Annotated in this window: 52 protein-coding genes and 3 pseudogenes (2 of these 55 only partly in view); 35 read left to right on the top strand and 20 right to left on the bottom strand. The window is 55.0% G+C overall.

The genetic code is table 11. From position 1 onward, the window contains the following. Positions 1 to 71 carry the 5' portion of a hypothetical protein gene (locus tag M2396_RS20300; RefSeq protein WP_161469060.1) on the bottom strand. Its footprint begins 103 nt before the window's first position, so 71 of the gene's 174 nt are visible here — the first part of the coding sequence; the start codon lies at positions 69 to 71; the stop codon falls past the left edge of the window. 336 nt (positions 72 to 407) lie between these two features. Between M2396_RS20300 and M2396_RS20295 the strand changes: the two genes are divergently transcribed. The 6 genes and pseudogenes from M2396_RS20295 (at position 408) to M2396_RS20270 (ending at position 7,735) form a co-directional block, all read left to right on the top strand. Beyond that, positions 408 to 2,540: an ATP-dependent endonuclease gene (locus M2396_RS20295; RefSeq protein ID WP_259077517.1), complete on the top strand. Its 2,133-nt coding sequence runs from the start codon at positions 408 to 410 to the stop codon at positions 2,538 to 2,540. A gap of 7 nt (positions 2,541 to 2,547) precedes the next feature. Then, positions 2,548 to 4,308 carry a UvrD-helicase domain-containing protein gene (locus M2396_RS20290; protein WP_259077516.1) on the top strand — a complete coding sequence of 587 codons (1,761 nt, stop codon included), beginning with the start codon at positions 2,548 to 2,550 and terminating at the stop codon, positions 4,306 to 4,308. A 385-nt stretch (positions 4,309 to 4,693) separates the two neighbouring features. Continuing rightward, positions 4,694 to 5,057 (top strand): annotated as a pseudogene (locus tag M2396_RS20285) (hypothetical protein). A gap of 158 nt (positions 5,058 to 5,215) precedes the next feature. After that, a complete protein-coding gene (locus M2396_RS20280; RefSeq protein ID WP_259077512.1) occupies positions 5,216 to 5,842 on the top strand; it encodes a DUF6988 family protein in 627 nt (208 codons plus the stop codon). A gap of 200 nt (positions 5,843 to 6,042) precedes the next feature. Beyond that, positions 6,043 to 6,993, top strand: coding sequence for a YbhB/YbcL family Raf kinase inhibitor-like protein (locus tag M2396_RS20275; RefSeq protein WP_259077509.1), 951 nt, complete (start codon positions 6,043 to 6,045; stop codon positions 6,991 to 6,993). Between the two features lie 43 nt (positions 6,994 to 7,036). Beyond that, the gene (locus M2396_RS20270; protein WP_259077507.1) at positions 7,037 to 7,735 is read left to right on the top strand and encodes a hypothetical protein; all 699 of its coding nucleotides are present in this window, start codon (positions 7,037 to 7,039) and stop codon (positions 7,733 to 7,735) included. A 179-nt stretch (positions 7,736 to 7,914) separates the two neighbouring features. Here the strand turns inward: M2396_RS20270 and M2396_RS20265 are convergent, their stop codons facing one another. Both M2396_RS20265 and M2396_RS20260 read right to left on the bottom strand, forming a co-directional pair. Further along, on the bottom strand, positions 7,915 to 8,523 hold the full coding sequence (locus M2396_RS20265) for a hypothetical protein (RefSeq protein WP_161469163.1): 609 nt from the start codon (positions 8,521 to 8,523) through the stop codon (positions 7,915 to 7,917). Next, positions 8,513 to 9,643 (bottom strand): XRE family transcriptional regulator, encoded by a 1,131-nt coding sequence (locus M2396_RS20260; RefSeq protein WP_259077504.1) that lies wholly within the window; start codon positions 9,641 to 9,643, stop codon positions 8,513 to 8,515. Before M2396_RS20260 ends, M2396_RS20265 begins: the two co-directional genes overlap by 11 nt. Before the next feature lie 347 nt (positions 9,644 to 9,990). Here M2396_RS20260 and M2396_RS20255 point away from each other — a divergent pair, with 347 nt between their 5' ends. Then, positions 9,991 to 10,665 carry a hypothetical protein gene (locus M2396_RS20255; protein ID WP_259077502.1) on the top strand — a complete coding sequence of 225 codons (675 nt, stop codon included), beginning with the start codon at positions 9,991 to 9,993 and terminating at the stop codon, positions 10,663 to 10,665. A 219-nt stretch (positions 10,666 to 10,884) separates the two neighbouring features. Here M2396_RS20255 and M2396_RS20250 read toward each other — a convergent pair whose 3' ends face one another. Continuing rightward, a complete protein-coding gene (locus tag M2396_RS20250) occupies positions 10,885 to 11,274 on the bottom strand; it encodes a hypothetical protein (RefSeq protein WP_310504243.1) in 390 nt (129 codons plus the stop codon). A 29-nt stretch (positions 11,275 to 11,303) separates the two neighbouring features. Between M2396_RS20250 and M2396_RS20245 the strand changes: the two genes are divergently transcribed. The 4 genes from M2396_RS20245 to M2396_RS20230 all read left to right on the top strand — a co-directional run bounded on the left by M2396_RS20245 (position 11,304) and on the right by M2396_RS20230 (position 13,543). Further along, on the top strand, positions 11,304 to 11,810 hold the full coding sequence (locus M2396_RS20245) for a 3'-5' exoribonuclease (protein ID WP_259077501.1): 507 nt from the start codon (positions 11,304 to 11,306) through the stop codon (positions 11,808 to 11,810). 209 nt (positions 11,811 to 12,019) lie between these two features. Next, a complete protein-coding gene (locus M2396_RS20240) occupies positions 12,020 to 12,388 on the top strand; it encodes a histone-like nucleoid-structuring protein, MvaT/MvaU family (RefSeq protein ID WP_259077500.1) in 369 nt (122 codons plus the stop codon). Between the two features lie 59 nt (positions 12,389 to 12,447). Beyond that, a complete protein-coding gene (locus M2396_RS20235) occupies positions 12,448 to 12,882 on the top strand; it encodes a hypothetical protein (protein WP_259077499.1) in 435 nt (144 codons plus the stop codon). Positions 12,883 to 13,045: 163 nt separating this feature from the next. After that, positions 13,046 to 13,543 (top strand): GNAT family N-acetyltransferase, encoded by a 498-nt coding sequence (locus M2396_RS20230; RefSeq protein WP_259077498.1) that lies wholly within the window; start codon positions 13,046 to 13,048, stop codon positions 13,541 to 13,543. Here the strand turns inward: M2396_RS20230 and M2396_RS20225 are convergent. The 6 genes and pseudogenes from M2396_RS20225 to M2396_RS20200 all read right to left on the bottom strand — a co-directional run bounded on the left by M2396_RS20225 (position 13,477) and on the right by M2396_RS20200 (position 19,537). After that, on the bottom strand, positions 13,477 to 14,031 hold the full coding sequence (locus tag M2396_RS20225) for a ProQ/FinO family protein (RefSeq protein ID WP_259077556.1): 555 nt from the start codon (positions 14,029 to 14,031) through the stop codon (positions 13,477 to 13,479). The two genes, M2396_RS20230 and M2396_RS20225, sit on opposite strands and share 67 nt — an antisense overlap. A 597-nt stretch (positions 14,032 to 14,628) precedes the next feature. After that, positions 14,629 to 14,877 (bottom strand): annotated as a pseudogene (locus M2396_RS20220) (hypothetical protein); the annotation flags it as partial. 304 nt (positions 14,878 to 15,181) lie between these two features. Further along, on the bottom strand, positions 15,182 to 15,982 hold the full coding sequence (locus tag M2396_RS20215) for a hypothetical protein (RefSeq protein WP_122434216.1): 801 nt from the start codon (positions 15,980 to 15,982) through the stop codon (positions 15,182 to 15,184). Beyond that, positions 15,982 to 17,079: a DUF3696 domain-containing protein gene (locus tag M2396_RS20210; protein ID WP_122434217.1), complete on the bottom strand. Its 1,098-nt coding sequence runs from the start codon at positions 17,077 to 17,079 to the stop codon at positions 15,982 to 15,984. Before M2396_RS20210 ends, M2396_RS20215 begins: the two co-directional genes overlap by 1 nt. Next, a complete protein-coding gene (locus M2396_RS20205) occupies positions 17,076 to 18,053 on the bottom strand; it encodes a hypothetical protein (protein WP_259077495.1) in 978 nt (325 codons plus the stop codon). Before M2396_RS20205 ends, M2396_RS20210 begins: the two co-directional genes overlap by 4 nt. 827 nt (positions 18,054 to 18,880) lie before the next feature. Next, positions 18,881 to 19,537 carry a histidine phosphatase family protein gene (locus M2396_RS20200; RefSeq protein ID WP_122434218.1) on the bottom strand — a complete coding sequence of 219 codons (657 nt, stop codon included), beginning with the start codon at positions 19,535 to 19,537 and terminating at the stop codon, positions 18,881 to 18,883. A 139-nt stretch (positions 19,538 to 19,676) separates the two neighbouring features. Here M2396_RS20200 and M2396_RS20195 point away from each other — a divergent pair, with 139 nt between their 5' ends. Then, a complete protein-coding gene (locus tag M2396_RS20195) occupies positions 19,677 to 19,979 on the top strand; it encodes a nucleotidyltransferase family protein (protein WP_122434219.1) in 303 nt (100 codons plus the stop codon). A 226-nt stretch (positions 19,980 to 20,205) separates the two neighbouring features. Further along, complete coding sequence (locus tag M2396_RS20190; RefSeq protein WP_122434220.1) at positions 20,206 to 20,772, top strand: hypothetical protein; 567 nt, start codon at positions 20,206 to 20,208, stop codon at positions 20,770 to 20,772. Between the two features lie 38 nt (positions 20,773 to 20,810). Here the strand turns inward: M2396_RS20190 and M2396_RS20185 are convergent, their stop codons facing one another. Then, on the bottom strand, positions 20,811 to 21,002 hold the full coding sequence (locus M2396_RS20185; RefSeq protein WP_122434221.1) for a hypothetical protein: 192 nt from the start codon (positions 21,000 to 21,002) through the stop codon (positions 20,811 to 20,813). Between the two features lie 1,260 nt (positions 21,003 to 22,262). Here M2396_RS20185 and M2396_RS20180 point away from each other — a divergent pair. The 5 genes and pseudogenes from M2396_RS20180 (at position 22,263) to M2396_RS20160 (ending at position 30,215) form a co-directional block, all read left to right on the top strand. Next, on the top strand, positions 22,263 to 23,618 hold the full coding sequence (locus M2396_RS20180; protein ID WP_259077491.1) for a site-specific integrase: 1,356 nt from the start codon (positions 22,263 to 22,265) through the stop codon (positions 23,616 to 23,618). After that, the gene (locus M2396_RS20175; RefSeq protein WP_259077490.1) at positions 23,615 to 26,854 is read left to right on the top strand and encodes a hypothetical protein; all 3,240 of its coding nucleotides are present in this window, start codon (positions 23,615 to 23,617) and stop codon (positions 26,852 to 26,854) included. Before M2396_RS20180 ends, M2396_RS20175 begins: the two co-directional genes overlap by 4 nt. A gap of 5 nt (positions 26,855 to 26,859) precedes the next feature. Beyond that, the gene (locus M2396_RS20170) at positions 26,860 to 27,501 is read left to right on the top strand and encodes a hypothetical protein (RefSeq protein WP_259077489.1); all 642 of its coding nucleotides are present in this window, start codon (positions 26,860 to 26,862) and stop codon (positions 27,499 to 27,501) included. Positions 27,502 to 27,869: 368 nt separating this feature from the next. Further along, a pseudogene (locus M2396_RS20165) lies at positions 27,870 to 28,207 on the top strand (transposase); the annotation flags it as partial. Between the two features lie 457 nt (positions 28,208 to 28,664). Further along, positions 28,665 to 30,215 (top strand): sensor histidine kinase, encoded by a 1,551-nt coding sequence (locus M2396_RS20160; protein ID WP_259077487.1) that lies wholly within the window; start codon positions 28,665 to 28,667, stop codon positions 30,213 to 30,215. A gap of 49 nt (positions 30,216 to 30,264) precedes the next feature. Here M2396_RS20160 and lpdA read toward each other — a convergent pair whose 3' ends face one another. The 4 genes from lpdA to M2396_RS20140 are packed head-to-tail and all read right to left on the bottom strand — an operon-like array spanning position 30,265 to position 35,230. Next, the gene (gene lpdA / locus M2396_RS20155; RefSeq protein ID WP_103436613.1) at positions 30,265 to 31,644 is read right to left on the bottom strand and encodes a dihydrolipoyl dehydrogenase; all 1,380 of its coding nucleotides are present in this window, start codon (positions 31,642 to 31,644) and stop codon (positions 30,265 to 30,267) included. Between the two features lie 2 nt (positions 31,645 to 31,646). Further along, the gene (locus tag M2396_RS20150; protein ID WP_150569795.1) at positions 31,647 to 32,936 is read right to left on the bottom strand and encodes a dihydrolipoamide acetyltransferase family protein; all 1,290 of its coding nucleotides are present in this window, start codon (positions 32,934 to 32,936) and stop codon (positions 31,647 to 31,649) included. Next, positions 32,937 to 33,995 carry an alpha-ketoacid dehydrogenase subunit beta gene (locus M2396_RS20145; protein WP_101317744.1) on the bottom strand — a complete coding sequence of 353 codons (1,059 nt, stop codon included), beginning with the start codon at positions 33,993 to 33,995 and terminating at the stop codon, positions 32,937 to 32,939. Between the two features lie 2 nt (positions 33,996 to 33,997). Further along, positions 33,998 to 35,230, bottom strand: coding sequence for a 3-methyl-2-oxobutanoate dehydrogenase (2-methylpropanoyl-transferring) subunit alpha (locus M2396_RS20140; protein WP_103436616.1), 1,233 nt, complete (start codon positions 35,228 to 35,230; stop codon positions 33,998 to 34,000). Positions 35,231 to 35,427: 197 nt separating this feature from the next. Between M2396_RS20140 and bkdR the strand changes: the two genes are divergently transcribed. Together bkdR and M2396_RS20130 are read left to right on the top strand one after the other, a co-directional pair. Beyond that, positions 35,428 to 35,913: a Bkd operon transcriptional regulator BkdR gene (bkdR, locus tag M2396_RS20135; RefSeq protein ID WP_054891915.1), complete on the top strand. Its 486-nt coding sequence runs from the start codon at positions 35,428 to 35,430 to the stop codon at positions 35,911 to 35,913. A 151-nt stretch (positions 35,914 to 36,064) separates the two neighbouring features. After that, positions 36,065 to 37,384, top strand: a complete 1,320-nt coding sequence (locus M2396_RS20130) for an MFS transporter (protein WP_101317748.1) — start codon at positions 36,065 to 36,067, stop codon at positions 37,382 to 37,384. 30 nt (positions 37,385 to 37,414) lie between these two features. On the opposite strand, the gene M2396_RS20125 is transcribed toward M2396_RS20130, so the two are convergent. The 4 genes from M2396_RS20125 to flgA form a co-directional block, all read right to left on the bottom strand. Next, positions 37,415 to 38,158, bottom strand: a complete 744-nt coding sequence (locus tag M2396_RS20125; protein WP_101317750.1) for a flagellar brake protein — start codon at positions 38,156 to 38,158, stop codon at positions 37,415 to 37,417. Positions 38,159 to 38,236: 78 nt separating this feature from the next. Continuing rightward, on the bottom strand, positions 38,237 to 38,704 hold the full coding sequence (locus M2396_RS20120) for a flagella synthesis protein FlgN (protein ID WP_101317752.1): 468 nt from the start codon (positions 38,702 to 38,704) through the stop codon (positions 38,237 to 38,239). Positions 38,705 to 38,752: 48 nt separating this feature from the next. Beyond that, positions 38,753 to 39,064, bottom strand: a complete 312-nt coding sequence (gene flgM / locus M2396_RS20115; protein WP_150569794.1) for a flagellar biosynthesis anti-sigma factor FlgM — start codon at positions 39,062 to 39,064, stop codon at positions 38,753 to 38,755. Between the two features lie 152 nt (positions 39,065 to 39,216). Continuing rightward, positions 39,217 to 39,969: a flagellar basal body P-ring formation chaperone FlgA gene (gene flgA / locus M2396_RS20110; RefSeq protein ID WP_150569793.1), complete on the bottom strand. Its 753-nt coding sequence runs from the start codon at positions 39,967 to 39,969 to the stop codon at positions 39,217 to 39,219. A gap of 65 nt (positions 39,970 to 40,034) precedes the next feature. Between flgA and M2396_RS20105 the strand changes: the two genes are divergently transcribed. After that, on the top strand, positions 40,035 to 40,964 hold the full coding sequence (locus tag M2396_RS20105) for a chemotaxis protein CheV (protein WP_103436620.1): 930 nt from the start codon (positions 40,035 to 40,037) through the stop codon (positions 40,962 to 40,964). A 49-nt stretch (positions 40,965 to 41,013) separates the two neighbouring features. Continuing rightward, positions 41,014 to 41,841 carry a protein-glutamate O-methyltransferase CheR gene (cheR, locus tag M2396_RS20100; protein WP_101317760.1) on the top strand — a complete coding sequence of 276 codons (828 nt, stop codon included), beginning with the start codon at positions 41,014 to 41,016 and terminating at the stop codon, positions 41,839 to 41,841. Between the two features lie 168 nt (positions 41,842 to 42,009). On the opposite strand, the gene M2396_RS20095 is transcribed toward cheR, so the two are convergent. Continuing rightward, positions 42,010 to 44,556 carry an autotransporter domain-containing protein gene (locus M2396_RS20095; protein ID WP_409035110.1) on the bottom strand — a complete coding sequence of 849 codons (2,547 nt, stop codon included), beginning with the start codon at positions 44,554 to 44,556 and terminating at the stop codon, positions 42,010 to 42,012. Positions 44,557 to 44,950: 394 nt separating this feature from the next. Here M2396_RS20095 and flgB point away from each other — a divergent pair, with 394 nt between their 5' ends. From flgB to M2396_RS20030, 13 genes are all read left to right on the top strand, one after another. Further along, positions 44,951 to 45,358, top strand: a complete 408-nt coding sequence (gene flgB, locus M2396_RS20090) for a flagellar basal body rod protein FlgB (protein WP_101317765.1) — start codon at positions 44,951 to 44,953, stop codon at positions 45,356 to 45,358. 2 nt (positions 45,359 to 45,360) lie between these two features. Next, positions 45,361 to 45,804, top strand: a complete 444-nt coding sequence (gene flgC, locus M2396_RS20085) for a flagellar basal body rod protein FlgC (RefSeq protein WP_101317767.1) — start codon at positions 45,361 to 45,363, stop codon at positions 45,802 to 45,804. Between the two features lie 15 nt (positions 45,805 to 45,819). Then, complete coding sequence (gene flgD / locus M2396_RS20080) at positions 45,820 to 46,521, top strand: flagellar hook assembly protein FlgD (protein WP_101317769.1); 702 nt, start codon at positions 45,820 to 45,822, stop codon at positions 46,519 to 46,521. A gap of 27 nt (positions 46,522 to 46,548) precedes the next feature. Continuing rightward, positions 46,549 to 47,898, top strand: a complete 1,350-nt coding sequence (flgE, locus tag M2396_RS20075) for a flagellar hook protein FlgE (RefSeq protein WP_259077473.1) — start codon at positions 46,549 to 46,551, stop codon at positions 47,896 to 47,898. Positions 47,899 to 47,967: 69 nt separating this feature from the next. After that, complete coding sequence (locus tag M2396_RS20070) at positions 47,968 to 48,153, top strand: hypothetical protein (RefSeq protein ID WP_259077470.1); 186 nt, start codon at positions 47,968 to 47,970, stop codon at positions 48,151 to 48,153. Positions 48,154 to 48,333: 180 nt separating this feature from the next. Next, a complete protein-coding gene (gene flgF, locus M2396_RS20065; RefSeq protein ID WP_150569790.1) occupies positions 48,334 to 49,074 on the top strand; it encodes a flagellar basal-body rod protein FlgF in 741 nt (246 codons plus the stop codon). Between the two features lie 46 nt (positions 49,075 to 49,120). Further along, positions 49,121 to 49,906 carry a flagellar basal-body rod protein FlgG gene (gene flgG, locus M2396_RS20060; protein ID WP_101317777.1) on the top strand — a complete coding sequence of 262 codons (786 nt, stop codon included), beginning with the start codon at positions 49,121 to 49,123 and terminating at the stop codon, positions 49,904 to 49,906. A gap of 47 nt (positions 49,907 to 49,953) precedes the next feature. Further along, positions 49,954 to 50,649 (top strand): flagellar basal body L-ring protein FlgH, encoded by a 696-nt coding sequence (flgH, locus tag M2396_RS20055; RefSeq protein WP_101317779.1) that lies wholly within the window; start codon positions 49,954 to 49,956, stop codon positions 50,647 to 50,649. A gap of 12 nt (positions 50,650 to 50,661) precedes the next feature. Beyond that, on the top strand, positions 50,662 to 51,771 hold the full coding sequence (locus tag M2396_RS20050; protein ID WP_101317781.1) for a flagellar basal body P-ring protein FlgI: 1,110 nt from the start codon (positions 50,662 to 50,664) through the stop codon (positions 51,769 to 51,771). Between the two features lie 10 nt (positions 51,772 to 51,781). Beyond that, positions 51,782 to 52,978, top strand: coding sequence for a flagellar assembly peptidoglycan hydrolase FlgJ (gene flgJ, locus M2396_RS20045; protein ID WP_101317783.1), 1,197 nt, complete (start codon positions 51,782 to 51,784; stop codon positions 52,976 to 52,978). A 12-nt stretch (positions 52,979 to 52,990) separates the two neighbouring features. Continuing rightward, on the top strand, positions 52,991 to 55,030 hold the full coding sequence (gene flgK / locus M2396_RS20040; protein WP_259077462.1) for a flagellar hook-associated protein FlgK: 2,040 nt from the start codon (positions 52,991 to 52,993) through the stop codon (positions 55,028 to 55,030). A 13-nt stretch (positions 55,031 to 55,043) separates the two neighbouring features. Continuing rightward, positions 55,044 to 56,636 carry a flagellar hook-associated protein 3 gene (locus M2396_RS20035; protein WP_181107578.1) on the top strand — a complete coding sequence of 531 codons (1,593 nt, stop codon included), beginning with the start codon at positions 55,044 to 55,046 and terminating at the stop codon, positions 56,634 to 56,636. A gap of 145 nt (positions 56,637 to 56,781) precedes the next feature. Further along, positions 56,782 to 57,671 carry the start of a glycosyltransferase gene (locus tag M2396_RS20030; RefSeq protein ID WP_220633281.1) on the top strand. The gene runs 2,683 nt beyond the window's last position, so the window shows 890 of its 3,573 coding nt (coding positions 1-890); the start codon lies at positions 56,782 to 56,784; the stop codon falls past the right edge of the window.

Raw genomic sequence — 57,671 nt, 5'->3', positions numbered from 1 at the left:
ACTAGGCCGAATGCTCTCTGCCGCTGATATTTGTCCCAACCTCCGCGCTCGATGCTCTCGAACTTGCCCATCTGCCGTGTGGGCCTGAGCCAGGTTGTTCTTTCCGTCGACCCCGACTGGCCTACGAGCGCTCAGACCTGAATGTCAACCACTGACTCGCCGGTTTGTATGCGTGTATAGGTCTGAAGGACTACGTAGGATTCATCGCAGGCCGCTACCTTGAGGGTTGCGGAGGCGGGCATTAACAAGCTTAAATCGCGTTTGAGTGTATTCGCAATAATTGACGTGAGAAGCTTCCGGCATAACAATCAGAAGGTGAATTTTTAGATTGCCAAGATCCATGCTGTGGATACCTAGGTAAACGAAGCTGCGGGACGTGGAGGGATGCTATCCTCGACGGACTGCTAGTGAATGATGCAAGACAGGCCAAGGAAGGAAAAATGTATATACGATCGCTTAAAATTCGAAATTTTAGAAATTTCTCGGCGGCTAAATTTGTTTTTAATCAGGGGGTCAATACCGTCTTAGGGGAGAACGGTTCTGGTAAGTCTAATGCGTTGTATACTTTGAGGCTGCTCTTGGATGAATCGCTACCTCGAAATGCGGTGAAACTTATGGAGAGCGATTTTTTTCGAGGCTTAGATGAGTGGCGAGGACATTGGATAATTATAGCTCTAGAGTTTGCGGATCTCTCCTCTCATGAGGGTTGTCAAACCTTAAAGCATCAAGCTGGCCATATGGGTGGCACAGAGTCCGGGAGTTTAACATACTTCTATCGGCCAGGTTTGAAAGTGCGGCAGAAACTGTATGAAGCATCTGGAGATCGCGATTCTATCTCGGAGGTGATTTCTGGGATTACTTTGGAAGACTATGAGATAGTGTTCACAGGTAAGTCAAAAGCAGATTTCCTGCTTGAGGAGACCTACAATAGGTTAGTTGGAGATTTCGAGAGGCTAGTTTTTCCGGATCCTGAAGATCGAAACTTTTCAGAATACGGCGTCAAAGTATTTCCGATCCACGAAGAAATATCGTTCACATTCGTGAAGGCATTACGAGACGTGGTGTCAGACCTGAAAAACAGTCGTAGCAGTCCTCTGTTATCATTGCTCAAAGGTTTGGAGTCCGAGTTAGACGAAGAGGCTGCCGAAGAGATTTCCGCTATGGTCGATGACTTGAATTCGACAATTTCCGATATTGACCAGATAAAAAAATTGTCTAGAGGGATCCAGACGACTCTCTATAACACCGTCGGTTATGCATTTTCGCCTGTTGTTGATATTCAGTCCTCCCTCCCGAGTGAGTTAGATAAGCTTTTGCAAAAGCTTGCGCTCACCGTGGGTGATAATTTTGTTGACGGATTTAGCGGTGATCTGAGTGAGCTTAGTTTGGGTGGGGCTAATCTAATATATATTGCGCTAAAGCTTTTGGAGTATGAGCGCAAGCAGGAGGTTGAGAAGGCTGGGCAGTTTTTAGTTATTGAGGAGCCAGAGGCTCATATTCATACGCATATCCAGAAAGCTCTTTTTGAAAAACACTCAGTTGGTAAAACTCAGGTCTTTCTTTCTACACACTCTACGCAGATATCGTCGGTAGCTCGTATTTCTGAAATGAATATTTTAGGCTTTGAGGATGGGAAAGTAGATGTCTTTCAGCCTGCGAATAAATTACTGCCATTGGAATGCAATCGAATAGAAAGATATTTGAACGCTACTCGCTCCGCTCTTCTTTTTGCTAAAGGGACAGTGCTCGTAGAGGGCGATGCAGAGCTTATACTGATTCCTGCAATATTTAAAGCCGTGTTCGGATTGTCGTTAGATGAGCTGGGTGTTAGCTTGGTAAGTATGGAAAGTGCATTTTTTGAACATGTATGTAAGTTGTTTGGGGAAGAGAGGATAAGAAAAAACTGCGCCATCATAACCGACGGCGACTCTTCGATTGTATCTCTGCCCCAGAGCCTTGAAGATGACACTCCTTACCAAAAAAAATGTCGTGACTCTCAGTCTTCAGGTGAACATAGAAGAAAGGCGCTCGATGATCTGGTTTTCGATAATGCATACCTCAACGCTTACTATGCTAAGTATACTTTTGAAGTGGATTTCATATTGGAGGATAACTCTATTGAAGTCGTTGAGACGCTATCTTCCATCTATACAAAAAAGTCCAGCATAGACTCCGTGAGCGCCAAGCTTAAATCATCTGATCTATCCGTCTATGGAAAAGAAATTTTGCGCTTGGCTGAAAAGGTTGGAAAGGGGTGGTTCTCCCTGCTGCTGTCTGAGAAAGTTTCGTCAAGAACGTATATTCCACCCTATATTTTGAAGGCAATCGCTTTTTCTTGTGGCGGGCGTTTGTCCAACCAGATCCTGCATAAAATGTGTGTTCATAGGCTCCTTAATCCCATGCCCATCATGGAGGAAAAGGATAAGCCGATAGAGTTTTTTAAAAGTAATAAGCATGATAAGAGTGCTTGTATTAATAAGTTTTTGGTAGCCTGTCCAGACGATAATCTGACTGATTTTATTAATCTATTGAGTAGGTAATAGGTTCATGAGGTTGAGCGAAGAGCAATCGGCAGCAGTCACGTACGGAGGTGATGTTTACGTTTCTGCTTGTCCAGGTAGTGGTAAGACTAGGGCATTGACGGCAAGAATAGCTCGAGGAATCCAGGAGTTACCGATCAGAGGCGGTAAGGTACTGGCGGTTACTTTTACTAATCGTGCTGCGGACGAATTACGCGCTCGCATTGAGTCACACGATGCCTATGAATCAAAAAAGATGTGGGCAGGGACGATCCATTCTTTCGCGCTTGAATGGATTATTAGACCTTATGCTGCTTTCTTGGAGGAGACGCGTCATGGCTATGCGGTCATCGACGAGTACGAAGCGAGAAAGATATTAAAAACTCTAAAAGTTGAATTCGGCGTCGGCCCTTTTGACGATGTTAATACACGTATTGATAAGCATGGGCTTGTTGAAAATCAGTCCCCCAAAGCGGAGTCAGTAGCGCAGAAATATTTTCAAATTTTAAAGCAGCGAAAAAAGATTGATTTTGATCAGGTGTTGTATTATGCATATTCTATATTGATCGCTAATTCAGATATAGCTGAAGTGATTGGGTCTATATTTAGTGTCATTTGTATTGATGAGGCTCAAGACATTAGCGAGCTTCAGTTTTCCATACTCTCTATTTTGTATAATAGTTCGATAATCAAGCCGAAGCTGTTCTTGGTAGGTGACGAGGATCAAGCAATCTATGCAGGGCTCGGTGGTGTCCCAAAAAATGCTAGAGAGTTGGGTGGGCAGTTCGAAGGCTCCAACTTCAAAACTTTCGCTTTTAAGGATAACTACCGCTCGACTCAGCGCCTTGTTGATTATTTTTCTTATTTTCGGAGCGTCACGGGCGGTGTCTCCAAGTCGCTGCGCAAAGAGAGTAAGGGTATAATTTCGTTCTGTAACCAGACTGTCCCGTTGCCGAGTCTCCCAAGAGCTATTGCCACAATCATACGCGAGCGACTAGATTCAAAAATTCCCGCTAATGAAATCTGTGTTATTGCACCTCAGTGGGTTCATCTTCGTAAGTTAACTAGGGATTTAATTGAATTACTACCAGATGTCGGATTTGATGCCCCAGCTATTTCACCATTTCATGGGCAGCATGACAATGTTTGGTATTTACTTTCGAAGATAGCATTAACAGAGCCGTCGGGGCGACTTGTTTCAACTCGGATCCGATGGGCCTCGGATATCATAGTTAAGTTTAATGAAGGTTTTAGCTGTTCGATTGAACAGCGACCAATGAAGCTACTGCAAATTGTCAATTCGTTTAATTCAGTTACTAAAGTCGGCAGCCAGTATCTTGAAGAATGTTTCGGCTTTTTTTTGAGCCGTTTAGGGCTTCAACTAGAAAGTAACTCACAGCTCAAAGCTGAGTATGATTTATTCATCGAGAAAACTTTGGCTAATATTCAGGGTGGTGATGGATTTTGTGAGGATGATATAGAGCTGTTTAGAGGTTTCTTCAAAGAGTCAAGCGGTGTCGTGATCAATACTTGTCATGGGGTCAAGGGTGAGGAGTACGACACAGTGGTCGCTTTCGGTTTACTGAGAGGATTCATACCCCATTGGAATGATATAATTGATGTTCCGGAGTCGGTTGGTGAAAGTTCGGAATCAAAAATGCTATATGTTGTGTGTTCTAGGGCAAAAGAAAATCTATATCTTATTGCTGAGTCTGGCCGGCTCACTAAAAGTAAGCGTGCGTATGAGACGTCGCGGTTACTGCAAGGTTGTACCTTTCAATATGATTGATGGACTTCTCGCCAGTCCACTGTTTCACTGAGCACGGAGTTAGGGTTAACCGCTCGCTTTATTCAGCCCTACCGGAGAAGCACTGACTATTTCTTTAAGAGATGCCTTCTCACGCAATCCACTCAGCCTGGCTTCGAACGTATACATATTCGACTGAGCGCATGCACTGCGGCATGGAGACTGGTCGACTACAGGGTTGTTTATGTTGAGTGCAAGCGCCGGCAGCCATTGTCAGATGCTGATTTTGAATTCGAGCATGAGCTTGGTTGCAATGCTGACCCGAGAAAGTCGGAAATGGCGTTCGATGCTCCCATCTGGACAGGCAGGGCGCAGGCCACGCTGATACAATCGGACAGGTAAATATGCCTTCCCTCCGAGACATTGCATGACCTCCGATCTGACTGAAGAAGATATGCGCCGTGCCCTCTTTGGCGCTGTTGTACCCGCTAGCCCAAGTGATGTGGCAGTAGCCCACGAGCCCAAGTGATGTGGCAGTAGCCCACGAGCCTGAGTCAGAGGTGGTGTTCACGAAGCCTCCTACGCCGGCGACCAAGAAGAAAACATCCAAGGCGTTCACTCCACGACTACGAGTCACGCTCCGTGTGGGCAATGAGTTTGAAGGCAAAACGTTTGAGCTGATTCATGAGGCCGACACGCTGAGCGCTTTGCAGGCGGAGCTTGAAGCAACTAGAGTGGCCGGCAAAAAATTCCGTTATGTGGAGGTTATCTCCGTCAAGCCGCGTAGCTGACAGCTTCACCTTGTTATCTATCGAGCTGCACTCGGTTGTCAGTTGGGTAGCAAGATGTGCGTCGGTTGTGGGCGGATCTCCCATCGAAACAAAAAAACCGTAAGGGATAACGCCGATCCGCTTTATTCTTGAGGCTTTTCGACGAGAGTAGGCACTGCATGGATCTCGACGTACTTTTGAGTCGTTCGTCGCTATATGACCTCAAGATAGCCGAGCTCTTCGAGTTTGAGCCTCGAGGAAAAGCCCGCAGGTTTGAGGCTGCCCGTCGTCTCGTCAACCTAAGCTTCGAGCATTCTCGTAGTATCAAACATCTAGTTTCAGCTGGGCTGTGCTCGTCCGCCGCCGCATTGATGAGGGTTCAGTACGAAGCGTTGGTGCGCGCCCTGTGGTCGCTATACGTAGCCACTGACGATCAGGTTGAATCGGCTTTGGCCGAACTCACACCTGACAGCGCTATGGCGGCAAATAAGGCTATTTCTCTCAATGCGATGCTCGACGATATCGAGAAACACGCTCCGCACGTTCCGATAGGGTCTTTGAGACAGTTCAAGGAATACTCGTGGCAGCCGCTGAACTCATTCGTCCATGGCGGAATTCATGCAGTCTCCAGGCATGGAACTGGGTTCCCAGTCGAGCTGGCTATCATGATGATTAAACTGTCAAACGCCGTTCTCGGCTTGGCAGGTAGTTTTGTACTGGTGATGGCAGCGGTGCCACCGGAAAAGGGGTTGATGACAGCACTGCAGAGCCAGTTTACGGACTGCCTGCCTCCTCCTTTGGAGTAGAAGAGAATAGCGTGTTGCTATTCGCGTACGCGCTGTACTCCCAGTGTAGGTGCGACTGCATGTGGCGGGCGTTTGGGCTCCATCAAGTGCTTCAGCAAAGCATCATGAGCGTTTGAGCATGAAGATTGATCGACCCGTCAACGGTCGTGATCTCTCATCACCGTAGGATCAAGATTCCAACACTCTTCGGGGATCTTTTGATGAACAATAAACTTCTGGGGCTAGTCCTGGCATCCTCGTTAGCGGGCGCGTCCAGCGCGAGTTATGCGCAAACCTTCACGCTGCATAGCCCGGAGCTTGAGGGTGGAAAATTCGGTAACACCAATCTGCTGAGCGAGCCGTATGGGTTTGGCTGCGCGGGCGGCAACGTTTCTCCATCGTTCACCTGGAGCGGCGCGCCTGCGGGGACGAAAAGCTTCGTTCTGACGATCTATGACCGCAACGCTCCAACGGGTGTGGGCTGGATGCATTGGGTGGTCGCCAATATTCCGGGCGATGCCAAAGGGGCGAATCTGCCTGCCGGTGCACTTCAACCGCGTACGGACTTCGGTGTTCCAGGATACGGTGGCCCTTGCCCACCCAAAGGGTCGGTACATGATTTTGAAATCATCCTCACCGCTGTGAAGGTCGATGCGCTGCCGATGGTAACTGCAGAGGCTACACCGGCCTTCGTGGGCTTCTTCACGAAGGCAAATTCACTGGGTGAAGCCAAGCTGACGATCAAGCAGGGTCACCGTCCAGACAGTCTGTATGGGCTGAGCAAATGTTTTGCCGAAGACCTGGGGCAGTATTACTGGGACAAATTCGGCATTGAGTCAGTAAACCTGCGCATCGGTTCGTCCTTTGAGGAGCCCCTTGATCGGCGAATGCTTGCAACCTGGTTGTCTTTTGATGATTTCGCCCAGTTGGTTGAGCGTTCTCTTTTGGCGCCACGAGTAGCGCATATGATCGTGTATGGCATGTCCGCCAATCGGGAATCCCTTTGGGATAATCGCACTGCTTCCTCCATAGGCTACGTTCCCAAAGACACTGCCGACGATTATCGGGAAAAGGTCGAAGCTAAATTCCCACCGATGGATATGAATGAGCCTGCCGCTCGCTATCACGGTGGCGATTTTGCTGGCGCCGGTCATTTCGAAGATCCCAAATGATGCCCGTAACTTACCCATAGGTTTTGAAGGATAAATGGCACCTATGCATAACTCCCACCTCTGGCTTCAGCGCTTTCACGGCGACTTCATCCCTGCTATCCAAAGGGTCGCAGACGTGTTCCTGCTGAGACTTCAGCCAACGTTTCTCTCAATCGAGGCAGAAAGCGAAAAGCTTGAGAACGATCTGTGGGAGGAGGCTATGAGCCAGCCGTACTACGGCGACTGCCAGGATGAAGGTGACATAGCTGAGGCCGTCAGAGATGCGTCCGTGACACACTACATGGGGCTCAAGGGCATGGAGCAAGGGCTGTTGAATTGTTGCGCGCTCTTTCTATACCACCTGTATGAACAGCAGGTATTGCTGTTTCTGCGCCAAGAGCTGTTGCCGTGGCGGGAGAAAGACAACAGAAAGCTCTATACGCATGAGGAGGTACGCAAACGCCTCGGGCTCGCCAATGTGGACAGCACGAAATTTGCCTGTTGGCCAAAGCTTGAGGAGCTCCGGCACTTGGCGAACTCGATCAAGCATGGAGAAGGCAAAAGCAGCGAAGAATTATTGCAAATAGCTCCTCACCTGTTCGAAATAGACGGGCGGGCCAGCGGATGGCCTATCTCTGGGCGTGTCTACACGCCTTTGCTTGGGGAGGACATCTTTGTCAATGCCGCACACATCCGTGAATACGTTGGCGCGATCAAGCAGTATTGGATGGAGCTGGGAGATGCCTTGACTAAGGAAGCCTAATCGCCCCGTCAAACGCTCTCCGGATGCTTCAAGAATGGCGAAATTGATGGCAGCCATTCCTGTTATTTAGTGCTCGTACGAAACGCGTCTGAGGTCAAAATCGAACAAAGGCTGCTTCATCGGGGCTCGTCCTAGACGAGGCTTGGCGTTGCGTCCATCGCTGCGGCCTGCGTGCCTTTTCAATGCCCCGCGTCAGCGTCAGTAGCTGTGTTGGCGGGGTAGAGATTCAGCCTACACTGTAGTGCCATGCCATAGGCTGTCCCTAGATGGGTAGCTAGCGAACCACCCATCTCTATGTGTTGAGATAGAACCACTTCGTGATCTGAATCTGTCAGGACATTGGTGAAAATGAGCCAAGAATGCATGTGAGGAGTTGTCTGTGTTATCGCTTGAGCGACGCTTTCTGAGAGTGCTCTGGCTTTGCGATCATCGGTGATGAACGCTTGACGAATTCTGCTTGCGAATGCGATTGACGACAGCTCGCCCTTACCCAGGTTTTTTCGGCTTTCAAGGTTTGCAATGGCTTGGAGATCGTCAATGCTGCAGGAGTGCGACGCAAATTTGCCTTTGGATTGCTCTTGCTTGAGGCGCTCCCTCAATTCTAGGTCGGCTGCAGTAGGGGAGGTGCGAGGCTTGACCAAGCATTCGTATAGGACAAACCCCGTCATGCAAAACTCACAGCTTGCCTCTTGAGTCGCAGCATACAGCCGGCGCGAAGACAAAATGTTCCAAACCGAACAGGTGTCGGCAACATTAATCTTGTGGAATTTCGATGGATCAATAGCCATGTATTGTCCTTCCATATAGAGAAGCAAGTGCCGCCAGTTCGCCGTAGCTGCAAAGGAGAGCTTCGGCTAGCCTGCCGAGGCTTATGATGCCTTGGCTGTGCGCATCCAGGCATAGCCTAACGTAGTGATCAGACAGTCCTCGTTCGAGTAACGCCTCTTTCCTGGATCGCTGTTGGGCGGTGAGGCTCTCTGGAAGTTCGGGGTCTATCTTGGCTTTCCGAGTTACCCGGTATCCCCGGATACGTCGACTGGTTTCAAGGTCAGCGCGCTTTGCAGCCTTCAAAGCGATTCCCAGCGCGTCACAACTCACTCTGAACTTGTTTGCCCAATCTTGGGCATCTCCTTCAGACCAGGTAGCTGGGGCGGGCAGCAAGCGAATCGTCTCGGGAGGCATCAGGTAGCAGGAGGCGAACCTGTTTGCCCGCACCTCCCTCATATCCTTGTCCCCAGGCATAGTAACGCTAGCCCCTTGGTCACTATCAAAAATACAGTGGGCCATCTCGTGTGCTGCACTGAACCGCTGTCGGTAGACGTCCTCGGTGTAGTTGACCAAAATACATTTACCCGCGACAGGGTGCATCACGAAGAGGCCTGAGATTTTGGAGTTGGCTAGCTTTCGCCTGAAAACATGCACGCCTACTGAGCGAAACTCGGAGTAGATGTCGCGGGGAACCTCTCTATCGGTATGACCCATCTGCTGGCGAAACGCCCTTGCCGCGCCTTCTGCGTGTCCAATGAAATAGTCGCCTTGCGGAGTGTATGCAAAGGTGCTGGCTGCACCACGGAGCTTTTGGGTTAAAAACTCTTCGGTCTCGCAGAGGTACAGAAACTCTTGAATGGCAGAGCGATCCTCCTTGGAGAACTCACGGCCATGCGCCCGGTACAGCGTTTCAGTTTGCTCAAACGGGGCGACTTGCTCGTTTGAGATGAAAAACTTGAAATCGCATCGATAGTAGTCAGCGAGGATGAGTACCTCGTCTCCGGTAGGCTCCAGCTCGCCTTTCTCAATACTACTGATGCGCTCAACGTTGATCGCAGTGAAGGCTGCGACTTCGTCAACGGAGCGCTGAAGCTGAATACGATAGCGTTGAAGCTTGTCGCCTAGGGCTTGGAGATTCATGCGCTGTACGACGTCCTGTTAGGCAATCCATCGAATCATCATAGAAGCGGGGTTTGCAGGTGCAAGTATGGATTGGCCGACGCGCCGCACTGTTGAGGGCCTGCTCACGAGAAGCCACCCTGAAATGCAGAGATTACATGCGTCCGCATTAGCTATTCACGGGCTGCAACCTGATAGCAGTCATCCTGCTTGAGCAACACGTACTCATCCGCCGTGGCGCACCCGTCATACGGGTTGAAGGACATTGGGTCGACTGCTTCCCTAGCACCGCATTTTATTTTTTCTTTACGGCTCAAGTTTTACCACTTCCAAAACCGTTAGGTATAGAAACCTTAACGGAGAGCTGTATGAGCGCTGCAATTGGTAGGAATGCAAAGTCGTATTACATCCCGCAGAGCCTTGAATATGCGCATAGGGCTGTCGCCCAGATGGCGGCTACCACAGAAGACGGATGCGATGTCGTGATGTGTCTCGGAGACTCGCGTTACCCGTTGAGTGCCCGACAAGCAGATGCGATTGCGCAAGGGTTGTTGATGGCCGTCATGCGTACAGGCTTGTGCATTGCCAGGATGCCTTGGGACGGGGGTGGGCTGATGAAGGTGGAGCGTTATAACGGAGAGCGAAGTGCTTTGAGGTTTGCGGACGATACGATACACGGCGAAGGCGCGTCATTTCGGTTCTTCGGCGTTTGTTGGACGTACGAGGGCGAGGGTGAAGATCCGAGCTATCCGGCTAACGCGCTCTGCATCCGTACGATGCATGATGGGGGAGTTCTGTTCGGCAAGGGGGATCGCGATTACCTCCTTACCGCCGAGCAAGCGTTTCGGCTATGTCAGGATCTTACCGGCTGTGCTTATTCACTTAAATCTAGGTCATGGAGTATTTGGGACGTGTTGATTGAGTGGGTGGCTCGAGGGGATGATGAAGCTGTTCTACAGACAGCCAAAGAGAAAGAGCTTTTCGAACACCTCAAAAACTTCGCGCTTAGCTCGATCTCGAGCCGGAAGACTAGAAAGCACTGATGCTGCACAATCGTTTTCGCTTGGAAGACGACCTGGTAGTTCGATACGCACTCGCCGAAGGCGGGCTTTTACTGATTGTTTCAGTAATCAATACTACCGCAGCAAACGGAGCCCCTAGGCGCGCGGATGGTAGCCTGGAGGGCCAGGACGCAGCGGTTCAGCTGCTTGGTTCACGACAGCCGGCCCACGGTAGGGCGAGTACCCAACTGCCAAGGTTATTCAAAGCTGGCTTAGCATCCCTTCTATTGTTCGGTGCTCCCAAGTCGACAGCAGGGCGATTGGGTCAGTGCCGAAACGGTCACCGGAATCAAACGACCAGCGTCTGCCATCCGGGCATCGGCACTCTTCGCAGTAATCGAGCTCGCCACAGTCGTTGTAAATCGATACGTACCAACCATCAATATCGACGTGAAAGTGGCCGGCATAAACCTCATCCCATGATGCTTCTCCCAGCCTGGTCATCCTGCGTTGCCCAAAGGTGACCTCGCGCAGCACCTGGCAAACCTCCCTTGTTGTAAGCGCAGGCATGGACTCATCAGGGCAATCGCTTATAGTCATAAAAAAACCAGTCGGATTTGATCGTTTTGCCAAAGGTACACCGGCAAGCATGAATCAGTAATTCTTCAGGGAGCAGAGGTATGAAGCTATTTTTCGACTGTGAGTTCACTCAGCTCAACCGCGACACGAAGCTGATTTCCGTGGCACTCGTGTCCGAAGCCGGCCACGAATACTACGTTGAGCTCACAGACACCTACGTAGTGGGAGACTGCAGCGACTTCGTAATCCAGAACGTGCTGCCTCAGCTTAACCTGGCTGCGCACGGACAAACTTTGGTCGAAGCCCAATCCTCACTGCTCGCTTTCCTGAGTGATCTGGAAGGCCCCCTCGAGGTTTGCTCCGATGCTCCTGAATGGGATTGGGGTTTTTTCTGCGATCTGGCCTACGTCAACAACCGTTGGCCAGCGCACGTCGCCAATCGCGCAACCAACCTGATCCTGTTGTTCAGGCATCTCAAAATGAATGATGTCGGCGACGTAACGCTACCGGACTTACCACACCACGCGCTGTTGGATGCTCGCCTCCTGGCCGACCTTTATCGTCGGCTGGCAACTGGTTCAAATCGAGGCATTGGACATAATCGATGATCTTTGTTCGCGCGAGTCTGTCAGGCGCGAAGCGCTCTGGACACTGTCGCACCTGATACCGGGTGATCCGGAAGGCTGCCGCGATTTTGGATGTTCTAGACGGCATCGAAGGCCAAGAGCGCTTCAGCGTTTAGCGTCAGACGAACCTTCGATTGTCCACATTTGACGGCACTGACTATACTGCCACCACTGAATATCTGAGGTGCTCCATGTCCCGTCTTGCTGAATTCCGTGCGCTTGAACAGCAGCTTGCTGCCCAATTGGCCGAGCTTGAGACACTAAAAAACGATGATGGCGTGAAGCGCGAGATGGAGTTCGAAACGAAGCTCCGTGATCTGCTAGGTGAGTATGGTTACAGCTTGCGCGACATCATCACCATCCTGGATCCTCAGTTCAATAACCGCCGCGCCCCAGTTCCTGCTGAGACTAAGAGCACCCGCAAGGCTCGCGCAGTTAAGGTCTACAAGAATCCTCATTCGGGTGAAGTGGTTGAGACCAAGGGTGGGAACCACAAAGTCTTGAAGGAATGGAAAGCGGAACATGGCTCCGATACGGTCGAGAGCTGGCTGGCCCGGTAAAAATCTATTGAGTACAAATAGAGGGCCCTGCGGGGCCCTTCTTTATGGGGGGATAGGAAATGCTTCGTTCAGCAGCGCTTGAACTGGCAACAAGCTTCAGGTTGGCAGTCGAGATAGTCGTAGAGACCGGCAACGTTCCCATGCATATCCGAGGTTTCCCACGCGGATGCTGCGGAATCATTTCTGAGCTCATGGGCGACTATTTGAACACCGTGGGGATCGGCGAATTCTTCTATGTTTGCGGGATGAAGGACGGAGCCTCACATGCCTGGCTTGAAGTTGATGGACTGATCGTCGACATCACCGCTGACCAATTCCCCGACCGACCTGCGATCTATGTCGACAAACCAGACTCTTGGTATGGCGAGTGGGAGGAGGACACCAAGCATCTGGTAGTTCATGAACCTTCGGCATTTTTCTATGGTGAAGAGCGCCGATTCCTTGTGCGGGTGCTGGAGCAGCTCAATAGCCGTGAATCATCATTCGCTTCCTGAAATCGCGTTAGAGCTCTCCTGGCACGCACGAAGGATCAGGCAAATCAACGGCGCAAATTCAGTGGGAAAGGCTCTAAGACGGGCATTACGGCCCGCGTCATGTGGTGCGTTGAACCTGCATACCCATTACCATGCCCGATTCTAGGATCATCGAGGTAATGATATGTGGGCATCTGTATACCGCTCCGCCACCCCAGACGATGCGGCGAATTGTTTTCGCGTTGAGAGCCTAGCCTGCGCCGGCGACGCGAACGCCACGCTGGAAGACTTTCAAGATTGGATTCAACGTACTCCCGAGAACTTCCTCATCTATGAGCATGAAGGCAAGTTCGTAGGCTTCGCTCATTTTGGCCACTCGAATGACGATTTCATCTCGGAGGAAGGTTTCAAAGAACAGTGCAATGAGGATGCATCTGCCCCCTACCTCCACGTCAGATCCATTGCAGTGGATCCGTCGTTTCCACGAGATCGTTTCCTGTCAGCACTGATCGATAATCTTGAGTCCATTCCGGAAGAGCTCAACAAAAAGTCAGTTCATTTGCGTTGCAGGGATCAGTACGTCGATTTTTTTCGGGAGCAGCGCTACCGATACATTCAGGAAATGAGATCTGACGAGATCAGCACCTGGCATGAGATGGGCATCAATTTGATGTGGAATTGATCACATAATTGAATGTGCGTGAGGCTCAGTCGGATAGCCTTCGCACGATGTCGTCGGTCTTGACCTCGTTGCCGTGAAGCCTGCTGTTTCGCATGCATAGCTTGAGTTGTGGTTACGACGCCGGCTGGTTGACCACTCAAGTCCAAGCGCGGCGCACCATCCACCATGCAGGCCCAGTACCGCGTTCCCCGGCACCACGTCGAGATACCAAGCTTCAGCTGTTCAGTGGTCAATCCGAGTAGCTCCAGGTGCTGCTCAGCATCCTTGAGAATGCCTTCTTTGAGCGGAGCCTTGGGGGCATGATTTACAGGAAAGGCCGATGGAAAATGCTTCTGCAATGACCAGATTGCTTCTACGGCTGGATCTTGGCTGTGAGGCTTCGCCTGCGGGGGAGACTTACGCTTGGGGTGTTTCGCGCGTTCGACCTTTTGGGGCTCGTTTTCAGCCCGTAGACGGTCACGTAGCTCAGCTAGGTGTTCAAACCCCATCGTTCTATTCACTGTTTCTAGGTTGATTGCGTGGCGCAAGGATATTGCATGCACGCCTGGGTCGCAGCAGAAACAGGACACCCTGCTAATCGGCGGGCTCCAAGTGGCCCATGACCTGATTGACTGAGGTATTCGCTTGGCAGGCCCATCTCGCTCAGACGTCTGAGCCCATGAAGCTCAACTGCTGGAAACGATTCGCGCCGGAAGTGGCCAAATCAGTAAGCCCCTAAGATCGAGCGTCGATGACCACGAATGAATGTTGGGTTTATAGACGGAGAGCATGGGCACTCGCATTTTGTCTGTGGATAGCAGGCGCAGTGCTGATTGGCTATGCCCACATTAGCCTTCCAAGCCAAGGGTGGGGAGTCTGGATAAGCTATCTGATGTACTTCCTGGAATTCTGGTATCTGCTCGGCCTTGGCGAAATGCACAGGTGGTTTTACAGCTTGTTTACTCGAGATTCCGAGTAGGACAATCGAGGAGCCTGCTGGCGCCATGCCAAGCTTTCAACTGCTCCAACGCCTACCCACAATGGGCTGGAGACGGATGTCATTGAATTCATCCGCCATCACTTGCCCAGTGCCGCGAACCTCTCGCTTACCTATAGTCGAGCTCGACATAACTGGATTCACCACCGCCGCTGGCACCGGACAACCAGACCCAAACAAATGACAGCGTGGTGCGACCCGCCTCACCGACCTCGACCTTACCGCGAGAGCGTCCGGAAAGGATCTCTCCATCGGTTGTGATGCAATGGAAGAGCAGATCGAACGTGTCTGGGCCAGTCACATGACCCACCTGGTGCCCTGTGCGGATCCTTCCGCCTCTGTAGGTGCTCGTGATCGCAGCGCCATGGACTTGGTACTGTGTGGATGCGCTCGGCGACTAGCGAAGATTGGGTTGTCGTGAGAGAGCCTTCTTCAATCAAATCTGGTTTCCATTCCCCGTTACCGTATCCCATTTGTTGCGTAGCCAAAAAGGCAGATGGCGCCGTAGTTTGTTAGTAAATACGAGCATGACGATCAGTGATCTTTGCGCATTTTAATTCAGTATTGAGAAAACGTGCAGGCCGGCAGTCTTCTGGTCAACGTCAGCTATATAGCAGGCGCAGGTCTACAGCTGCGCGATAAAATGACAGAGTTATTTCGCGCTATGTGAATACTTGGCCGCAGTCACTTTTGAACTTTAGCTCGGTCATTTTTCTGAGCGCTGAAGTATGTTCGGGATTGTTTTTAGCAACATTGATCTTGAATCCGTGGTACATATTTCCGTGGTGGCAATGGAATTGGTACCAACTGTTATTGGTGTAGCCGTAAACTCTAGATTGTATTTTTATTCCATTGCTCAGGGTTGTTTGTGCTTGCTCAGAAGTCAAGTCCATTGCGCTTATCTGAGTTCCACTTGCAATGCGAGGCTTGACTCCATGTTTGGGATTAGCTTCAAAAACCCAAATCATGGAGTCTAGCATATCCTCAAGCTGAACATTTATTGAAGTGATGTCCCCAAAAAGTGAGCTAGAGTAAGCGATAGAATCTGTTGCATAGCGTTGGCTGCCCGCAGCGGAGAGTATTAGTGCTCCTGAAACCGACTCTGCAGCATCGTCAAAGCATGAGGATTTTAGGCAATTACCTTTTTTATCAGTTATAGTGTCATCTACCCTTGAATGTCGGTCTTGGGTGTATGGCTGCGATAACAATATTTGGAGAGTGAGTTTTCTAGCAACTTCTTCACTTGGTGATTGTTTTGTAACTGCCTGCGCTAATATGGATTTTACAGTGATCCCTTCAATTATTTCACGTTCGGAGAAAGATCGAGTTCGGAATGATTTTCTTTCGTAGGCGATGTGTTTAGTCTTGGAAGCTAGCTTTGCGAGGTTAGCTAAAATGGACAAAGCCTCATTGTAGCTTTGTGCTTGCCGTTCTATTGAGAGTTCATTTATGTAGACTTTCATTAAAACAGTCTCAATAGGTCTATTTCTGCTTGGTCGAAAAAGCCAGTGTCCATGTCGGTTAGACCTCCATTGCTATCAACAAGTATCTTAGTGATTTGCCTTTCTTCATCGACAGATCTAACGGAGTTGATAGTTACAAAACCATAGGCGATCTCATTTTCTTTGACGTGGGCGCGAATTCCATTAATTATATGATCGCTATGGGTTTCTAGGATTACTTGGATGCCGCACGTTGCGGCCATGGTTAAAAGTTCGGCGAGAATCGACTGAGCTGCGGGATGTAGATGCACTTCTGGATTCTCTACGAGCAAATATCCACCTTCCGTAGTACAGAGCATGGCAACGATAATCGGAATGACATAGCTGATACCGAAACCGGTATTGACAGGGCGTACCTCGTTTATAGACTTACCTTTGGTTGGAAAGGTGTTTGAAACTTTATCCAGGTTTTTATGGTCGGCTAGATTTATCTCAAAATTTGGTGTTATTTTTTTCATTGCCTCTCTGAAGGCTATCTCTAACGTGACTTGGCGATCCCCATCATGATCTTTTAGGTGGGAACAGATTTTTTTTGCAAGCTTTTGATTTGGTGATGGAGAGTCCTGATATCGAACTAACTCGGAAATTGCATATTGGCCAAATATGCCAACATCTATAACTTCGGTATTCAGATTCATGTCGTAGCTGTTTTGAGGGCATAGCCGATATGCGCTTAAATACTGAAAGTCAGACCTAAAAAAATCGTGATCGGTGTTAGGTGTAGAATTCAACGACAATACGTAGTCATCCGCATTATGAGACCGGACGTCACTTGAAAATGCAATGTCATTTAACTTAATTTGAATCGTGTTGCCTACGGCATCATGGTTAAAAACGTCTCTAAGATGCCCGAAAGAAAAAAAGTCTCCTGCCAGACTCAGTCGATTTTTCGCGAGACTACCGTTGTTATAACTCTGTTTGATTAGCAGTAAAGCCTGCAGTGCGGTGGATTTTCCTGCTGAATTTGATCCACAAAAAACTGTAAGTGGTGAGAATTGAAATGTAGCGTTTTTGAAGCACTTGAAATTTTCTATTTCCAATGAGGTGATCATGTTCATCTAAACAGCCTTCTATAATAGGAGGAGGCACTTCTTGGCGAAATCCTTGGAGAGCTATTAAGGACGTCATAAAAGTCGGAAATGGAGTTTACTTCATCTTTTAGTGAGTAAATATATAGGTTTGCAATCTGATTTTGACTGAGCCTAATACTGTCTTGGGCATCTAACCTTGGGGCGGTTGGCTTGCTGAATCGAGGCTGAGAATCCAAAGAGATAGAGTTCTCCCCGGATCTGGATAGTGATCTTAACCTTGACCTAATTTTGCGCTCTAGTACACGCGTGTCAATTTCCTCAAAATGGATTAGCATTGCGGCCTTATCCAGTAAGTCTTCAGATGTTTCTTCGTTGTCAGGCATAGAGCCATGAAAAGTTAACGTCAGTGCGGAGAGTAATAAGTAGAGCTCATCAAAGCTGGCAGAAGAAAGATAGTCGTTCTTACTTAGGGATTCCGAGCGTTCGCTCAAAGGTTTCAAATACTCGGAGCATGAGTCCTGAAGATTTCTGATGAAGCGAAAGTGCTCACGAAAAGCAAAGTTTCTCGCTGCTTGAATTGGAAATCTATAGGAATCTGAGTTGATGCGTTTGAAGAACTCAAACTTCAGAGATGGATGAGTGTCATAACTAATTGTTGTGAAGTAAAGTTCGGCTCTGTTAGAAAGCGTTGAAGCGTGTCGAAATGGTAGTTCGGAGTAATACCGGCCTTCAAGCTCTGGGAGAAGTTTCAAATCCTCAAGGCGGAATTTGTCATTGACGAAATCAAGCAGGCATTTAACACGCTGAGTTCCATCTAGGACAGACACTGCACCGAAATTATCTTCTTCACACCAAAACTCAGTTGTAGGCATTCCAAGTAGAATGCTTTCAATAAATATTGACTTTGAACGCCTATGCCAAGGTTTGCTGTAGATGTGGTCAGGGTACAAAAAAATTCGTTTGTCATGATATCTGTCGATCATGCCAGCAACAGTAAACACGTTTCTCTTAAACCTAAACCCAAGATCATATTCTGTTAGCCGCATAACGTGTGCCTCAAATCTTTTGGCGCTTAAGATAGCATTTTCTGGTCATATTGTCTGGTGTATAGTTTTCGAAATAATGCGTTCACATAGATGACATTGGGTTGGTTAGCGACAGCTGTGCTCGAGGAACCGCGTCTAACTACGCCCCCTTCTCAATTTGGAGCCGCCGTAGCGCCCTATATGGAGGGCCTTCGGGATGCTCCTGACCATCGTGAGATTCCAGCGGTCAGCATCTGTACATTTCTCCCAACCAACCGCGTAGGGATCTGCACATCGACTCATCGAATACTCCCGCCTATGCACAGCCAGCGCCGCCGACCCCTGGAAACCACTCTGCGAGATCTACATTGCAATGCTCATTTCGACCCAATGCCCACGCTATCACCAAGTCTGCGGTTGCTCGGAAATGGTCTGCCATGTAGACAGCAGAAGTGAAACGCCATCCACGTTTCGTGAGTTCCTCACGGGCATCAAGCACACCAGTGGCACCGAAAAGAAACGAAGTGTCGGAGCAGTGGATGCCCGCTAACGAGGCTTTCACCTGCCCAGTGTCTCTGTTCCAGTACCCAAGGAAATGCCATCCTCCGGTAGTCGAACCCGGCCAAGGAGAATTTATCGCTGCTTTCCCGGTGATGTAGTGAGTTTTAGTGACCCGAGTAAGGTCGAGATCGAAGTTCACCAACAGGTAGTCCTCGAACGATTAGAGCTTAAGGCCGGCAAGCGGAGCGCGCAGACGCGAGGATGTCTGCCCGCAGGGCCAAGACGCCGTCAGGCGGCTTGGTTTACGACAGCCGTGCTCGCAGAGCCGCGCCCTCAGCATCCCTCGACATAAGCCTCCAGCCACTGTCACTTTGTCCGTACATGAGTTGGTACCCACCACAATTCTCCGCGTGATTAGCGATCTCGTACTCTCGCCAATCAGTCATCGCCTGGCTGTCGATCTCCGTAGGTTGTCGCTCGATCAACCACGCCACGGCATTGATCAACTGCCCATGCGAAAACACCACGATGTCCCTCGACAGATGAGCCGCAAGCCGCCTCAGAAACGCCTGTGCCCGCGATACAAATTCAAGGAATGACTCAGCACCATCACCGTCTACAAACGAGGGATTGGCCTGGTTCCAATACTCCCGCACCCAGTCCCGCCGCTGAGCCACTGAAGTGTTTACGCACCTTGCCGGCTCCAGGTACGTGAACTCCTGAATGGGCCAAGTCTCCACAGACACGGATGGGAAGGCGCTCGCTGTGAACTGAGCGGTGGCCAGAGCGCGAGAAAAGGGAGAAGTGACGATCAAGTCTGGAGCATTGGCGAATGAAAGGGCGACTCGGCGTGCCTGATCAACCCCGTGCTCAGTGAGAGGAATGCTCGCATGATCCTGAGTGGGCGCACCGGCGTTTGCGGCACTTTCACCATGGCGAATCAGCCTGACCAACTTCATAATTTGCCATATCCTCAGAGGCTGTAAGAGGGCCGACCTACGCGGGAAGTCAATTCTGGAGCTGGGCGGCAGACCAAATCCTAACATCCACAGGGCCAAGTTTGGCCGGAAGATTCAGCGGCGAACGAAGGGGTAATCTGTGAAACCGTCTCACGCAATCCAGGGCAAAGTCAGCCAGATCAAGCAGCTCATCGAGTCATATGGATTCGCATCGCCTGCCATTTTCGGATCGACCGCAAGAGGAACGGACGTGGATGGCAGTGACCTCGACATCTTGGCCAGTATACCTCCAGACATGCGAGGCAAAATTTCCCTTTTCGACATCCAAGAATTGGAGGCTGATTTGGAAGCCCTGACTGGAGTAGTTGTCGATTTCAACGTCGATAACAACATGCCTGATGACTGGAGTGCATCGATAGCGCATGACGTGGTTATGCTGTAGTTAGAGGCTCGCCAGCGTGGTCTGTGAGGCGCGTCTCCCTTTGTAAGCAGATACAACCGCGTGAGGATGGAGGCCCGCAGGGCCAAGACACCCGCCTGCGGCGTCTTGGTTCACGACAGCCGTGCCGAGGGCCACCCCCAACTGGTGCACCCCTTAGTGCTCTGACCCAAGCAAACAATGACTATTGGGGCAGGGCGCAAGCCCTCAGTTCAAGGAAGAGATGTATATGGGATTTCTGGATAGGTTATTCGGTGGCCGCTTCGCCCAACCACCTCCCGATGAGCCACCGTTGAGTGACGCTGTAATCATGCGAGAGCTTCATCCCTTTCGTAATGAGCTGAAGGCGTTCACCCAGAACCTCCTGGCCGGCCTGCCCGACAAGGAACAAGCGCGTCTCGTACGTCGCGTCATGCGTTGCTATGGACAGGGAGATGAGCCATCCAGCTCGCTGACAAAAGGCTTGCTGGATCCGGACAAGGGACAATCGCTCGAGCACCTTGTCCTGCTCGCCATAGATTGGAAAGGATTCGATGGCTTCGAATATCTGGCCCCATCCCTGACCAAGGCCTGTGGCATGCAAGAACCGTATCCGTACGAGCAACGCGAAGGGATGACCGTTGTGCAGGTGCTGGCAGAGTTTGATGAGTGGCTGATAGGGTTCGGCAAACGCTACCTTCACTTGAACACCGGTGGGGATGAGTATGTGGGCTTCATTGCGGATGGCGAACGCGTCGACGTTATGATTGCGATGGCCAAAGATGCCGGCATTAGGGCGAGGCTTGAGGCTTTCTAAAGGGCTAAAGCGTCAAGCAGGCTGCCTGCTTGCTACCGTTATTTTTGAACCAGGTCTTTGTATAACTCTCGGGCCTCAAGGATCTGATCCCTCAGTTCTTCCGGGTCGATTCTCATGCCGCCTCGTAGCGTCACCTGCAGTGTCTTCAGGCCGTTCGCAGCTTTGATGAAATCTCGTTCTTCCGCCTGAACCCACTCAGGACGTTTATCCTTCCAAAATGACCATGCCATTTGCTGAGCCTCATTCCTGACTGGAGGAGGCCAGTATGTAGTAGCTGCAGGGAATGTCCAACCTAGGTCGTGACTCTGAAATCCTGCAAGCGGAGCGCGCAGACCACGATGGTCGAAGGCATGAGGATGGAAGCCCGAAGGGCCAAGACCTGTCGTAGACAGGACTTGGTTAACGACAGCCGTCCCTGCTAGGGCATGCCACTACAACCGCAGAGTCGAATACTACCTCAAGGCGCGCTGTTCAAATGATCGAGGCACAACGCCCTGGGCGCAAAGGTCATACGTTTTTCGCAATGCTACTTTGTCGCCAGAAGACACCTTCGCGTGGCTAAAGATCGTCGACAAAAAACGCTTCCGCTCGCCATTATCAAGTTCAGACCAGACCCTCGGCTGACCTTGTGCATCTGGCACAGCAAGACGATCAAGGAAATACATTTCAAGGCTATGAAGCCGTTGCTGGCCATCGACCAGAATCTCGCTGTTGTCCGCCAATGCCCTGCCTGTGTCAGCCGGCTCGCACCAGTCGTTTGTAAGGTAGCTTCCCAAGTCTGCCCCTGACCAAACAGCGGTAATAAAACGAGCCTGCTGGCCTATGTTCCACTCCGATCAGCGCGCCCAAGTGGGTACGGGCATGCCCATGACAAATCATTCAGCCCATGGACACCTATCGCGAGCGGAGGAGAAGCAGTACGTCCTGGCCTGACACCAGCAGCTTTGCAAGTTGACCGCAGACCCTAAAAAACCTTAGTTAAAACCTGTTCTCCTTCAATAAGCTCAGGATTTGCAGCCTTTAAAGTAAGGATTAATAGTAATATCAACCGGAGACTTCTGCCGCGAAACGACGAGGGCAACCATTGTGCGTGTCGTAATGTGGTTTTAAGTTTTTAATGTGGTGTATATATATGTTTATATATGTACCATCAGTCATAATATCCATGTCCGCTTAGCGCCCGGAGTCCGGAAGCAATCATGTTCTCTATCGTCAATTTTAACCAAATTTACAATGCTGACCTTGGGGTTGGGTGCGCGTTCGACTTGGCGATTTGCTGAGAAAACGCTCAAGTCGGCGGGGTACCCGATAGAGTGGCGCAGATTTACCAATTGTGAATATGTGTATAGGTTTTTTTGGGGTTTTATTCATAATTGTCAATTCATGGATAAAGTTTGGTTGAGTGGTTTTGACAATTAACTCCTATCAAAAATCTATTTGCCTTTCATGTTTGACTTTGGGGGCTTTCATGGTTAAGGTGCGCCACTTTTTTGGATGGCGAAGAAGCCGTGAAAAATTTTAAATATCAAAAGAAAGTTGTAGCGGGTCAGGTTGTTAGGGTTATCGAATCACTCGCGGGAGAAACAATCGAGTGCGTAGTAAGTTACGTGGGTAAGTTGTTCTCGAGTAATGCGCCACTTGGAACAATAGAGACATACACTCCTTGTGTTTGCAGGTATCTTGATTTTACGGTCGAGGCAATGGCTCTTCTTTCTACTGAAGAATGGAAGGAGGTCGCTGGGCTTTCAGTCGTCGAGCTGTATTTCCAAGCACTGAGCTTTGGCAACGAGTCCGAGCTTGAAATCGTTCGAGTTCTTGTTGACCGTTTAAAAGTGGATGTGGTTTCTAGCGCCACAATAAAAATTATACGTAACGCATTACATTTGTTCTTTCAGCTATCTGAGAAGTATTCTGCTAAAGCTACTTTTGAGGGTATGCCAGAGACTCCTGTCATGACAATTAGCTCTGAGCCACCCATGCCTACGGTGTTCGATTACAAAACCAAAGGTTGGGGGAATCGCAAAGTAAATTCATATTTGGCGGAGTGTATAGCTGGGGGGGGAGGGGTACGAGCGGTTAACAATCTCCCACAGTATTTTACAGGTGGCTCAGCAAGAAATGTTCCAGAACTCAAACTTACCATTGCAGACGCGGTTAAGCTTGTTGGTAATGTTAAGAGTATTAGAGATAAAACTTACTATGCCTTACTGGCCGCAGGCGGGGCACGCGTATCTGAAACTTTGCAGGTTCTGGCGTCTGATATTGATCATAAATTAAAGATAGTTAATATTGTGGATCCCAGAAGTAGAAAGAAGTTGTATCGGTCTATGGGGCTGAGCATGTCGGAGATTAACTCCCTCCGGTTCAAAGGAAGGGCGAATCAGCGCCTTACGCTTATCGAACCTTTTGCGACTATGTTCTGGGATGCTTTGGAAGAACTATATCTATCTAATGAGTTTCCGGCAGCAGATAAAGATGGGTATTTTCTTACTCATGACTTTCTGTTTTGCGTACATAGAGGGCCAACTAAAGGTAAGCCCTTATGCTTGGTAGACCAATCTCCCATCTTGAGAACATTCAAGGCTAATCTTAGCAAAGTTGGTGTGGAAATTGGTCATCAACATGACATCAGGCATATGCATATTTCTTATCTTTGCAACGATATTCCAACTCTCGAAGGCCCAGGGTTAGGAGTTCAAGAAACTTCCAGATATGTCGGGCACATCAATATAGAAAGCACGGAAGTTTACAATCATATTGATTCTTCGAAGGCCTTGGCGGCGGCTGAGAAAATGTATGTCGAGAATAGCTATTACGATAAAATTATGATGGGTGAAGTGAAGTGATGGTTAATTTCTCAGAGGTGCCTGTATTTCTAGTGGATGATTCTATTATCCATGAGTGTGTGTTAAAAAATATAAAAGTTATAAGTAGATATATTGATGAAGTGTACGGGGTGTGCAATCTAAGTTATGATGCTATAAATTCGGCGCCGGATAAAAGGTATTACGCATTTAAGAAATTTTTTGTTTATTCGCCAAATTTGCTCTCGCGTATTTATGATAAGGCTTGGGTTCTTTCTGCGTATGAGTATGTTTTGCTGGGCGACCTAAATGCATCGCAGGAATTGGTAAATAGTGTTCTTGGGCAAGACTCACGTAATTATTATACGATCATGAAAGTGAATCTCAGAAGATCGCTTTGGCTATTATTGGTTCTTCTCTTCAAAGATGGGTGCCTGTTGCTAACCCCATTGATGAAGGCTAATCAATTCAAACATAAGTCGCCAGTGCATAAAGAGTTTGGTTTTGAACACTATCCTGAGTTGATGGCGTTTACGATGTCGGCGAGGGATAAAGTTAATCTTCCTAGCTTTTGGGAAGATGTTGATCAGCGTGTGAGGGAGCGTGTTGCCCAATACGGAACTCGTTTGTTCTGGATTATTGGGGCTGTTAAGCCAGAAGATTTGACCATTGAGAAATTGGTCGCGGTGCACAAAAAATATTACTATGAAAATGAACGTTTAACCGCTGAATTACCTGTGCATACCATCGTTAATTATGTGTGTGGATATTTCGGTGCGCGTGTGTGCTTCGACTACCCAGATCTGTATCATGCTCTAAATGAGTTAAGGCCAAATAAGTATAAAACGGGGGCTAGAGGTGAGCTAACGTCTATTGATTTCAATCCGGTAGTAGAGTCAGCCAAGTCTAGTGAAGAGATAGTTGATTACTGCCGACTCTTGGTACGAACGAAATTCATGCCCGAAAGCATTTTGCATAATCCTATTCTGAGTGAAACTGGTTTCTATAACACGCCTACTTTATTACGGTGGGTCGCTGTGCAGAAAAGCTATATGGAAATGAAAGCCTATGAGCAGGAGACTAATGGGGCGCTGGGGAGTGGTATCTTCAATATATATCTATTTGTCTATCTCGATAAATGGTTTTCACTCTTTGGTGAAGATTCAGATGTCGAGTATCCTGAATTCATCTCTCAATTAAGTATTGACTTTGTTGCGCCATTGACTCGGGATCCCAACTCGCCATTGCCGCTTGAGAATTTCATTCATGAGCTCACAGATGGAGCGCCGAGCATCAGGTCGTCTGCACTCCAGCAGCTCCGAGCTATGTTTGAATGGATGGAAATGAAGGGGTTCGAGGATGAGCATGGAAAGTTTAAAAACCATTTATCTAAGCTAGATATGCCGCCCAGTATGGGGTTGTCAAGTTCGGACAAGCGCCCCTTCAAACGGGCTGAATATAGTCTTGCTATCAATTATCTATATTGCGTTTTTCAAGCCACTAAGATACTTAATGACGATATACTTGAGTCAACTTACACTGACATAATGCATGGTGATTTGGAGCAGAGGGCGTTAGCATTAGGATGGTGCAATGAGTTTTACCACGGGGGACGCCAATACAAAGTAGATGTGCTCCCTAAATGCTTCTTCAAACGTTGGTCTATTCCTTTGGCCAATGGTGCGTCCAAAACGATATTCAGCCCTCATATGGTTGTTCACGCGCTTTCAGCGGTGGAGAGCGGTTTGAGGCATCAATCTATCCAGTGGTTATCGACCGATTTTGACAAACATGTGATTGGCGATGTTGAGCTGAATAAGGCGTATTGGCTCCATGTAGTAATAGATAAGGTAAAGAAAGCTCCGATAAGGACAATCGTGAGTGGTCAAACAATTTTAGCGTTGCGATATCAACGTGAAATCAGGTCAATGGTCTCTAGCGATGCCTTTAAGAAAACCAAGAGCTATGAAAATAGAGAAGACAACGTTCGAGCAAACTATCTACCATTGTTTTCTAAGTCCACCGTGAGCGGAGACCCATATAGTGATGGTTTGTATTCTGAAACATATGTGTCTTTCTTAGTTTCCTTTCAGTTTTTTTTGAAAGCTCACGGTGTGCAATGTAAGTTTTTTGAATGCAAGCCTAGTAGATTTGGGTATGGGGAAACGGTAATCCCTGGAGATGTGGTTGTGCTTAATGTTCATACTCCATATTGCCCAGTACGAATAGTTACTGATATGACCCCGCACCACACCAGGAATAGCACGGTTAAGGTGTGGCAAAGGATTATGAAGGACAGCGAGGTTGGTCGGTTTAAAACTGGCCAGGGTGTCCGAACTGTCCGGTATTATGGAACTTTAATCGATGAAGATTACGAAGAAATTGCTGACAAAGTCGGTAGTGATCTAGCTAAAGTTTGGTCGGGAGAGCGTCTTGATGCCTCAAGCCCGAGCTCAAATTTTCGTAAAGCATTAGCATGCAATCCTTCCCAGGCGCTTCGCGACTTCGCATGTATCACAATGTCCCCCGAATCCTCCTTGAAAAAGAGTTCAGCATTAGACGATTTGGTAAAGAAGCATGACGAACGGCTTAGTCACCATTCAACTCATGTCTGTACAAAGGGGGGTAAGTGTACTGAAGCCATTATCCGAGAAGGTCTTGAATATAGGTGTGGGCTTTGCATTTTTTCCGTCAAAGGCATCGATCACATTCCAGCGATTGATGCGAAGATATACAACCTGTCTGTAGAGGTTGAAGAATTGCACGCATACGCTGACACTCTATCAGAAGAAAATATTTATGAGTTAGAACGTGTTGATGAGCGCCTAGAAAAAACTGTTTCTGATTTACTCGGCTGGACATGGAGTCGCGACTATCTCGTTGAATGTTACAGGCGTGATGTCTCATCTTCAAAAAAGCTGTTTTCAATCCAACCAGAGCTGATGAAAAAGCACATGTGTGAGGTTGAGATGGAAGATCAGTCTATTCAATATATTTTCTCGAAACTTTACGAAAATAGCCTGTATCCTGAACTTCAAAACGACGTTGTTAGGGCTAAATATAATTTTCTCAAGATGCGTCTCCAAGGTGATAGCTCCGACGTCAAAAATTTGTTTAAGCCTGTGATAGTCGACGCAGCTAGTGCCATTGTAGGGCAGGTCAAAACTTTGCTTGAGTCAAATAAATTATCTCTGGATAATATTGCACTGGCTTTGGAGTTCGGCGCTGATATCGCCCTGGATGAGTATTCCCCACTAATCCTTATTTCTAATGAGTAGGTTCGATGGAAAGTAATTGTGCATCTTGGCAGAAAGGTAATGTGGCGGCACGGAGGGAAATCGTTATTGAAGTCCTAGCGTCTTTGCAAGTGGGTAAGCGAGAGCGATTAAAGGTAACCGAGTTGGCAGAGACTATCTGTCGGACTATTAGGGCTGTAGAAATTAGACAGGTAGAAATCACTGGGAAGAAATACAGGCCGATCAATAATTCGACTCTATTGCGACCAGACGGATGTTATCGTCCACTATTAGATGCATTTTTGACTGATAACGGTCTCCGGTCGGTTGACCCGGAATCGAATATTTCCGATCCCGTTGCTAGGCGTTTGCTTGTATCTAAAAATTTGAGTATTCGGAATGTATCTGCAAAGCTTGAGCGTGCGCTCAAGAAAATCGAATATTTAGATAGTAAGGAGCTAAATCTGGTTGCTCCTGTAACTGCTTGTCAAGCTGAAGTTGATGCACTGGGGGGGGCTGCGGTTGCTTTGTTCGATATGCTAATTGGCTCTGGCCTTTTTAAGCTTGATGAGGAAACGGGGGACGTTCTTTACATCACTCGTTCTCGCAAGGTAGCAATTGCACGTCTACAAATCGCACCATTCTTAAATTGGCGTAAACGTCAATCAATTACTCGCTCGTCTAGTTAAATTCTTAGTGCTTTAGCTAAATATCTAGTAAGTGGTCTTGCATGAACTGAGTCAGAGCTGTTTTAAGCATTTTCTGTGCTCAGTGCTTCCTGGTCTGCGTTTCGACATTAAGCAGTCTAGTGCATCGGGCTAAATTATATCTTCGCTCGCAATTACCATGCTCTCTGCGACTTCCCGTCTGGGTTTCAATTGTCAAAGCTTGTTGCCTGCATTCATAAAGATCTTTATTAAACATGATTTTGTGCGCCTTGGCGTTGCTGTTGTTGAAAATCACTGCATATTAATGTTCATGTGAGTTTTGCATTTCTTTCGCCTTAAGGAATTCATTGCCACAGGCTATGTTACCCAGGCGGAAACTCAAACGGCCCTTGCTGGATGATGTCAGCATTCCGACAAGCCAACGTGGCCTCGCAAACGTTGCAATTGTTTGCTGCCCAGCAAGGGTTTCGCCGAGGCAGTGCTCCGGTACTGCGAACGGTATAGCATTCAGCCCGTCATCCCACTGCGCTCCATGAAGCGCAAACCCAAGCACGGTTGAACGAGACTGTTTGATTGCCCCAAGTACCGCCAGCGCAGTATCATCGAGCGCATGTTCGGCTGGCTGAAAGAGAACCGCCGTATCGTCAAGCGCTCAGATAAACTTGCAAAAAGCTACGCCGTTATGGCCGCGCTGGCATGTTCCCTGCGGTGTCTGCGACACTTTTTTCATACAGAACCTAGTGTCCCACCCTGCGGCTCGACGGCGTCGCTCGCCTACTCGCTTTGTTGTCAGCCCTGAGCATTTAAGACCAGCGGTTGGTGGTGCCAATGGTTCTCGCTACTTTTGCTCGAGATCTGTTTGGCGGGCGAATTTACCCGCAGTGGTTCGTCAGCATGCAGTTACTGCACCTTGTAAGTCACTGTATTTACAGATTATTTTCTACTGGTAGCGTGCTAGGTGTCGGATAGGGGTTCGAACCGGCCCTGGGACACCATCTCTCGCGCTGCAGGTGCCCACGCAGCACCGTCAGCTCCCCCAGACATTTCCCGCCGGGCCTGGCACTTTCATGCTAGATTCTCGGAAATCCCCGACCATTTCCATGCTGCAACGCCCAACTTGATCCCAAACGATCGGGATTACTGCGCTGGGCAGGCTTATTTACTACTCTGTGGAAGACATCACGATGCAGCAATCTTCTGCCGACGAGACCATTCGTGCGGCATTGCAGAGGTCCCATGCGCGGCTTCATCGCCAGCATGAGTTGGTGGTCGAGTTTGGCGTCGCCTCGCTCAAGGCGAGTGACCTGGACCTGTTGCTTACCAAGGCTTGCGTGGTGGTTGCCGAAGGCATGCAGACGCGCTTTGCCAAGGTGCTGACGCCGCTGCCCGACAGTGAAGACTTGCTGCTGTCGCACGGGGTTGGCTGGGACGAAGACGATATCGGTCACGCGACGCTGGGTGGTGACGTCGCCAGTCCGGCGGGTTATGCCATCGCCACCTACCGCCCGGTGCTGTCCAATCATCTTGGTCAGGAGCACCGTTTTCGCACCCCCGAGTTGCTGAAGAAGTACGGTATCGAGCGTGCCATCAACGTGCCGATTCGCGGTGCGATGACGCCGTTCGGCGTACTCGAAGCCGACAGCACCGACGGTGATGACTTCATCGAGAGCGATATCGTCTTTCTCGAAGGCATCGCCAACGTGCTATCGATGGCAGTCGAGCGGTTGGCGGCTGGTAACGCCGAGGCGCTGCCCGACCCGTATTCGGAGAGCATGCTCAACGCCAGCCCGGACTGCGTGAAGGTACTGTCGACCGATGGCGAAATCGAGTTCATGAATGACGCCGGCATGTGCCTGATGCAAGTCGGCGACCTGGCCATGGTCAAAGGCAAGCCTTGGCCGCAGCTGTGGCCAGAAGAGTCCAAGGACCTTGTGCTGGGCGTTATCGAGAAGGTCAGCAGCGGCGAATCCGCCCGCTTCGAGGCGTTCTGCCCGACCGCCAGCAACGAGCCCAGGTGGTGGGATGTCACCGTGGCGCCGATCGTCAGCCCGGACGGCGAGATCAGCAAGCTGATCGCGGTGTCCCGCGACATTACCGAGCGCCATCACCATGAGGCCAAGCTGCTCTCACTGATCGCTGCGCAGAACTCCAAGCTCGACGAAAGTGACCTTTTCCTTGAAGAGATTCATCACCGGGTCAAGAACAGCCTGCACCTGGTCAACACCTTGCTTATGTTGCAAGCCAACCTGACAGCGGACGAAGCGGTCAAGCTCCAGCTGGAGACTGCCGCTGGGCGCGTAGTGACGATTGCCAGCGTGCACGAGCGCTTGTACCAGGCGACAGAAAGCCAGGACCTCGATGTGGTTGAGTATCTGGGAGCGCTGTTAGGTGATCTGGGCAATGCGTTGGGTGATCGCAAGATCTCGTTGGAGGCTACGTCGTTTGTGCTGGCGCAAGAAAGAATGGCGCCGCTGGGGATGGTGGTGTCCGAGCTGATCACCAATGCGCTCAAGTACGGCAAGGGAAAAATCGAGGTCAGCCTGCACAAGGCTGAGGATCATGCCTTGATCACGGTGACCGACCAGGGTGACGGCTTCCCGGAGACCTTTCCCAAACCCAGTGGCACCGGACTGGGCATGCGCCTGGTCAAGAGTTACTCGGGTTACGGCGACAGCGCCATTTCGATTGATCGGCTGGAAGGCAAAAGCACCATCCGGGTCCGCTTCAAACTCTGATCCAGACCCAAGCGTGCAGCGCAGAGCGCGGTGCACGCCGGTCCTGCCGTTAGATATGCAGTGCGTGCCCCAAAGCGCGCAATGCGGCTTCCTGCACCGCCTCACCCAGGGTCGGGTGGGCATGGATGGTACCGGCTATGTCCTCCAGCCGCGCGCCCATCTCCAGCGACTGAGCAAACGCCGTCGACAGTTCTGAAACTGCCACGCCTACTGCCTGCCAACCCACGATCAGATGGTTGTCGCGCCGCGCTACCACGCGCACGAAGCCGGTCTTTGACTCGAGTGTCATGGCCCGACCATTGGCCGCGAACGGGAACTGCGCAACGATGCAATCCAGACCTTGCTGGCTGGCCTGCTCCGGCGTATGCCCAACCACCACCAACTCTGGATCGGTAAAGCACACTGCGGCAATCGCGGTGGGCGCAAAGCGCCGTGCGTGGCCGGCGATCAGCTCGGCGACCATTTCGCCCTGGGCCATGGCGCGGTGCGCCAGCATTGGCTCACCCGCCACATCGCCGATGGCCCAGACGTTGCGCATGCTGGTCTGGCAGCGCTCATCAATGGCCACGGCAGCACCGTTCATACTCAGCCCCAGGCTTTCCAGATTGAAGCCTTGCGTGCGTGGCCGGCGACCAACGGCGACCAGCACCTGATCGGCCTCCAGCAGCAGTTGTTGGCCGTCGGCAGTGCGCGCCTGCAAGGAGCCGCCCTCATAGCCTTCGACGCTGTGGCCCAGGTATGTAGCGACGCCGAGCTTTTTCAATGACTCGGCAACCGGTGCAGTCAATTCGGCATCGTAAGTCGGCAAGATCCGCTCACGCGCTTCGACCACGCTGACCTGTACCCCAAGCTTGCGATAGGCGATACCCAACTCCAGGCCGATGTAGCCGCCGCCGACGACCACCAGGTGCTGGGGCAGTGCCTTGGGCGCGAGTGCTTCAGTGGACGAGATCACCGCGCCGCCCAGCGGCAGCATCGGCAGTTCGACGCTGCTGGAGCCGGTGGCCAGCAGCAGATGATCACAACGGATCAACTGCCCATCGACCTCGACGCTTTTGCCATCGACGATCTTCGCCCAGCCATGGATCACCGTTACGCCGTGCTTTTTCAGCAAGGCCGCGACACCACTGGTCAAACGATCGACAATGCCGTCTTTCCAGGCCACGCTGCGGCTGATGTCCAGCTGCGGTGTGGCCACGCTGATGCCCAGGGCGGCGTGTTCGCTATGCCGGCAGGTCTGGTGAAACTGCTCGGCTACATGGATCAGCGCCTTGGACGGGATGCAGCCGACATTCAGGCAGGTGCCGCCGAGCGCCTGACCTTCGATCAATACGGTCGGGATGCCCAGCTGGCCGGCACGGATCGCTGCGATGTAGCCGCCAGGGCCGCCACCGATGATCAGCAGGGTGGTGTTGAGGGTCTGAGTCATGCTCACTCCACGAACAGGCAGGCGGGTTGCTCAAGCAAGCCGCGCACGGCCTGGATGAACAAGGCGGCGTCCATGCCATCGACCACGCGGTGATCGAACGAGCTGGACAGGTTCATCATCTTGCGCACGACGATCTGGCCGTCGACCACCACCGGCCGTTCGACCATGCGGTTGACGCCGACGATCGCTACCTCCGGGGTGTTGACCACGGGCGTGCTGACAATGCCGCCCAGGGCGCCAAGGCTGGTCAAGGTGATGGTCGAGCCGGACAGCTCGTCGCGGCTGGCCTTGTTGTTGCGCGCCGCGTGGGCCAGGCGGGTGATCTCGCTGGCATTGCTCCACAGGCTGCCGGCCTCAGCGTGACGCAGTACCGGGACCATCAGGCCGTTGTCGCCCTGGGTGGCAATGCCGACATGCACCGCACCATGGCGGGTGATGACCTGGGCTTCGTCGTCATAGGTGGCGTTGATCTGCGGGAAGTCGCGCAGGGCGACGACCATTGCCCGCACCAGCAACGGCAGCAGGGTGAGTTTGCCGCGGCTTTCGCCGTACTTGCGATTGAGCTGTTGGCGCAGGGCCTCCAGCGCGGTCACGTCGATTTCTTCAACGTAGCTGAAGTGGGCAACACGGCGCTTGGCATCCTGCATGCGCTGGGCAATCTTGCGGCGCAGGCCGATCACCGGCACCTGTTCGCTGTCGGTGCGCCGGCTGTAACCACTTGGCGCTTGCCCGGCAGCGGACTGTGGTTTGCTCATGAAGTTGTCGAGGTCTTCGTGCTGAATGCGCCCGGCCGGGCCACTGCCGTGCACATAACGTAATTCGATACCGGCATCCAGCGCGCGCTTGCGCACGGCAGGGGAGGCCAGTGGTTTTTCGTTGGCCTGGCGCGGCACGATTTCAGCGCTAGGCTTGCTCGCCGCAGGCTGGCTGGCGACACTGGCCGGTGCAACTACGGGCGCTGGCGATTCAGTGCGGGCAGTGCTGACGGCGGGCGCGGTGGCAGCTGCTGCGGCCGGTTTGCTGTCTGGCGCGTCAACATGGTTGCCACTGCCTTCGACTTCGATGCGGATCAGTTCGCTGCCGACCGCCATGACTTCACCCGGCTGGCCGCCGAGGGCTACTACCGTGCCGCTGACCGGCGAGGGAATTTCCACCGTGGCCTTGTCGGTCATGACATCGGCCACTACCTGATCTTCGGCAATCACATCGCCGACCTTGACGAACCACTCAACCAACTCGACCTGCGCGATGCCTTCGCCGATGTCCGGCATCTTGATGACGTGCGTGCCCATTCAGACCTCCATGACCTTTTTCAGTGCCGCGCCAACCCGCGAAGGGCCTGGGAAGTACGCCCATTCCTGCGCGTGCGGGTAGGGCGTGTCCCAGCCGGTGACGCGCTCGATCGGCGCTTCGAGGTGATGGAAGCAATGCTCTTGCACCAGCGCAACCAACTCGGCACCAAAACCGCAGGTGCGTGTGGCTTCGTGTACGACCACGCAGCGGCCGGTTTTTTTCACCGAATCGACAATCGCGTCCAGGTCCAGGGGCCACAGGCTGCGCAGGTCGATGACTTCGGCGTCGACGCCGGTCTCTTCGGCAGCCACTTGCGCGACATAGACGGTGGTGCCGTAGGTCAGCACGGTCACGTCGTTGCCGGGCCGCACGATCGCAGCCTTGTCCAGCGGCACTTTGTAGTAGCCGTCCGGCACCGCGCTCTGGGCATGCTTGGCCCATGGCGTCACCGGGCGGTCGTGGTGGCCGTCGAACGGGCCGTTGTACAGGCGCTTGGGCTCGAGGAAGATCACCGGGTCGTCGCATTCGATCGAGGCAATCAACAGGCCCTTGGCGTCATACGGGTTGGACGGCATGACCGTGCGCAGCCCGCAGACCTGGGTGAACATCGCCTCAGGGCTCTGGCTGTGGGTTTGCCCGCCATAGATGCCGCCGCCGCAAGGCATGCGCAGGGTCAGCGGCGAAATGAACTCACCGGCCGAGCGATAGCGCAGGCGGGCCATCTCCGAGACGATCTGGTCGGAGGCCGGGTAGAAGTAGTCGGCGAACTGGATTTCCACCACCGGGCGCAGGCCATAGGCACCCATGCCGACAGCAGTACCGACGATGCCGCTTTCGGAAATCGGCGCATCGAATACCCGCGACTTGCCATACTTGGTCTGCAGACCTTCAGTGCAGCGGAACACACCGCCGAAATAGCCGACGTCCTGGCCATAGATGACCACATTGTCATCGCGCTCAAGCATCACATCCATGGCCGAGCGCAAGGCCTGGATCATGGTCATGGTAGTGGTGGACATGGCGGTTTCCAGGTCGATGCTGTTGTTGTGATCGTTCATGTTCAGACCCCCAGCTCTTGGCGCTGACGGCGCAGGTGCTCAGGCATTTCCTTGTACACGTCCTCGAACATCGAGGCGGCACTGGGGATCTGGCCATTGCTCATGGTGCCGTACTGCTCGGCTTGCTTCTGTGCCTTGATCACTTCGGCTTCGAACTCGGCAGTTACTGCCTGATGTTCTTCTTCGGACCACTGGCCGATATGAATCATGTGCTGCTTGAGGCGGGCGATCGGGTCGCCCAGCGGGAAGTGGCTCCAGTCATCGGCGGGGCGGTACTTGGAAGGGTCGTCCGAGGTCGAGTGCGGGCCGGCGCGGTAGGTGACCCATTCGATCAGGGTTGGCCCAAGGCCACGGCGGGCGCGTTCAGCGGCCCAGCGCGAGGCGGCATACACCGCAACGAAGTCGTTGCCGTCGACGCGCAGCGAGGCGATACCGCAGCCAACGCCACGGCCGGCAAAGGTGGTCGACTCACCGCCGGCGATTGCCTGGAAGGTCGAGATCGCCCACTGGTTGTTGACCACGTTGAGAATCACCGGCGCGCGGTAGACATGGGCAAAGGTCAGGGCAGTGTGGAAGTCCGACTCGGCGGTAGCGCCGTCGCCGATCCAGGCCGAGGCGATCTTGGTATCGCCCTTGATCGCCGAGGCCATCGCCCAGCCGACAGCCTGGACGAACTGGGTGGCGAGGTTGCCGCTGATGGTGAAGAAGCCGGCTTCGCGCACCGAGTACATGATCGGCAGCTGACGGCCCTTGAGCGGATCGCGCTCGTTGGACAGCAGTTGGCATATCATGTCGACCAGCGACACGTCGCGGGCCATCAGGATGCTTTGCTGGCGGTAGGTCGGGAAGCACATGTCGCTGCGGTTCAGCGCCAACGCCTGAGCGCTGCCAATGGCCTCTTCGCCAAGGCTTTGCATGTAGAAAGACATCTTCTTCTGGCGCTGCGCAACCACCATGCGGCTGTCGAAGATACGCGTCTTGAGCATGGCGCGCATACCCTGACGCAGGATCTGCGGGTCGATGTCCGCAGCCCATGGGCCAACGGCGTTGCCGTGCTCATCGAGCACGCGCACCAGGCTGTTGGACAGGTCTGCGGTTTCGGCAGGCTCGACATCGATAGGGGGCTTGCGAACCTGGCCTGCATCGTTCAGACGCAGGTAGGAGAAATCAGTCTGGCAGCCTGGCCGGCCGGTAGGCTCGGGCACATGCAAACGCAGGGGGGCGTACTCGTTCATGCTGTTTACGCTCGCTCGAATATTGTTTTTGTGAGCTTTGAAGCGGTCGCCGCTGAATGCCGGCTCGTGACCAGCAGGTCAGTGCTGACTACATGGTAGTGGGAGCGCAGGAGAATATTTCTCTCTTGTTGATTGCCTTTGCCCTCACGCCCAGATAAACATTCCGCATAAACACAAAAAACTGGTGATTTTGTCTCATGCGCAAACTCGATCGCACCGATATCGGCATTCTCAACAGCCTGCAGGAAAACGCCCGCATCACCAACGCCGAGCTGGCCCGCTCGGTCAACCTGTCACCGACGCCGTGCTTCAATCGGGTCAAGGCGATGGAGGAGCTGGGCGTGATTCGCCAGCAAGTGACCTTGCTGTCGCCTGAGGTGCTGGGGCTGGACGTCAATGTGTTCATCCATGTCAGCCTGGAAAAGCAGGTCGAGCAGTCGCTGCATCGCTTCGAGGAAGAGATCGCCGAGCGGCCCGAGGTGATGGAGTGTTACCTGATGACCGGCGACCCGGATTACCTGCTCAGGGTGTTGTTGCCGAGTATTCAGGCGCTGGAGCGGTTTCTCGACTACCTGACCCGCTTGCCGGGGGTAGCCAACATCCGCTCCAGCTTCGCCCTCAAGCAAGTGCGGTACAAAACGGCGTTGCCGCTGCCAGCCAATGGCATGACCTTGCGTGAATGAGATGGACGATGTGCGAGGGTGTACAGGAACTCTGCCGTGACCCACTCATCGAAGCTAGACCTTTTTGCTGACTGCGGCCTGCAGCCCGGCCTGTTTGCCCTTATGCTTGCCAGCATACCCTCCACCTGAATCGGGAGCCCCTCAGGGACGCATGCGCCAGATCTGGAAGTCTTTTCGTTCACTGTACTTTGCTGCGCTGATGATGCTGATCGGCTCCGGTCTGCTCAGTACCTACCTGGCGCTGCGCCTGGCGGCTGAAAACGTCGACAGCCTGTGGGTGGGTGCCTTGATGGCGGCCAACTACTTTGGTCTGGCGCTGGGCGGCAAGATCGGCCACCGGCTGATTGCCCGGGTTGGGCATATCCGCGCCTACGCGACCTGCGCTGGTATCGTCGGCGCGGCGGTGCTGGGCCATGGTCTGACCGACCTGTTGCCGGTGTGGGTTGGGCTGCGGGTGATCGTCGGTCTGGGCATGATGTGTCAGTACATGGTCATCGAGAGCTGGCTCAATGAGCAGGCCGATGCCAAACAGCGCGGTGCCGTATTCAGCGGCTACATGATCGCTTCGTATCTGGGCCTGGTGCTGGGTCAGTTGATTCTGGTTGTGCACCCTGAACTTGGCCCTGAGCTGCTGATGCTGGTCGCCATGTGCTTCGCCCTGTGCCTGGTGCCCGTGGCGATGACCCGGCGCATTCACCCGGCGCCGTTGCATCCGGCACCGATGGAGCCGAAGTTCTTCATCAAGCGTGTGCCGCAGTCGCTGAGTACCGTGCTTGGCGCGGGGCTGATCGTCGGCTCGTTCTATGGTTTGGCGCCGCTGTACGCCTCCAATCAAGGCCTGAGCACAGAGCAGATCGGTTTGTTCATGGGTTGCTGCATCTTTGCCGGGTTGTTGGTGCAGTGGCCGCTGGGCTGGTTATCCGACCGTTATGATCGCGCAGTGCTGATCCGTAGCGCGGCGGGCGGCCTGGCGCTGGCGGCGTTGCCGCTGGCGATCCTGCCCAGTGTGCCGTTGGAAGTGCTGTTTGCGGTCGGCTTTGTCATCTCGTTGTTGCAGTTCTGCCTGTATCCGCTGGCAGTGGCTTTTTCCAATGACCATGTCGAGAGCGAGCGGCGGGTGTCGTTGACCGCGATGTTGCTGGTTACCTACGGCGTGGGCGCCTGTATCGGGCCGTTGGCGGCAGGCGTGCTGATGAAGCTGCTCGGGCCGCAGATGCTCTATGCATTCTTCCTGTTCTTCGCGCTGGTGCTGGTGTGGCGGATTCGACCGAAGGCGGTTACCGGCTTGCACCAGGTGGAGGATGCGCCGCTAGGACACGTCGCGATGCCGGCTGCTGGCTCGCCATTGTCGGCGGCGCTCGACCCGCGGGTGGATGAGCAGACTGTGCAGGATGTGATGCAGACGCCAGTGGCGGCGGAGGATACCGAGGAGGATCAGGTCGGTCCTGAGGGCAGGCCTTCCGAGCTGTAAGGGCTGGGCCCGCATAGCGGGCCCGGAATCTCAATAATCGTCTTTATCGAATCGCCGCGCTTCACGCTGCAGCTGGTAGACAAAACTTTCGATCTTGCGCTGCGCCTGGCCACTCAGGTTGTGGAAGCGCACGCCAGCGAAGGTGGTATTGATGCGTTCTTCGAAGTGCAGATGACGCAGCTCGACCATCACGTCCACCAGCCCCAACGGGTTGCCCGCCTTGAATCGCTCGTAAACCTGGCCCAATTGCAAACGCTCTTCTACGTCGCCTTCAAAACGCATCTTGCAGCCGGTGGCGGAGATGTCCAGCAGCTTGCCGCGCAGTGCGCCATTGCCCTTGATATGGGTACCATCAAGCGTCACATCGACCAACTGGGAGAGTTTCAGCGCAGCGCGGAACGCGTTGCGGCGCTGGTGGTAGACGACTTCTTCCGGCAGGGGGCCGCGGTAGCTGCGGTGGCCATCGACCTCGGTGATGGTCAGTGGCGAGTTGCATTCCCAGGCGATACGCACGCCGTCATGGAAGCCTTCAACGCGGAACGGTTCGCCGTTCTCTATGAATTTTTCCCCGTCGCGCGGGATCATTTCATCCAGTGCCACGCTGTTGCTGTCACGGTCAACATCCACTACATAGCTCTGAAACCGCTGGCTACGCTCGTGGAAAGTGATGATCAGCGGATCGTGGCTATCCAGCAGTTGACGCAAGTTGGCGACAATTTCCAAAGGGGTATTGAGCACCTTTGGCGGCTGGGGAGCATCGGATTCATTGAACACGGGTTATAAATCTCCAGGCAAAAACGACACACGCAATTAACGGCATTTTGCCAGTAGTACCGTGCAATGTCAGAAAAATCACACTTGGCTGAGCGCCCGCGGTTTGACCATTGGCGAGGTTGCGCCACGGCTGTCATACAGCGACGGAGAGTCGCCGCCCATGAGGATGCGGATTTGATTGGATGTGGCGTTTTGCTGGACCTGGATGATCCGCCCGTTGGTCTCGTTGACCTGTTGGCAGGTATCCATCAACTGGGTCAGCACGCCGAGCTGCTGCATGATCAGCTCGCCGTTGGGCGAGAGGTCGGCAACTGCCTGCACACCGGCGCGATCCGCCGTGAGGCCGAGGCTGGTGAGCAGGTGATTACGGCGCTGGCCCTGCTGCTCGAGCAGCACGATCAAAGACTGCTTACGGGCGAGAATGGTCTCGAGCACCTCGATTTCACGGCCATGCAGGGCGACTGCCTCGTTCTGTAGCAGCTCGAGCAGTTCCTGGGTGGGCGCGATGTCGTCTTCGATCAGTTGCAGCAGGGTTGTGTCGTGCATGGCTGGCTCTTTGGCTTGTAGCGTCCTTGAAGTCAGCGCGCCGAAGGCTTAGCGCTGAGCTTCGAAATCAAGCAGTTTACTGGCGACCCGGCTGGCATCGACCTGGTAGCTGCCGTCGGCGATCGCTTGTTTCAACTCAGCCACGCGGGCGCTGTTGACTACCGGCTGGTCGCGCAGCTTGTCGCTGATCTTCTGCAACTGCTGAGCCTCTTGGCTGAAATGTACCGCTTCTCCACTGACGCTGGAGCGCGCTGGTGTTTCGCTGGCTTCACCGCTTTTTTCGGTGCTGCCGGCCGCGGTGCCACCGCGTACTCCGCCGACTGACGGCGAATTGTTCAAACGACTGAAGTCGATGACCATGATCAGAAACCTCTGGGTATTAAGACGCTTGCCTTGTTTTCGGCCAACCCGAAGAAAACTTTAGGCACGAATACGAAGCTGCCTGTCAGCAAGCTTTCGCTACCCGATTTCTGACACAGTTTAGGTAATGCGGTTCCTTACCGCCAGCACTGTTACATCGCTACTTCGACCTGGCCGGGGCCGGTCACCCGCGCCTTGACCACCCGCTTGGAGTTGAGGTTGCGCACTCTGATCTGTTCGCTGAAGCCGCCCTTGCTCAGTGCTTCGCCGGGCATGCGTACGCTGAGGGTGCCGCTGCGGGCCACGATCACCACTTGATCGCCCTTGCGGATCAGCTCTGCCTGTTCAAGGTGCTGCGGGGTCAGCACCTGGTCGAGCACCACCGGTCGCATCAGTTTCATGCCCACAGCCTGGTCCAGACTGCCGAGAAAACCCTGGCTGAGGGTGCCGACGTCGCGCTCGCGCAGAGTCACGTCGTCCTCGCTCACCACGCTTTCGCGCTTGAGCGGGCGGGCCATGACCACCACTTCGCGAAACAGCCTGACCTGGGCCGGTACAAACACCGTCCACGGCGCCGCGCTGTCACAGCGCACGCGTACCGTCACACGTCCGAGCGGCTGCGCCGGGCTTTCCAGCGACGCATCCAGCGGCTGGCTGCACAATGGCATGCGCAGGCGCGGGTCCAGGTTGTTGATCTGGATTTCGTAACGCCCGGCGGTCTGGCTGGTGGCCAGATAATCTTCGACGGTGAATTCAAGAAACCCTTGGGTGACACCGATAAGCTGTTCAGGCAAGGTTACCGCGTCGGCCAGCGCCCGAACGGCAGGTGCCAGCAGGCACAGCGCAGCCAGGCTAGAGGCCAGCAAGCGGGTCAATCGTCGGGAAAATGTCGTTTTCATGTACATGACGCTCAAAAAAGCAAAGCCCGTGCCGACTTTAATAAGAAGGCAGAAACGTTAAGGAGTCTGGCATGGCTGGTGTTATGGATTCGGTCAACCAGCGCACGCAGCTGGTTGGGCAGAATCGTCTGGAACTTTTGCTGTTTCGCCTCAATGGCGCTCAGTTGTACGGGATCAACGTGTTCAAGGTCCGTGAGGTGCTGCAGTGCCCGGCATTGACCGTGTTGCCCAAGTCGCACCCGGTGGTGCGCGGCGTAGCCAATATTCGCGGTGCGACCATTCCTATTCTTGATCTGTCGATGGCAACCGGCTTGCCCGGCCTGCAGGAAGACATCCGCAACAGTTTCGTGATCATCACCGAGTACAACACCAAGACGCAGGGCTTTTTGGTGCATTCGGTCGAGCGCATCGTCAACATGAACTGGGAGGAGATTCATCCGCCACCCAAGGGTACTGGCCGCGACCATTATCTGACGGCAGTGACCCGGGTCGACAACCGCATGGTCGAGATCATCGACGTGGAGAAGGTGCTGGCAGAAGTTGCGCCATCGTCCGAGTCGGTGTCTGTCGGTGTGGTCGACCAAGAGGTGCACAGCAAGGCGGTGTCGCTGCGCGTGTTGACGGTGGATGACTCGTCGGTAGCGCGCAAACAGGTCAGCCGTTGCCTGCAGACGGTCGGGGTCGAGGTGATCGCCCTGAATGATGGCCGGCAGGCGCTGGATTACCTGCGCAAGCTGGTCGATGACGGCAAGCGTCCGGAAGAGGAATTCCTGATGATGATTTCCGACATCGAGATGCCGGAAATGGACGGCTATACCCTGACTGCGGCAATTCGTAGTGATCCGCGCATGCAACAATTGCACATCGTCCTGCATACTTCATTGTCTGGGGTGTTCAACCAGGCCATGGTCAAGAAGGTCGGGGCCGATGATTTCCTGGCCAAGTTCCGGCCGGACGATCTGGCTCAGCGGGTCGTTGACCGGATCAAGGCTACGCATTAAACCGGTCGGGGTACGCCCCGGCCTCAGCGATTGAAAAGAGGCGGTTGCATTGTCTACGGGTAATTTGGATTTCGAACAGTTCCGGGTCTTCCTGGAAAAAGCCTGTGGCATCCTGCTGGGCGAAAATAAGCAGTACCTGGTCTCCAGCCGTTTGAACAAGATGATGGAGCAGCAGGGGATCAAGTCGCTTGGTGAGCTGGTGCAGCGTATCCAGACCCAGCCGCGCAGCGGTCTGCGCGAGCAGGTAGTCGATGCGATGACCACCAACGAGACGTTGTGGTTTCGCGATACCTATCCGTTCGAGGTGTTGAAGAACAAGGTCATCCCGGAGTTCATCAAGGGCAATCCGGGGCAGCGCCTGCGCATCTGGTCGGCGGCCTGTTCGTCGGGGCAGGAGCCTTATTCCCTGTCGATGTCGATCGACGAGTTCGAGCGGGGCAATCTTGGCCAACTGAAAATGGGCGCGCAGATTGTCGCGACCGATTTGTCGGGGACCATGCTGACCAACTGCAAAAGTGGCGAGTACGACAGTCTGTCGATCGCCCGTGGCTTGTCGCAGGAGCGTCTGCAGCGCTACTTCGATGTGAAGGCGCCGGGGCGCTGGGCGATCAAGGCGCCGATCCGCAGTCGGGTCGAGTTTCGTTCGTTCAACCTGCTCGACAGCTATGCGAGCCTGGGCAAGTTCGATGTGGTGTTCTGCCGGAACGTGCTGATCTATTTCTCGGCGCAGGTGAAACGCGACATCTTGCTGCGCATCCATGCCACGTTGAAGCCTGGGGGGTATTTGTTCCTGGGGGCTTCGGAGGCGCTCAATGGGTTGCCTGATCATTATCAGATGGTCCAGTGCAGTCCCGGGATTATTTATCAGGCCAAGTGATATGGCCCCAGTCACGTTGCGCTGACTGTTGGGGCGGCCTTGCCGGATGGTCGGAAACGGTCGCGCAGCGGCCCCGACCATCCCAAGGCCATGAACAAAAAAAGGCCAGCGTCAATCGACGCCAGCCTCTTCCAGAACAACAACCAATCAACCCCTCACAAGGTCAACTCAGAAGTCATACCGTACCTTGGCCGAGAACACATCGGCATCAAATCCGGACTTGCCGATGTAGTCATAATTCAGACCCACCGTCACAGCGCCCAACTTGTAATCAGCCCCCACGCCCGCTTCGTAACTGTTGCGCACCGCATCAGCTCCGTGCGTCACGAACGGCGTATTGCCCAGCAGGAAGGTAGACGTACTGCTGGCCTGGTCGGCCGCGAAGTCGTGATAGCCCATCAACTTGAACTGCGGTTCCAGCGTCCCGGCGCCCAGGCCGAAGCTTCCGGCAACCCGAACCCCAGCCCCCAGCTCGATCGCTTCATAACGCTGATCTTCGATCTTCAGCGCAGCAGAAGAACCTTTCTCACGGTAACCATCGATTTCCACTCGGCTGTAACGCGCCGCCAGGCGCGGCTCGATCAGCAACTGTGGGTTGATCCGGTAGGTATAACCTCCAACCAGATTCAGGCCCAGCAGGTCGCTGTCGTAGTCAGCCTTGGCGCGGGTGCCGGCGATGTCGCGCTTGCCTTCGTTGTCGTTGAAGCCGTAAGTCAGGCTGGCGTCAACGAAGTAGTTACCCTGCTCAAAGCCGCCGTACAGGGTGAATGCGTGGCTGTCGACTTCGGTCTGGTTGCCGCTTTTGCCGTTGACGTCGGTATTGATGAAGCTGTACGCCAGGCCCAGGGTCAGCTGGTCGTTGAGCTTGCCATCAGCACCTACCGCGATGCCGCGGCTGTAGGCGTTGTAGCCGGCAATGCCGTCGCGTTGGCCTTGGGTCGCATCGCTGTACAGCGACTGAATCCACACGCCGGTCTGCTGGAGCGCGTCGCCCGACGAAGCGCCGCGCAGGCCGCTGGTGCGGCTGGTGGTCACGCCGTTGACCAGGCTTTGGCTGGTGGTCGCTGCCTGGGTAGCTCCGCCGTTGGTTTCCGGGGTCAGCTGTTCGGCAATCTTGGCCAGCTGCTTGCTGTCGGCGTTGACCGCAGCACGCAGCAGGGGGTCATTGGCGGCAAGCTTGGCGAGGACGCCGTCCTTGGCCAGGGCGCCGAGCGCGCGTTTGTGGTTGATGGTGCCGCCATTCAGATCCAGCACTTGGTCGATGCCTTGCTGATTCTTGGTGGTGACCACCGCCACGACTGTGTTGCCTTCGACAGCGCTGGTGTCGACATCGAGCAGTGCCGAGGTGCTGGTGACCAGCGGAGCACCTTGCAGCTCGCCGGCCTCTATCAGCTTGAAACGGCTGCCGTTGGCGCTGAAGTCATTACCGCGTGCAGTCAGTTTCAGTTGCGCACCTTCGCCGAATTCAGCGGTGCCGCTGACGCTGACGACGGCACGAGCAGGGTTGGTGTCGGCGCCCAGGGTCAGGCCCAGTGCCGAGTTGCCAGCAACATACAGGTTGCCGTCGATGGTGGTGTGCGCCGACTGCAGCGCCAGGGTCGCCGAGTTGCCGCCCGAAACCGAACCAACGTCGATCCAGCCGTTGTCCTTGAGGCGAATGTTGGAGCCGTCAGCGGAACTGTCGGTGCCAGTGAAGGAGGTGTCGGCCTCGACTTCGATGTTCGACAGGTCGATCAGGTTGCCGACGATCACGCTGCCTTTGCGCAGGATCAACTCGACCGGGCGGTTGGCTTCGGAGGCATCGATCGCTTCATCCTGAGAGATGATGGTGCCGCTGTTGAAGATGTTCAGATCACCGTGCAACTGGTACTGAGGTTGCAGGCCCGGGCCGTCGAAGTCGACGTTGCCGATGGTGATTGCCGCGTCTTCGGCAATGATGGTGCCGGTGTTGAGCAGATGTACGCCATCGGCGGTGCTCAGGCTGGCGCCGTCGAGCATGATGCCGTTGGCGTCGTTGCCGGTGGCGATGATGGTGCCGTGGTTTTCGATGCCGGCCAGGTCGACCATGTCGCCGCGGTTGCTGGTGGTGGCGTCGATGGCAGTGGCGCCTTCGCCGCTGACGACGATGCTGCCGTAGTTGATCACCTTGCCATTGATGGTGCCGCCTTCGAGGTTGATCCCGCGGGCGCTTTCGCCGCTGGCCACGATACGGCCGCTGTCGGCGTTGATCAGGTCGCCTTCGATCAGCGAGGTGCCGGAGAAGTCCAGCGCGCGAGCGACATCGGTGCCGCCGCCGTCGGTCAGTGGCTCGCCGATGGCCGACAGCAAACCCTGGTTGATCAGGTTGCCGCCGATCCGCGCTGGATCGATCATCAGCGCGTTGGCGCCGCCGCCGGTGGCGCTGATGCTGCCTTTGTTGATGACGTCGCCGGCGATGTCGTTGCGTGCCCAGCTCAGGCCATCTTCCCAGCTGTCCATGTCCACGCCGCCGGCAAAGTCGCCGCTGCTGTCGATGGTGCTGTTGAGGATCAGGTCGCCGGTAATCGTCGAGCCGTTCAGTTCAATGGCGTCTTCATCGCTGCCGCCGGTGTAGCTGCCAGTGAATTCGAGATTGCCGTAGTGAGTCTGGTGCTCGCTCTTGAAGCCGGCGTTGGTCAGGTTGACCACTTGGTTGGCGAGCGGTACGGCAAAGGCGGGGAGGGCGCTGGCGGTGATGGCCAGGGCCAGCAGAGTCTTGCGGAAGATAACGGGAGCCACGGTTCTGTCCTTGAAAAACGGGGGAGCAAACGGCGCGCATCCATGCATGGCTCTAGGCAGTAAGTCAGGCGACTACGGCTAGCGGGGCCGCATGTCTGCGCGGCGTGAATCCTATCGCAAAATAGTGGCCAATTGATATTTTCGTTGGCGTCAATTTTTTGATTTGCCGCTTTTGCCGCCCAACTATTGCCGCTCGCCTCCCATCAAGCGGAAGCACTTTGCCGCTTTTCTGGCATCCCTATGCTCGCAAGCAAGGCTGAACGCCCTGATCCCGTGCCTTCCAGCTGGTTGGCACAGGCCTTGCTATAACTTCGCCAACGTCACTCCGGCCCACCGGCGAAGGTTTGCATCCATGAGCATCAGTTTCGACAAAGCGCTTGGCATCCATGAAAAAGCCCTGGGCTTTCGCGCCCAGCGCGCAGAGGTCCTGGCCAACAACATCACCAACGCCGACACGCCCAACTACAAGGCGCGTGACATGGACTTCTCGTCGGTGCTGGCGGCTGAGAGCGACAAGCAGCAAAACGGCCGCATCGCGCTCGACCGCACCAACACTCGCCATATCGAAGCGCAGGGCCTGGCCATGGGTGACGACACCCTGAAGTACCGTACACCGACGCAGCCGTCGGTCGACCAGAACACCGTCGACGCTCAGGTCGAGCAGGCCAACTACACCGAAAACGCGATCGGTTTCCAGGCCAGCTTCACTTTGCTCAACAGTAAATTCAAAGGGCTGGTATCGGCCCTGCGCGGAGAGTAACCATGTCCCTTTCCAACGTTTTCAATATCGCCGGTAGCGGCATGAGCGCGCAGAATACCCGCCTCAACACCGTCGCTTCGAACATTGCCAACGCCGAGACGGTCTCGTCGAGCATCGACCAGACCTACCGCGCACGCCACCCCGTGTTCGCCACCACTTTCCAGCAGGCCCAGGCCGGCATGGGGCAGTCGTTGTTCGAAGACCAGGGTGAAGCGGGGCAGGGCGTGCAGGTAACGGGCATCATCGAAGACCAGAGCAATCTGGAAGCCCGCTACCAGCCTAATCACCCGGCGGCCAACAAGGACGGTTACGTCTACTACCCGAACGTCAACGTGGTCGAAGAGATGGCTGACATGATCTCGGCGAACCGTTCGTTCCAGACCAATGCCGAGCTGATGAACACTGCCAAGACCATGATGCAGAAGGTACTGACCCTGGGTCAGTGATAAGGAATCCGGACCATGGCTATCAACAGTACCAACCTCAATGAAGTGATCGCAGCGTCGGGTGTCAGCACCGGGACCAAGAAGGTGACCACCGATACGGCTTCCAAGACCGGCACTGATTCGCTGGGCAAGGATGCGTTTCTGCAGTTGCTGGTTTCCCAGATGCAGCACCAGAACCCGCTTGAACCGCAGGGCAATGGCGAGTTCGTGGCGCAGTTGGCGCAGTTCAGCAGCCTTGAAGGCATCACCTCGCTGAACGAGTCGGTCAATGCAATCACCAGTTCGCTGGGTTCGTCCCAGGCGCTGCAGGCGTCGTCGCTGGTCGGTCGTTCGGTGATCGTGCAGAACGACAAGGCGGTGGTTGACACCAGTGCAAGCTTCAATGGGCAGTTTGTGGTGCCGGAAGGCATCAGCGAGGCCAAGATCACGGTCAAGGACAAGGACGGCAATACCGTCAAGACCATTGAGCTGGGCGAACAGAAAGCCGGTTACGCCGACTTCATCTGGGACGGCACCAACGACAAGGGCGTCAAGGTCGATCCGGGTACCTACACCTTTACCGCCAGCACCATGGTGGACGGCAAGTCGGTGCAGATGAATACCCTGCTGCCGGCCAAGGTCACCAGCGTCAGTTTCAGCGCCAATGGCGAAATGGTCCTCAACCTCGCCGGCGTCGGCAAGGTCTCTCTTTCCGACGTACAAACCATCGGTATCTAAGGCCAGAACGGCACAAGGAGCAACAGCATGTCTTTCAATATCGGCCTTAGCGGTCTGTACGCAGCCAACAAGCAACTGGACGTCACCGGCAACAACATTGCCAACGTCAATACCAATGGCTTCAAGTCCTCGCGCACCGAGTTCGCCGACGTCTATGCCGGCGCCAACCGTCTGGGCGTGGGCAAGAACCAGATCGGCAATGGTGTGCGCCTGGCCGCGGTTTCCCAGCAGTTCAGCCAGGGTGACGTGAACAACACCGGCAACGTGCTGGACATGGGTATCCAGGGTCGCGGCTTCTTCGTGTTGTCCGACAACGGCACCCAGGTCTATACCCGTGCCGGTGCATTCCAGAACAACAAAGACAACTTTGTGGTGACCTCCGACGGCCTGCGTCTGCAGGGCTACGCCGCTGATTCCAACGGCAAGATCCAGAAGGGCATCCTCACCGACCTGAAGATCGACACCTCGTCACTGGCGCCAAAATCCACCACGTTGATCGATCAGGGCATCAACCTGAACTCCTCGGCAACCTCCATTCCGCTGCCGGCTACCCCGCCTGGCGCGGGTGATATCGTCTTCGACCCGGCTGACGAAACCTCATACACCAAGTCGTTCCCGACCAAGGTTTTTGACAGCCAGGGTAACGAGCACACCATGGAGCAGTTCTATCGCAAGACCGGCAAGAACGAGTGGACCATGTATACCCTGGTCGACGGCCGTAACCCGATGGATCCGACCAGCACCGCACCGTTGGTGGGTACCGTCAGCTTCAACGAAGACGGCAGCGTTGCCTCGATGACGGCCGACCAGACTGGCCTGCCGACCGGCGCCGAATGGAGTGTGACCAACAATGTCTTCAGCATGAAGGGCTGGATCCCGGCCGAAAAAGACGGTGCCGGCAACTGGGGCTCCAATGGCTCGGCCGGCAACCCGGATGGCATGCGTCTGTCGATGAACAGCACTACCTCGTACAACACCGAGACCGCGCGCATGTCGCAGTCGCAGGATGGTTACGCCACCGGTGTTCTGTCGAGCCTGAGCATCGACTCCACCGGCGTCATGTTTGCCAGCTTCAGCAACCAGCAGTCGCGGGCGATCGGCCAGGTGGCGCTGGCCAGCTTTGCCAACGAGCAGGGTCTGCAGCAGATCGGCGGCACCCGCTGGACCGAGACCTTTGCGTCGGGTATCCCGGGCGTTGACGCACCCAAGACCGGCACTTTGGGCGGCGTCGAGTCCAACTCGCTGGAAGCCTCCAACGTCAACCTGACTCAGGAGTTGGTCGAGCTGATCAAGGCGCAGAGCAACTACCAGGCGAACGCCAAGACCATCTCGACCGAGAGCACCATCATGCAGACCACCATCCAGATGGTCGGCTAAAAGCGCTGAGGATGGACACTGGACGAGCCCCTTCACTGCAAGGGGCTCGTCGTTTCAGGCAAGGTGGACATGAAAAAACTGATCATCGCCAGCGCTGCTGTGTTGTGTCTGCTGCAGGCTCAGGCTGGCACCGCGCCGTGGTGGCGCTGGGAAAGCCAGGTGGATGGCCGGCTGGTGTGTTCGCAGTGGTCGCCAGGGGAGGGCTGGAAGCGTTTTGCCGGGCCCTTCAACAATGCCGGTTGCCGCGAATTGTAGCCAGTTGCCGCCGGCGGCAAGCAAGCGCCGGATATCCGGCGTGAGTATTTCCCCACTATCCCCCATGAGCCCGTAAACACGGGCTTTTTCATGCTTTGTAAAAGTTGGTTCGGAACTTGCTTTATCGCCTGTATAGCAGCGGCGAGCGGCAAGCAATCGCCAGTGCAGTGGAGGAAGACTGTGGACAAGATGCTTTACGTGGCCATGACCGGCGCCAGCCAGAACGCGCTGGCGCAAAAGGCCCATGCCAACAACCTGGCGAACGTTTCAACCAACGGTTTCCAGCGTGACCTGGAGCAGGCGCGCTCGATGCCGGTGTTTGGTGACAGCTTTCCGTCGCGAGCATTTGCCCTGTCCGAGCGCCCGGCCACCGACTTCACTGCCGGTGCGCTGGTGGAAACCGGCCGCGAGCTGGACGTTGCCGTGACCGGCAATGGCTTTATCGCCGTGCAGGCACCAGATGGCAGCGAAGCCTATGTACGCACCGGCAGCCTCAATATTGACGCCCTCGGCGTCCTGCGCGCTGGCAATGGCATGCCGGTGATCGGCAACGGCGGCCCGATTGCCGTGCCGCCCGAGCAGAAGGTCGAGATCGGCGAAGACGGCACCATCAGCATTCGCGCCATGGGTGAAGACCCGCGGGTGATGGCTGAGGTCGACCGGATCAAGTTGGTCAACCCGGACATCAAGGGCCTGACCAAAGGTACCGACGGCATGATCCACACCACCAGTGGCCAGCCTGCGGATGCCGACATCAACGTCAAGGTGGTGTCGGGTTTCCTTGAGTCGAGCAACGTCAATGCTGTCGAGGAAATGACCTCGGTGCTGGCCCTGTCGCGCCAGTTCGAACTGCACGTGAAGATGATGAACACGGCCAAGGAAGGCGATGAAGCCATGGCCCGGGTTTTGCAAATCAGCTAATCAATTTTGAACGGGTGCCGAAAAACAGGCGCGCGAGGAGAACACTATGCTTCCGGCACTTTGGGTCGCCAAGACTGGTTTGTCCGCCCAGGACACCAACCTGACGGTCATTTCCAACAACCTGGCCAACGTTTCGACCACCGGCTTCAAGCGTGATCGCGCCGAATTCCAGGACCTGCTGTACCAGATCAAACGCCAGCCTGGCGCTCAGTCGACCCAGGACAGCGAACTGCCTTCGGGCCTGCAGGTCGGTACCGGTGTGCGCATCGTCGGCACCCAGAAGAACTTCCAGACCGGCAGCCTGCAAACCACCGAGAACCCGCTCGACCTGGCGGTCAATGGTCGCGGCTTCTTCCAGGTCTTGCAGCCTGACGGCACCGTGTCCTACACCCGTGACGGTACCTTCCACCTGAACTCCGATGGTCAGGTAGTGACCGCCAACGGCTTTGCCCTGGAGCCTGCGATCGTCGTCCCCAACGACGCCCAGACCTTCACCGTGGGCCAAGACGGTACCGTGTCGATCACCACCGCCGGCAACCCGGCAGCGCAGATCATCGGCAACCTGCAGACGGCTGACTTCATCAACCCGGCAGGCCTGCAGGCAATGGGCAACAACCTGTTCCTGGAAACCGCCGCCAGCGGCGCGCCACAGGTCGGTACCCCGGGCCTGAACGGCTTCGGTACCACCCTGCAGCAGACCTTGGAAAACTCCAACGTCAGCACCGTGGAAGAGCTGGTCAACATGATCACCACCCAGCGTGCCTACGAGATGAACTCCAAAGTCATCTCGACCGCCGACAAGATGCTCGGGTTCGTCACCCAGCAGCTGTAAACCTTAGGTCGCTGTTGCAGCGCCAGTTCTACCGTGAGGGAAGCGTCATGAGCCGTTTGTTGTCCGTATTCGCCCTGGGTGGGGCGGTGTTGTTGGCCGGTTGCGTCGCGCCGACGCCCAAGCCCAACGACCCGTACTACGCGCCGGTGTTGCCGCGCACCCCATTGCCGGCGTCGGCCAACAACGGCTCGATCTATCAGGCCGGCTTCGAGCAGAACCTGTATGGCGACCGCAAGGCGTTTCGGGTGGGTGACATCATCACGATCACCCTCAACGAGCGTACCTCGGCGAGCAAGAGTGCCAACTCCCAGGTGGGCAAAGACAGCAAGGCCAGCCTCGGCCTGACTTCGCTGTTCGGCGCCATCCCCAACACCAACAACCCGTTGGGTAGTGGTGACCTGTCGCTCGAAGCCGGCTACAGCGGTAACCGCGCGACCAAGGGCGACAGCAAGGCCGCCCAGGGCAATACCTTGACCGGTTCGGTCACTGTGACCGTGGCTGAAGTCCTGCCCAACGGCATCATCGCCGTGCGCGGCGAGAAGTGGATGACCCTTAACACCGGCGACGAGCTGGTGCGGATTGCCGGGCTGGTGCGCGCCGATGACATCGCCACCGACAACACCGTACCGTCGACCCGCGTCGCCGATGCGCGCATCACCTATTCGGGTACCGGTTCGTTTGCCGATGCCAGCCAGCCCGGTTGGCTGGACCGCTTCTTCCTCAGCCCGCTTTGGCCTTTCTGAGTACGGATGCCCATGCTTAATTTCAGGCAGCTGATTGCCGCAACCGTGCTTGTATCCTGTGCGTTCAGCGCCCACGCCGAGCGCCTCAAGGACATCGCCAGTATCTCCGGCGTGCGCACCAACCAGCTGATTGGTTATGGCCTGGTGGTCGGCTTGAACGGCACTGGCGACCAGACCACGCAGACCCCGTTCACCCTGCAGACCTTCAACAACATGCTCTCGCAGTTCGGCATCAAGGTGCCGCCAGGTTCAGGCAACGTGCAGCTGAAGAACGTCGCCGCAGTGTCGATCCATGCGGATCTGCCAGCGTTTGCCAAGCCGGGCCAGGTGGTCGATATCACCGTGTCGTCGATCGGTAACTCCAAGAGCCTGCGCGGCGGTAGCCTGCTGATGACCCCGCTCAAGGGTATCGACGGCAACGTCTACGCCATCGCCCAGGGCAATCTGGTGGTCGGCGGTTTTGACGCCGAAGGTCGCGATGGCTCGAAGATTACCGTCAACGTGCCATCGGCCGGGCGTATCCCTGGCGGTGCCAGTGTCGAGCGGGCCGTGCCGAGTGGTTTCAATCAGGGCAACAGCCTGACCCTGAACCTCAATCGCCCTGACTTCACCACCGCCAAACGCATCGTCGACAAGGTCAACGAGCTGCTCGGCCCAGGTGTTGCCCAGGCCCTGGATGGCGGTTCGGTGCGGGTCACTGCGCCGATGGACCCAAGCCAGCGTGTCGACTACCTGTCGATCCTGGAGAACCTCGAGATCGATCCGGGCCAGGCCGTGGCCAAGGTCATCATCAACTCGCGTACCGGCACCATCGTCATCGGCCAGAACGTCAAGGTTTCGCCGGCTGCGGTTACCCACGGTAGCCTGACCGTGACCATTACCGAAGACCCGATCGTCAGCCAGCCGGGGCCGTTCTCCAATGGCCAGACGGCCGTGGTGCCACGTTCGCGCGTGAACGCCGAGCAGGAAGCCAAGCCGATGTTCAAGTTCGGCCCGGGCACCACGCTGGATGAGATCGTCCGAGCGGTCAACCAGGTCGGGGCAGCGCCCAGTGACTTGATGGCCATCCTTGAAGCGCTGAAACAGGCCGGTGCTCTGCAAGCCGACCTGATCGTGATTTGAGGGCGCTTTGATGAACTCCAAGAGTCTGGTTTCCAGTCAAGCCGACAGCGGTGCCTACACCGACCTCAACCGCCTGACCTCGCTCAAGCATGGCGATCGTGACAGCGAAGCGAACGTGCGCAAAGTCGCCCAGGAGTTCGAGTCGCTGTTCATCAGCGAGATGCTCAAGGCTTCGCGCAAGGCTAGTGACGTACTGGCTGAAGACAACGAGCTGAACACCGAGACGGTCAAGCAGTACCGTGACATGTACGACCAGCAGCTGTCCGTGAGTATGTCCCGCGAGGGCGGCGGCATCGGCTTGCAGGATGTGCTGGTGCGGCAGTTGTCCAAACAGAAAAATCCAGTGGCGACGCCCAACCCGTTCCTGCGCGGCGAGGGTGCAGGCCCTGCGCTGTGGGGGACCAAGGTGGCGACGCCGGTTCACGGCGATACCAGCAGTGCCGCGCGCAATGACGTCGCCGCGCTCAACTCGCGGCGCCTGTCGCTGCCTGGCAAGCTCACCGATCGGCTGCTGGCCGGCATCGTGCCGTCCGCCGGCAACCCGGCGCTGGCTGGCGCTGGCGCGGCGCTGCCGGCGCGTGACGGGCAACTGGTCAATGGCGTGGTCAAGGGCGACTGGGAGCCAGCGCAAGCGTTTGCTGCCGCCGATGGCGGTACGCGCATCCTCGGTCGGGCCATGGCCCAGCCACCGCTGGCGCCGAAAAGGGCCTTCGGCAACAGTGACGAATTCGTCTCGACCATGCTGCCAATGGCTGAACAAGCGGCCAAGCGCATCGGCATCGACCCGCGCTACCTGGTAGCCCAGGCCGCGCTGGAAACCGGCTGGGGCAAGTCGGTGATGCGCAACACCGATGGCAGCAGCAGCCACAACCTGTTCGGCATCAAGGCCACCGGCAGTTGGCAGGGCGGTGAAGCGCGGGCGATCACCAGCGAGTTCCGCGATGGCGCCTTCGTCAAGGAAACCGCCGCGTTCCGTTCCTACGACTCCTACCAGGACAGCTTCCACGACCTGGTCAGCCTGCTGCAGAACAATGCGCGCTATCAAGATGCGGTCAAGTCGGCCGATAACCCAGAACAGTTTGTGCGAGAGCTGCAGAAGGCCGGGTACGCAACCGACCCGAACTACGCCAGCAAGATCTCGCAGATCGCTAAACAGATGAAGTCGTACGAGAGCTACGCAATGCTCGGTACCACCACGCAACGTTAAGGGTAGAGAACCATGGCGAGTTTGCTCAATATTGGCATGTCAGGGCTTGGAGCCGCACAGTCGGGGTTGTACACCCTGGGTAACAACATCGCCAATGCCGATGTCGCCAGCTACTCGCGTCAGCAAAACGTGCAGAAGACCAGCGGCGGCCAGCAGACTGGCCAGGTCTTCATCGGTACCGGTACCACTCTGGCCGACGTGCGACGGGTGTACAACGCGTTTCTCGAGAACCAGTTGCGCACCACCACCTCGCTGTCCAGCGATGCCAACACCTACCTCAGCCAGATCACTCCGCTGGACAACGCCCTGTCCAGTGCCGATACCGGTATCACTGCAGCGCTGCAGAGCTTTTTCAGCGCCATGCAGGATGCCTCGGCCAAGCCGACCGAAGACGCCTCGCGCCAATTGCTGCTGACCAGCGCGCAGACCTTGGCCAAGCGTTTCAATACGTTGTCTGCCCAGCTCAATCAGCAGAACAGCAACACCAACAGCAACATGGCTTCGCTGGCCACTCAGGTCAACAACCTGACCAAGACCATTGCCGATCTCAACGAGCAGATATCCAAGGTCAGCGTAGTCACCGGCCAGCCCAACGATCTGCTCGACCAGCGTGACGGTGCAGTCCGCCAGCTGACGTCACTGATCGGCGCCGATGTGGTCGAGCAAAAAAACGGCAACTACGACATCTACCTGAAGAACGGCCAGGCGCTGGTATTGGGCAACACCACCCAGACCCTTGGCGTCGAGCCGAGCGCGACCGACCCGACCCGCATGAGCCTGATCCTCAATCGCGGCTCGACCAAGATGGACATCACCAACAGCACCAGCGGTGGTGAGCTTGGCGGCCTGATCCGCTACCGCAAGGAAACCCTCGACCCGGCGCTCAACGAGCTCGGTCGCGTGGCACTGGTGGTGGCTGATGCAATCAACAGCCAATTGGCCCAAGGCATCGACAAGGAAGGTAACTTCGGCGCCAGCCTGTTCGGCGACATCAACAGCGCCAAGGCCATCAGCGAGCGCAGCATCGCCAAGCAGGGCAATGCCGGCACCGGCAATATCAACGTGACCATTGCCGACACCGGCAAGCTCGGCACCAGTGACTACCAGGTAACCTTCAACAACCCGGCCAACCTGAAAGAGTACACCGTGCGCAAGCTGCCGGAAGGCACCGACATGGGCACGCACAACCTCGACGACGACCCGGCGCCGGTGTTCGATGGTTTCAGCCTGTCGGGCAATGGCGGCACCTATGCTGCCGGTGACAGCTTCAAGATCACTCCTACGCGCAATGCTGCCGCCACCATCGAGTCGGTGCTGACCGACCCCAAGCGCCTGGCCATGGCCTCGCCGCTGACCGCTACCAGCGGTTCGGGCAACAAGGGCACTGGCGTGATCACCCAGCCAACCCTTACCACCAAGTTGGACATCTACGACGCAACCGAGCTGAACAAGCTGCAGACCGGCCTCAAGTATTCCACCCCGGTCAAACTGGTGTTCGGCGACGATGGCGCCTCGCCGCAGAGCTACACCCTGTACAACGCCAAGGGTGACTCGATCGGCACCGGCACGATCATCCCCGGCCAGGACAACAAGCTGCAATTGTCGGTGCCTTTGACCGATGCCAATGGCAATGCTCTAGGTGGCAATTTTACCTTCGAGATGAACGTCAACGGCGCGCCAAAAAACGGTGACAGCTACAGTGTGGCCTTGACTGGCTCAGGCTCGGCGGATAACCGCAATGCCCAGTCGGTGATCGACCTGCAAACCAGGTCCACCGTGGATGTAGGCGCCAACGGCAAGGGCATCAGCATCAGCGACGCCTATGCCAAGCTGGTCTCCAACGTAGGCGGCAAGGCCGGCCAGGCGAAGATGGACAGCGACGCCACCGGTGCATTGCAGAACTCTGCGTTGGACAGCCGCAATTCCTTGTCGGGTGTCTCGGTCGATGAAGAGACCGGCAACCTGATCAAGTTCCAGCAGTACTACACCGCGTCGTCGCAGATCATCAAGGCGGCCCAGGAAACCTTCGCCACCTTGATCAACAGCCTTTAAGGAGCCGTAGACCGTGCGCATTTCCACTTCGCAGTTCTACAACACCACCAGCGCCAACTATCAGCGCAACCTTGCCAACACGGTGAAGAGCCAGCAGGAAGCCAGCGACAACCTGCGCATCCGTACTGCGGCCGACGATCCGGTAGGCGCTGCGCGTCTGTTGCAGCTTGAGCAGCAACAGAACATGCTCAAGCAGTACAGCGGTAACATCACCAACGTGCGCAATGCCCTTGGCTCCAGCGAGAGCACGTTGAACGCTATCGGCAATGTCTTGCAGCGGGTAAATGAGCTAGCTGTGAGCTCTGGTAACGCAAGTTTCACTGACGCTGACCGCAAAGCCAATGCCGATGAATTGGCCTCGCTCGAGGAGCAGCTGTTCACGCTGATGAACAGCAAGGACGAGAACGGCAAATACCTGTTCTCGGGTTCCAAGGGCGATACCCAGCCGTATGTGAAGAATGCCGACGGCACCTTCAGCTATCAGGGTGACCAGACCAATCTGATGCTGCAGGTTGGCGACATGCTTAGCCTGGCGGCCAACGAAACCGGCTACAGCGCGTTCGAGCAGGCGCTCAATACCAGCCGCACCGAAACCTCGTTCAGCGACCCGCTGATGAATGACGGTCGCGTCAACCTGTCCAATGGTCAGGTGTCTGGCAACTCGACGTTCAATGACCGCTTCCGCGGCGGTGAGCCGTACGAGATCAGCTTCACCAGCAGTAGCCAGATGAAGATCATCGACAGAAATGGCCAAGACGTCACCAGCGAGGCGACTCAAGCCGGCGCATTCGATCCTGCCGGGGAAAACACCTCGATCAATTTCCGTGGGGTTGACCTGCGTCTGAAGGTCACCTTGCAGGCTGGAGATGACCCGGCGACTGCCCTCAATGGTCACAAGCTGGTGCTGGGCGCCAAGGCCGATACCGTCAGCGGCACGCGCAGCGCTGGCAATGGTCCTTCCGGCAGCCAGGTTACCGGCGTCAGCATTGTCGATGATGCCAAGTACAAGGCGGCATTTCCGGGTGGCGGGGCCATCCTGAGGTTCTCCGAAACCGATCCTACCCAGTTCGATCTGTACGCAGCGCCACTGAGCGCCAACAGCCGTCCAATTGACAGTGGTACCTTGAGCGGCACCGGTACTGCGCTTGATCCCTACGTCGCGACAGCCGCTGGTCTGAGTTTCACTCTGTCAGCGCCACCGGATGCTGGTGACTCCTTTGCAGTCAAGGCAGATACCCATCAAACCCAGAACATGCTGGAAACCATCAGCCAGCTGCGCACCGCGCTGAGCACGCCGATGGATGACGATCCGGTCGCCCGGCAGAACTTCCTCGCGTCGCTGGATTCGGCAATCGGCAATATTGCCAGTGCTACCGACCAAGTCTCGGCATCGGTAAGTGCCATTGGTGGTCGCGGTCAGGCGCTGGATATCCAGGCCGAAACCAACGAGGCACTGAGCACCGAAAACAGTAAGACGCAGAGCTCGATCCGCGAAAGCGATCCTGCCGAGGTCATGCTACGTCTGCAGCGCCAGACCGACATGCTCAAGGCATCACTGCAGGCTTTTGCCAAGGTTGCGACGCTGTCGCTGGTCAACTACATCTGATCGCTTCGGCGCAGCTTCGCCGAGGAGCTGGCGCTGAGTTCTAGCAGGTCGTCAAGCAGCTGACTATGAGCCGGGCACCGCAGCTCGATGCGGTGCCGCCGGTCAGCTTCGACTACCTCGACTTACTGCTTTGAAGTGAGCTCCTGTGAACGCACACCCCCTTGTCACGATTGCCATCCCAGCGTTCAACCCTGAGTTCTTTCGCGCGACCTTGGTCAGTGCGCTGGCGCAGGATTATTCCAATCTGGAAGTGGTTGTCTGCGACGACAGTGCTGGGAGCGAAATCCAGAGCCTGTGCGTCGAGCTGGCACAAGCATCGCCGGTGCCTGTCCACTACACCCGCAACCCCAGCCGTCTTGGCCTTGCCAGCAACCTGCTGGCCTGCCTGTCGCGCGCCTCTGGTGAGTTGATCAAGGTTCTCTGTGATGACGACACGTTGTTCGGGGGTTGCATCAGTGCGCAGGCCAGAGTCCTGGCAGACTACCCGCAGGTGAGTCTTGTCATATGTCAGCGTCTGTTGTGCGCTGCCGATGATGTATTGCTACCCTCACGCTCGCTGAACTTTGTGATCTCCATGCAGAATGCAGTGCTGCATGGAACTGATTTGTTGGAGAGTATTTCCGATCATGCACCGAACCTGTTTGGTGGCCTCAGCCACGCGTTGATGCGGCGCGCGCAGGTCGGGCAGTACCTGGCAACCCTGGTCCAGGACGGCCAGGGCTTTGTCGCGCGGCTTGACCTCGCCTTGTATGCCTGCCTGCTGCGTCGTGGTCATCTGTGTAGCCTGAACCAGGTGCTCAGCCTCGAGCGCGTTCATCCAGGCCGGCTGAGCCTGCAGGGGAGCATGGTCGAGGCCTACAAGAGTGAAAGCGAATGGTTGATGCAGATGCTCGCGGCCCGCACCAGCGAAGCCGCGCCCGCCGATGGCTGGGTGCGTTACCAGGTGCTGGAGGAGTTTACCGGCGGCAGCGAGCAAGTCTGGGACGAGTTCAACCTGCGCCGCTATTTCTCGGCGCAGATGGCCAATTTCAACCA

Origin of the sequence: Pseudomonas sp. BIGb0278, from assembly GCF_024809895.1 — a bacterium.
Taxonomy (GTDB): Bacteria; Pseudomonadota; Gammaproteobacteria; order Pseudomonadales; family Pseudomonadaceae; genus Aquipseudomonas; species Aquipseudomonas shirazensis.
This window is presented reverse-complemented; position numbering and strand designations above follow the sequence as displayed.

Excerpts from the sequence above, each read along its gene's own strand:
- M2396_RS20215 (WP_122434216.1), bottom strand. The coding sequence starts at position 15,982 with ATGAAAGTCTACATAAATGAACTCTCAATAGAACGGCAAGCACAAAGC.
- M2396_RS20210 (WP_122434217.1), bottom strand. The coding sequence starts at position 17,079 with ATGAACATGATCACCTCATTGGAAATAGAAAATTTCAAGTGCTTCAAA.
- M2396_RS20250 (WP_310504243.1), bottom strand. The coding sequence starts at position 11,274 with ATGCTTGCCGGTGTACCTTTGGCAAAACGATCAAATCCGACTGGTTTT.
- M2396_RS20150 (WP_150569795.1), bottom strand. The coding sequence starts at position 32,936 with ATGGGCACGCACGTCATCAAGATGCCGGACATCGGCGAAGGCATCGCG.
- M2396_RS20290 (WP_259077516.1), top strand. The coding sequence starts at position 2,548 with ATGAGGTTGAGCGAAGAGCAATCGGCAGCAGTCACGTACGGAGGTGAT.
- bkdR (WP_054891915.1), top strand. The coding sequence starts at position 35,428 with ATGCGCAAACTCGATCGCACCGATATCGGCATTCTCAACAGCCTGCAG.
- flgD (WP_101317769.1), top strand. The coding sequence starts at position 45,820 with ATGGCTATCAACAGTACCAACCTCAATGAAGTGATCGCAGCGTCGGGT.
- M2396_RS20145 (WP_101317744.1), bottom strand. The coding sequence starts at position 33,995 with ATGAACGATCACAACAACAGCATCGACCTGGAAACCGCCATGTCCACC.
- M2396_RS20130 (WP_101317748.1), top strand. The coding sequence starts at position 36,065 with ATGCGCCAGATCTGGAAGTCTTTTCGTTCACTGTACTTTGCTGCGCTG.
- M2396_RS20120 (WP_101317752.1), bottom strand. The coding sequence starts at position 38,704 with ATGCACGACACAACCCTGCTGCAACTGATCGAAGACGACATCGCGCCC.
- flgK (WP_259077462.1), top strand. The coding sequence starts at position 52,991 with ATGGCGAGTTTGCTCAATATTGGCATGTCAGGGCTTGGAGCCGCACAG.
- flgG (WP_101317777.1), top strand. The coding sequence starts at position 49,121 with ATGCTTCCGGCACTTTGGGTCGCCAAGACTGGTTTGTCCGCCCAGGAC.
- flgC (WP_101317767.1), top strand. The coding sequence starts at position 45,361 with ATGTCCCTTTCCAACGTTTTCAATATCGCCGGTAGCGGCATGAGCGCG.
- flgM (WP_150569794.1), bottom strand. The coding sequence starts at position 39,064 with ATGGTCATCGACTTCAGTCGTTTGAACAATTCGCCGTCAGTCGGCGGA.
- M2396_RS20225 (WP_259077556.1), bottom strand. The coding sequence starts at position 14,031 with ATGGGGTTTGAACACCTAGCTGAGCTACGTGACCGTCTACGGGCTGAA.
- M2396_RS20280 (WP_259077512.1), top strand. The coding sequence starts at position 5,216 with ATGGATCTCGACGTACTTTTGAGTCGTTCGTCGCTATATGACCTCAAG.
- flgB (WP_101317765.1), top strand. The coding sequence starts at position 44,951 with ATGAGCATCAGTTTCGACAAAGCGCTTGGCATCCATGAAAAAGCCCTG.
- M2396_RS20255 (WP_259077502.1), top strand. The coding sequence starts at position 9,991 with ATGAGCGCTGCAATTGGTAGGAATGCAAAGTCGTATTACATCCCGCAG.
- M2396_RS20265 (WP_161469163.1), bottom strand. The coding sequence starts at position 8,523 with ATGGCTATTGATCCATCGAAATTCCACAAGATTAATGTTGCCGACACC.
- M2396_RS20270 (WP_259077507.1), top strand. The coding sequence starts at position 7,037 with ATGCATAACTCCCACCTCTGGCTTCAGCGCTTTCACGGCGACTTCATC.
- M2396_RS20105 (WP_103436620.1), top strand. The coding sequence starts at position 40,035 with ATGGCTGGTGTTATGGATTCGGTCAACCAGCGCACGCAGCTGGTTGGG.
- M2396_RS20070 (WP_259077470.1), top strand. The coding sequence starts at position 47,968 with ATGAAAAAACTGATCATCGCCAGCGCTGCTGTGTTGTGTCTGCTGCAG.
- M2396_RS20160 (WP_259077487.1), top strand. The coding sequence starts at position 28,665 with ATGCAGCAATCTTCTGCCGACGAGACCATTCGTGCGGCATTGCAGAGG.
- flgH (WP_101317779.1), top strand. The coding sequence starts at position 49,954 with ATGAGCCGTTTGTTGTCCGTATTCGCCCTGGGTGGGGCGGTGTTGTTG.
- M2396_RS20275 (WP_259077509.1), top strand. The coding sequence starts at position 6,043 with ATGAACAATAAACTTCTGGGGCTAGTCCTGGCATCCTCGTTAGCGGGC.
- M2396_RS20190 (WP_122434220.1), top strand. The coding sequence starts at position 20,206 with ATGGGATTTCTGGATAGGTTATTCGGTGGCCGCTTCGCCCAACCACCT.
- M2396_RS20050 (WP_101317781.1), top strand. The coding sequence starts at position 50,662 with ATGCTTAATTTCAGGCAGCTGATTGCCGCAACCGTGCTTGTATCCTGT.
- M2396_RS20235 (WP_259077499.1), top strand. The coding sequence starts at position 12,448 with ATGCTTCGTTCAGCAGCGCTTGAACTGGCAACAAGCTTCAGGTTGGCA.
- M2396_RS20230 (WP_259077498.1), top strand. The coding sequence starts at position 13,046 with ATGTGGGCATCTGTATACCGCTCCGCCACCCCAGACGATGCGGCGAAT.
- M2396_RS20245 (WP_259077501.1), top strand. The coding sequence starts at position 11,304 with ATGAAGCTATTTTTCGACTGTGAGTTCACTCAGCTCAACCGCGACACG.
- flgJ (WP_101317783.1), top strand. The coding sequence starts at position 51,782 with ATGAACTCCAAGAGTCTGGTTTCCAGTCAAGCCGACAGCGGTGCCTAC.
- M2396_RS20240 (WP_259077500.1), top strand. The coding sequence starts at position 12,020 with ATGTCCCGTCTTGCTGAATTCCGTGCGCTTGAACAGCAGCTTGCTGCC.
- M2396_RS20260 (WP_259077504.1), bottom strand. The coding sequence starts at position 9,643 with ATGAATCTCCAAGCCCTAGGCGACAAGCTTCAACGCTATCGTATTCAG.
- flgE (WP_259077473.1), top strand. The coding sequence starts at position 46,549 with ATGTCTTTCAATATCGGCCTTAGCGGTCTGTACGCAGCCAACAAGCAA.
- M2396_RS20170 (WP_259077489.1), top strand. The coding sequence starts at position 26,860 with ATGGAAAGTAATTGTGCATCTTGGCAGAAAGGTAATGTGGCGGCACGG.
- M2396_RS20140 (WP_103436616.1), bottom strand. The coding sequence starts at position 35,230 with ATGAACGAGTACGCCCCCCTGCGTTTGCATGTGCCCGAGCCTACCGGC.
- M2396_RS20185 (WP_122434221.1), bottom strand. The coding sequence starts at position 21,002 with ATGGCATGGTCATTTTGGAAGGATAAACGTCCTGAGTGGGTTCAGGCG.
- M2396_RS20200 (WP_122434218.1), bottom strand. The coding sequence starts at position 19,537 with ATGAAGTTGGTCAGGCTGATTCGCCATGGTGAAAGTGCCGCAAACGCC.
- flgA (WP_150569793.1), bottom strand. The coding sequence starts at position 39,969 with ATGTACATGAAAACGACATTTTCCCGACGATTGACCCGCTTGCTGGCC.
- lpdA (WP_103436613.1), bottom strand. The coding sequence starts at position 31,644 with ATGACTCAGACCCTCAACACCACCCTGCTGATCATCGGTGGCGGCCCT.